The following is a 56,556-nucleotide window of genomic DNA, read 5'->3' as shown; positions in this document are numbered from 1 at the left end:
ACTTGTAGCCGCCGCCCACGGTGTAGGCGAACCGGCTCGCGTCGACGGGCAGCCAGCCGGCGGCCTGCGTCGTGTCCAGCAGCACGCGCGCGCCCACCGCGTCGCAGGCCGCGGTGAGGGCGTCGAGGTCGGCCAGGCGGCCGTCCGCGGACTGCACGGCCGCGACGGCCACAAGCGACGTGCGGGACGTCACCTCCCCGGCGATGGACTCCAGGGGCACCTCGCGTACGTCGACTCCACGAGGGGCCTGCGCGTGGAAGGGGAAGACGACGCTGGTGAACTCCCCGGCGGCGGTGAGGACTTCGCTGCCCGCGGGCAGGGACGCGGCGATCAGCCCGACGAAGGCGCTGACCTGGCTGCCCACCGACACCCATGACGGTTCGACGCCGACGAGCGAGGCGTAGCCGGCGCGGGCGGCCTCGACCGGGATGTCGTAGGCCACCGGGTCGGCGGTCCCCTTGCGCCAGTCCTCCTCCGCCTCACGCAAGGCGTTCAGGGAGCTTTGTGGCGGCAGGCCTATGGAAGCGGTGTTGAGGTAGACGACATCGGGGTCGAACTCCGCCTGTGCGAGTGCGAGACGGGATCGCCCCTCGGACCTGTCCGCCGGGTCGCCGGCGCTCCGGATGTTCTGCATTGCTCAAGACTGCGCCCCGCCTCGGCCTGCGCGGAAGTGCCACCTTGCTGCAAGCGGACCGGAGGGCCTAGGGGGTGTCTGACAAATAGCGTCGTCCATCTCTGGGCCTAGCGGCCAGGGTGGGCCCCAGCAGTGTGGGGCGCGCGGTGGCTGGTGCGTGCGATCGCAAGGCGGAGGGTGGGGGTACCTCCCGGGCCGCCAGGCCCAGGGGGAGAGAGCGCAGCGGGCTGCGCCGACGACCGACAACGCAGCGTGGGGGCACCCCCGGCCGAAGGCTGGGGGAGTGCGTGCAAGCCACCGCGCGCCTGGGGGCACCTCCCAGCGGCAGCTGGGGGAGGGATTTGTCAGACACTCCCTAGGGCGCGGTCACTCCGTCCGGTTGCGTGCCTGCCGGTGCGCCGCCATCCGTACGGGGGCGTTGGCGGCGCCGTCACCGCGGTAGCCCCCCACCCGCTGCACCACTTCGAAGAAGACGCGCGAGCCGAGGATGCCGGTGCAGAAGTGGAAGAACTCGCCGTGCTCGTCCCGGTCGTAGAGGATGTTGAGCTCCCGCAGGTCGCGCAGCAGCACGGGGTCCGGCGCGTAGCGGGCGTCCAGGTCGTCGTAGTAGTTGCCGGTGACGGGCAGGATCTCCAGGCCCCGGTCGCGGGCGCTGCGAGCGGCGGCGAAGACGTCGTCGGTCGTGAACGCGACGTGTTCCGGGTCCGGCACCGAGGGCGCCCAGCCTCCGCGGCGCAGCAGTGCGCCGTGCATGGCTATCCGCACCTCGCCGGACGCGTTGGCGACGGTGCGGCTGCGGACCAGGCCGAAGGGCGCCCCGTACTCGGCGGAGTCCCGCTCCCGCAGGTCGAGCACGGACTGGTAGAAGGTCATCGACCCGGTGAACTGGTCGTTCGGCTGTGCCAGCGCGACGTGGTCGATGCGTCCGAGGGCTCCGGGTGCGGCGGCGGCCCCTGCGGCGGGACGGTCCTGGTCCGGGCCGGCGGCGGCGGGGCCCGTGGGGACGAAGTCCGCCCGCCAGTCCGGGCCGGGCGCCTCCCCGCCGGGACAGAAGAACAGCTGGGTGCCGTCCGGGGCGGCGACCGCGGTGAGTTCGGCCTCCTCGGGGCCGCGCCTGCGGGGCAGGGGCGTGGCGAGGAGGGCCTCGGCCCGGCGTGCGGACTGCTCCGGGTCGCGGCTCTCGACGGCGAGGGCCACGAGTTCCGCCCGGCCGGGCGCATCTGCGGCTGCCCCGGCCGCTCCGGTTCCGGCAGCCGGGTCACCGGCGGCGGGCTCCGCGCCGGCGGCTCCCGTTCCGTGCGAACCCCCGGCGCTTTCCTGCCTGTTGAGCACGACGTTGCTGCCGCCCTGCTGCCACAGGTCGACGGGCTTGGAGCGGTGGCGCCCGGTGCGGACGAAGCCCAGCGCGGCCAGCGCGCCGGAGACCTGCGGAGCGGACCGGTCGTCCACGGCGAGTTCGACGAAGGCGTGCCCGAGGAGCCCGGGCGCGGAGGGCGGCGCCGCGAGGCCGGTCCGGCGGCGCTCCCGGCCGTCCGAGGGCTCGTACCGGTGCCCGGCGACGGCCTCTTCGAGCGCGACCAGCGACCGCATCCCGTCGACGGCGGCGGGCCCGGGGTCGGTCTGCCGGAAGACGTCGTTGAACACCTCCAGCGACAGCGGCCCCTCGTACCCGGCGGCGAGCACCTGGGCGACGAAGCCCGGCAGGTCGAAGGAGCCCTGGCCGGGGAAGAGGCGGTGGTGCCTGGACCACTGCAGTACGTCCATGTCGAGACGCGGGGCGTCGGCGAGCTGGAGGAAGAAGAGCTTGTCCGCGTCGACGGTGTCGATGCCCACCGGTGCGGGGTCGCGGGAGAGCACGTGGAAGCTGTCCAGGCACAGCCCGAGGTTCGGGTGGTCCGCCCTGCGAACGATCTGCCAGGAGTGTTCCCAGCTGTTGACGAAGCGGCCCCAGGCCAGGGCCTCGTAGGCGACGCGCATCCCTCGCGTCGCGGCGCGGTCGGCCAGCGCGCGCAGTTGTGCGGCGGCGAGGCCGTCGTCGTCCGTGGCGTGCGGCGAGAGCGTGGAGCACACGAGCACCGTGTCCGCGCCCAGCCGCTCCATCAGGTCGAACTTCCGTTCAGCGCGGCGGAGGTTGGCGGAGTGCAGGGCTTCCGGCACGGCCTCGAAGTCGCGGAAGGGCTGGTAGAGATCGACGGTCAGCCCGAGGTCCGCGCAGAGGGCGCCGACGCTCTCCGGTGACATCGCCGAGACGACGAGGTCGTTCTCGAATATCTCGACACCTTCGAAGCCCGCCGCGGCCGCCGCCCGCAGCTTGTCCTCCAGCATGCCGGAGAGGCACACGGTCGCGATGCCCTTGCGTGCGTGAGGCCGTGCCGACGACGACGGCCCCGCCGGTGCGACGGGCGATGTGGCGGAGGGCGCGACGGGTGGTGTGGCGGAGGTCGCGACGGGTGGTGTGGCGGAGGCCGCGACGGGTGGTGTGGCGGGCGGGGAAGACCTGGACGGCTTCATGCGTGCTCCTTGGTGCCGGCTGCCGCGTGCGGTGCCGGCGTGTGGCCCGGCTCCCGGATCGAGCAGGGATGTTCGTATGCCGCACTAGAATTCACATCGCGCACAGTAGGAGCGCATCCCGTGAGACGTCAATCGGCGGGCAGCGAGGCGAGCCCTTCGCCGGACTCCGGCCCCCTCCGGGCGGGATCCCGTCCGCTTGGCCTCCGGCGGGTCCGGCGCGGTAGCCTGTGCGTAATGCGCACAGTCGCGCGGCACAGCAGGCCGGTCCCGTACGGGAGGTAGTGAGGCGTTGTCGGAAACGGTGACGAAGGGACGCGAGGAGTACGGTCCCCACTTCGTGCAGTCCGTCGCGCGGGCCCTGTCGGTGATGCGCTCGTTCACCGCGGAGCGCCGCTCGCAGACACTCACGCAAGTCGCGCGCGAGACCGGACTCGACCGGGCGACGGCCCGCCGGCTCCTGCTCACCCTCGCCGACCTCGGCTACGTCACCAGCGACGGCCGCTCCTTCGAACTCACCCCGCGCACCCTTGAGCTGGGCTACGCCTACCTCTCCAGCATGTCGCTGCCCGAGATCGCCCAGCCGCATCTCCAGTCGCTGGCCCGCGAGCTCAACGAGACGGCGGCCCTCGCGGTCCTGGACGGCGAGGAGATCGTCTACATCGCGCTCGTGCAGAGCACCCGCCTGATGGCGGTGAAGATCGGCATCGGCACGCGCTTCGACGTCTACACGACATCGATGGGCCGAGTGCTGCTGGCAGGGCTCCCGGACGCCGAACTGGACGAGCGCTTCGGGCGGCTGAGGCTGGAGAAGAAGACCGACCACACCATCCGCAGTCCGCGGACCCTGCGCGAGGAGATCGACAAGGTGCGCAAGCAGGGCTGGGCGCTCGTCGACTCGGAGCTGGAGGAAGGCCTGCGGGGCGCGGCCGCGCCCGTGCGCGACCGCGCGGGACAGGTCGTCGCCGCCGCGAACGTCTCGGTGCACGCGGGGCGTACGACACCCGAACTGGTCGAACGCGACTACGTCCCGGCGATCCTGCGCACCGTCCGGCTCATCGAAGCCGACCTGGTCAGCGGGATCACGCGCTGACCGCGCAGCGCCCCGAGGCACCGGACGCACCCGCCGGGGCCGTCGGAGCCGGGGCCCCGGAGCGGTCCCCGGGGCGGTCAGGCACGCCGAAGGGTCCGGGGCGCTCTCGGAGTTCACCGGCCGCGTCGCTCGTCATTCCGCACGGCCCGTGCCGTCGAGGCTGATCCAGCACTTGCCCGGCGTCGAACTCACGGCGTCGAACGCCGCGGCGGCGTCCGTCAGGCCGAACCCGGCCCGCAGTACGCGGTGGGGGGCGAGCGTGCCCTTCCCGATCAGGGCCACGGTCTCCGCGAAGTCCCGTGGATGGTCGTAGATCAGCGATCCCCTCAGTGAGAGTTGCCGCCGGACCAGTTCGTGCGACGTCAGCTCCAGCGGTGCGCCACTCATCCCTATGAAGGTCACCGTTCCGCCGGGAGCTGCGTGCCGCAGCGCCCAGGCCGCCGCCTCCGGCACCCCGGCGGTCTCGAAGACGTGGCCGGCGGGCTCGGTCTCCGTGGCCGCACCGTCCCCGGCGGACTCCACCGGCACGGCACCGAGCGAGGCGGCCAGCGCACGGCGCCCCTGGTGCGGCTCGTGCACGTACGGGGTGATCCCGGCCGCCGCGAGGCAGAGGCACACCAGGAGCCCCTGGGATCCGGCTCCGACGACCAGGCATGTCCCGCCCTCGCGCACTCCCGAGCGGCGTACGGCCGTGCGCGCCACGGCGAGCGGTTCGGCGCAGACGAGGTCCCGCGTGCCGGCGTCACCCGCCGCGTGCACGAACTCGGCAGGCACGCTCACGTACTCGGCGAGAACCCCCGGTGTGTCCAGCCCGACGGCCACCCGCTTCGCGCACCCGGAGGTGAACCCGCCGGCGCACTGCGCGCACCGCCCGCAGCAGTAGTTCGGCTCGATGGCCACCCTCTCGCCCTCGGAGAGGTGCCGGACGGCGCTGCCCACCGCCGCGATCTCCCCGATGCCCTCGTGCCCCAGCACCCATGGCAGTCGCGGCGCCGGGCGTGCGCCCCGGACCACGGCGAGGTCCGTGCCGCACAGGCCGACGGCCGTCATGCGAACGAGCACGTCGTACGGCCCGTGAGCGGGAGTGGGGAGGTCGACCGTCTCGACACGGCCGGGCGCGGTCAGTGCTGCTGCCTTCATGGGGGTCGACACCTCTCAAAGTCTGTGCGCTATACGCACGAACGTACGCATGGCGACAGCGTAGCGGAATCGACTCCGACAGCGACACGAAGGCGTGCACCCGGTACCGGGCGAACGGAAGCACCGCAGAGAACGAGGAATTCACCCAGGGGCCAAGCCACACGGAACCTCGCCCGCCGCACATCCACCCGGAACAGCCCCTTGACCCCGGCAAGTCGGCGAGTACACGATGCCGTGCAAGTCACGCACACTTGTGCACTAAGCGCACAGAGGTTGGCCATGTCATTCACAGCAGAGCACTCAAAGCCCCGCAAGCAGACGCGTGCCGCGGTCGGCAGCTCCATCGGGGCCGTCGTGGAGTGGTACGACTTCCTCCTCTACGGGATCGTCGCCGCGATCGTCTTCAACAAGGCCTTCTTCCCCGGCGTCAGCCCACTCGCCGGCACGCTCGCCGCCTTCGCCACGTTCGGCATCGGATTCGTCTGCCGCCCGCTGGGCGGGCTCGTCTTCGGGCACTTCGGGGACAAGCTCGGACGCAAGCGGATGCTGGTGTGGACGGTCCTGCTGATGGGGGTCTCCACAGCACTCATCGGGGTACTGCCGACCTACGGCAGCATCGGCTGGTGGGCCCCGCTGCTCCTGGTGATCCTGCGCGCGCTCCAGGGCTTCGCCGTCGGCGGCGAGTGGGGCGGAGCCGCACTCATGGCGGTCGAGTCCGCCCCGGCCAGGCTCAAGGCCCTCTACAGCTCCGGCGTGCAGGTCGGGTACTCGGTGGGCCTGATCCTCGCGACCGGCGCGGTGGCACTGATGGAGAACGCCCTCGGGGAGCGGGACTTCCAGGAGTGGGGCTGGCGGGTGCCGTTCCTCGTCAGCGCGCTGCTCGTGGTGCTGGCCCTGTGGATACGGGCAGGCGTCCCGGAGAGCGAGGTCTTCCAGGAGGAGGTCGAGGCGCGGCAGCGGCACAAGCGCACGAAGCTCCCAGTGGTGACCGCGCTGCGCAGGCACCCGGCCGCCTTCTTCCAGATCATCGGCATGCGCCTCGGTGAACTCGTGACGATGTACGTCGTCACGACGTTCGCGCTCTCGTACGCCACCGACGAGCACGGCTTCGACTCGGGCCTGATGCTGAACATCGGGCTGCTCGTCGGCGCCGTCGGCATCGTGACGATCCCCGCGTTCGCGTGGCTCTCCGACCGCTACGGACGCAAACCGGTCTTCCTGACCGGCGCCGTCATCGGGGTGCTGGGCGCCGTCCCGTACTTCCTGTCGATGGAGTCCGGGTCCGCGGTGCTCCTGGCAGTCACGTCCGTCCTGCTCGTCAACATCTCCCACGACATGATCGTCAGCGTCCAGCAGCCGCTGTTCACCGAACTGTTCGGCGCCGAGTACCGCTACAGCGGCGCCGGGGTGGGCTACCAGGTGGCCAGTGCGGTGGGGGGAGGCTTCACACCGTTCATCGCAACGGCACTCGTCGCGTTCGGCGGCGGCAACTGGTACTGGGTCGCGGCCTATCTCGCTGCGGGGTGCGGCGCCTCCGCCCTCGTCGCGCTCACACTCCGCGGAACGCGCTCCTCCCCTGCCGTTGCGGCGCCCGCGGCTGACGGCCCGACAGCCCGGAGGACGGCCGGCAGGAACTGAGCCCGGGGCGGGCGCCGGCGTTCGGCCCGCCCCGATGTGGGTCCTTCCGGCGGCCGGGACGGGCACGGCCGGTGACGCGGCCCGACCGCGGGCCGGATACGTTGGCAGGCGAGCAAGTCCGCACCGCGGGGCCCCGCACACGGGCGTACCCACGGCTGCGCACGTGCGGAAGATGTACTGGCGGCAGGCGCACCGTCCGCACCGGCCGGCCCGGCGGCGGCCTCTCAACGGACTGCGCAACGGACCTGCGCACCGGACCTGCGCACCGGACCTGCGCAACGGCACGCCCGGGCCTGCACCGCCGCTCGACCACCGCCCGGCACGGAAGGACACGACCATGACCGGCACCAGCCCCCGGCGCGGCGAACGCGACGTCGACATCACCGTCTACGGTGCGACCGGCTTCGTCGGCGCCCTCGTCGCACGCCACCTGGCCCGGGCCGCCCCCGAGGGGACCCGGATCGCCCTGGCCGGACGCAGCGAGGAGAAACTCACCGCCGTACGGAAGGAACTGGGCGAACGCGCCCGCGACTGGCCCCTGTTCGTCGCCGACGCCGCCGACCGCCCGGCACTGGAGAAGATGGCCGGTGCGGCACATGTGGTCGTCACCACCGTCGGCCCGTACGCGGAGTACGGCCGCGACCTGGTCGGCGTCTGCGCGCAGGCCGGCACCGACTACGTCGACCTGTGCGGCGAGGCCCTCTTCGTACGGGAAAGCATCGACGCCCACCACGGCACGGCCGCCTCGACCGGCGCCCGCATCGTCCATGCGTGCGGCTTCGACTCGATCCCGTCCGACATCAACGTCCACCTCCTCCACGAGAAGGCCGGCGCCGACGGCGGCGGCGAACTCACCGACACCACCGCAGTCCTCACCGCGGTCAGCGGCGGCGTCAGCGGCGGGACCATCGATTCGGTGCGCCGGCAGATCGATCTGATGAAGAAGGACCGCAAGGCCCGCCGGCTCGCCGCCGACCCGTACACCCTCAGTCCCGACCGCGCCTCCGAGCCCGAACTGGGCCGCCAGAACGACCTGTTCACGGCGCGGGCGTCCAAGGCCGGCACCCCGCTGCGCGGAGTCCTCGCGCCCTTCTTCATGGCGCCCTTCAACACCCGCATCGTCCGCCGCAGCGCGGCGCTGCGCGGTCATGCGTACGGCTCGCGGTTCCGCTACCGCGAGGCGATGCGCCTCGGCCCGCCGCTGCTCTCCCCGCTCGTCGCCGCGGCGGTGACCGGAGTCGTGGGCGGCCTCGTCGCCGGGCTGACGCTGCCGCCCACGCGCCGCCTGCTGGACAAGGTCCTGCCCGACCCGGGCGAGGGCCCGAGTGCGAGCACCCGCGAGAAGGGCCACTTCACCCTGGACACCTTCGCCGTCACCACGACCGGGGCCCGCTACGCCGCCCGGTTCAAGGCACAGGGCGACCCCGGCTACCAGGCCACCGCGGTCATGCTCGGCGAGTCCGCGCTCGCGCTCGTCCTGGACCGTGACGCCCTGCCGGAAGCCGACGGCGGCGTGCTCACACCGGCAACAGCCCTCGGCGACGCTCTCGTCGGCCGCCTCCGCGCGACGGGCATGACCATCGAGGCGCGGGCTCTCTGACCCCGGCCGCGGACGCCCGGACGCGGCCGGGGACGCGGACCCCGACCCGGACCCGGACCCGGCCGCGTCCGCCCCGGCGGGATCATTCGACGACGGGGCTGCGCCGCTCCAGAAGCCGGACGTCGCGCCAGACGCCGTGGTGGCGGGCCACGCGTTCGCTGGTGCCGACGACGCGGAACCCGGCTCGCAGGTGCAGCGCGATGCTCGCCTTGTTCTCCGGGAAGATGCCGGCCTGGACGGTCCAGATCCCGGCGGCCTCGGTCGAGGCGATCAGCGAGTCGAGCAGGACCCGGGCCACTCCCCGGCCGCGCGCCCGCGGGTGCACGTAGACCGAGTGCTCGACCACGCCCGCGTAGACGGCACGGGCGGAGACGGGGGCGACCGCGATCCAGCCGAGCACGCTGCCACGGTCGTTGCGGGGGCCGGGGCTGGTGTCAGCGCGGGTGCCAAGGCTGGTGTCAGGGCTGGTGCGGGCGCCGGTGTCAGCATGTGTGTCAGTGCCTGTGCCGGGGCCTGTGCCGGGGCCGGTGTCAGCAGTGCCGGCACCGGTGCCGCCGCAACTGCCGCCGGCGGCACTGCCGTCGCTGCCGGTCTCGCCGTCACTGACGGCAGTGCTGCCGCTCCCGCCCCGTGCGGGACCGGCGTCCCGCTCCACGGCCACGAACCGGTGCCCGGGAAGCTTGGCGGCGTCGAAGGCCTCCCAGGTGGGCGCGGCCGTCTCGAAGGTCGCGTTCCCTTCGTCGATGCCGGCCTGGTAGATCGCCAGGACCTCTTCGGCGTGTGCCTCCGTCAGCGGCTCGACGACGAACATGGTGCCCGTGTGCTGAGTGTTCACGTCACCCATCGAAGCAGGCCGGGCGTCCGCCCACGGGGCCGGGCCCGATACCCGTGGCCGTTCCGGTCCCCTCAGCCAGGACCGCTGCCAGGACCGGCGGCAGGACCGGCGGCAGGACCGCCACCGGGGCCGCCGTCCGGACTGCCGTCAGGCTCCCGGCCGCCGGCGGCGGCACAGCACTGCCGTCACGGTCAACGGCACCGCCGTCACGCACGCGATGCCGAACAGCAGCGCGTACCGGCCGTTCTGTGCCAGGGGCCCGGCGGCGGTCACCGCGACCGAGCTGCCGATGAACAACGACGCCGCGAAGAAGGCGACGGCCGTGCCCCGGGCCTCCGGCACGACCGACGTGGCCCAGGTCTGCAGCGCCGAGTGCATGAACGACCATCCGCCGCCGAGGAGCAGGGCCGTGATCACCACGGAGGGCAGATCGATGCGGGCGGCGACCAGGCCGTAGCCGAGGCATATCTGCGCACCGCCCACGGCCATCAGCACCCACACCGGTGTCCGTCCGGACAGGGCCTTCACCAGGCGCGAGAAGACCAGCACGCCGACGCCGAACGCCGCCGTGGCCGGCCCTGCGACTGCCGCGCTCACGCCGTCCGCCTGCAGCGCCGCGGCGAGCAGCGTCATCGTGCCGAGCAGCACGGCGCCCTCGACGAACGCCAGCCCGAACACCAGCAGGGCCCAGCCGTTGCGCAGCACCGCACGCAGCGGTGCGCCCACCCCTGTGACGGGTGCGCGCGCCGGCTCCCTCAGCTTGCGCAGGGCGAAGGAGCACAGCAGCGCGCACGCGGCGGACGTCGCGAACACCGCGCGCCAGTGCAGCAGATGGCCCAGCACACCGCCGAAGGCCGTGGCCAGCGCGGTGCCCAGGGCCATCGCCGCCATCAGGTCCGACAGCGCGCGCTGGCGCCACGCCGTGCTCACGGTGTCGCCCACGTACGTGAGGGACGTCGGCACGACCGCGCCGAAGAACGCCCCCGCCGCGATGCGCGCCGCCGCGAGTACGGCCATGCCCGGCGCCACGGCGGAGACCACCCCGGCCAGCGCCGCGGCCAGCAGCGTCGCGCGCATGATCCGCACGCGCCCGAAGCGGTCGGAGAGCAGCCCCCACACGGGCTGCGACAGCCCGTACGCCAGGAAGTAGCCGCTGGCCGTGACGACCGCCGTCGCGAGCGGCACCCCCAGTCCGGAGGCGATCAGCACCAGCATGGGACTGATCACAAACCGGTCGAAGCTGCTCACGAACGTCGCGACCGACAGGGCCCGCGGGGGCCCGGTGAGGTGATGCGTCCCGGGCTGATCCCGGTGTTCCCGGCGTTCCTGGTGTTCCTGGTGTTCCCGGCACGTTGTCATCAAAGGTTCCCGGTGATCGTGACCAGCCGCCCATGATGACGGACCCGCCCGCACCTGCACAGGGGACAATCCGGGTACGTACGGTCCCGGCGGCGCCCTCCCCCTGGGCTTGCCGCCCGGACGGCGGAGCCCCCGGCCCGCCCCGCCGAACGGGGGACGCCGGTGCGTGCACCGTTTGACGCCGCCCCTCCCGGACAACGGGTGGACGGAAGCGGCCCGCGACTCCCGGAGGCAACGGTGCGTCTGCTCCTCGTCCATCCCAGTGCCCTCATGTACTCGGAGATCTTCCTCCGGCTCGAACCCCTCGGCCTGGAGCGCGTCGCGGGCGCAGCCCGGGAAGCCGGGCACGACGTACGCGTGATCGACCTCCAGGTCTCCAGGCATACCGACCTGGAGCGGGCGATGGCCGAGTTCGAACCCCAGGCGATCGGCTTCTCGCTCAACTACCTCGCGAACGTCCCCGAGGCGATCGATCTCGCACACCGCGCCAAGCAGATCGTGCCCGCCGCCCACGTCTTCTTCGGCGGGCACAGCGTGTCCTTCGTCGCCGAGGAAGTGCTCGAGCAGGCGGAGGGCGCCGTCGACTCGGTCATCCGCGGCGAGGGCGAACCCGCCGTCGCTCCGCTCCTCGAAGGGCTGGCACAGGGCGGCGTCGACGGCGTTCCCGGCATCGTCACGGCCGACGGCCGCGGCCCCGGGCCGAAGATGCTGCACAGCATCGACACCCCGCGCCCCGCCCGCGACCTGCTCGCGCACCGCCGCCGCTACTTCATCGGCGAACTCGACCCCTGCGCGTCGATCGAGTTCACGCGGGGATGCCCCTGGGACTGCTCGTTCTGCTCGGCATGGACCTTCTACGGACGCAGCTACCGCAAGGCCTCCCCCGAAGCGGCCGGCGAGGAGATGGCGAGCATCCGTGAGAGCAGCGTCTTCATCGTCGACGACGTGGCCTTCATCCGCCCCGAGCACGGTGACGCCATCGCCGCCGAGATCGAGCGCCGCCGCATCCGCAAGCGCTACTACCTGGAGACCCGCGCCGACGTCCTGCTGCGCCACCCGGAGATCTTCGAGCGGTGGACGCGGCTGGGGCTGAAGTACATGTTCCTCGGGATGGAGGCGATCGACGCCGAAGGGCTCGACCTCTACCGCAAACGCGTCAGCCCCGACGAGAACTTCAAGGCTCTCGAACTGGCCCGGAAGATGGGTATCAACGTCGCCATCAACCTGATCGTCGACCCCGCGTGGGACGAGGAACGCTTCCGCGTCGTCCGGGAGTTCGCGATGTCGGTGCCCGAGATCGTGCACCTGACGGTCATGACCCCGTACCCCGGCACCGAGGTGTGGCACACCGAGTCGCGGCGGCTGACCACCCGGGACTACCGGCTGTTCGACATCCAGCACGCCGTCGTACCGACGACCCTGCCGCTGGATGTCTTCTACCGCGAACTCGTCCGCACGCAGGCCGTCATCAACCGCAAACACCTCGGCCTGCGCACCGCGTTCGGTGCGCTGCGGGTGCTCGGCGCCAACCTGCTGCGCGGGCAGACCAACTTCGCCCGCATGCTGTGGCGCTTCAACACGGTCTACAACCCCGAGCGGCAGCTCACCGACCACTACAGGCCCGTCCACTACGAACTCCCCATGCCGCGGCGACTCGACGTCGGCGACCGGCGGCAGCTCTACATCCACGACCGCAAGAGCGGCAACGACCGCAGGACCGCCCCCGGCCGGGACGCCGCCCCCGCGGAGTGACCCGTGGCGCTGCGGCGGGCGCCCCCGGGAGGAACGCCGCGGGCGCCCGCCGAACCCGGCCGCGGACCGCCCGCGGCGGGGGAACGGCGGGTTACGGTGGGCCCGTGGCGGACTACGAACACATCCTGGTCAAGCGTGACGGCGACACCGTGACCATCACGATGAACCGCGCGGCGCGCAGGAACTCACTGACGGCGGAACACCTCGCCGAACTGCGGGACGCGTTCGCCGGGGCCGGCGAGAGCGACGCGACCGGGATCGTGCTGGCCGCCGACGGCCCGGTCTTCTCCGCGGGCCACGACTTCGGCGACGTCGCGTCCAGGGACCTGCCGGGCGTGCGCGAACTGCTCCAGCTGTGCACCGAGTTGATGAGGACGGTCCAGTCGGTGCCGCAGGTGGTCGTCGCACGCGTGCACGGGCTGGCCACCGCCGCCGGCTGCCAGCTCGTCGCCTCCTGCGATTTGGCGGTGGCCGCGGAGTCCGCCGGTTTCGCGCTGCCCGGAGGGAAGGGCGGCTGGTTCTGCCACACGCCGGCCGTGCCGGTGGCGCGCTCCATCGGCAGGAAGCGCCTGATGGAGATGGCCCTGACCGGCGACGCCGTCGACGCGGCGACCGCCGAGCGGTGGGGCCTGGTGAACCGGGTCGTGCCCGACGCCGAACTCGACGACGCCGTCGCCGAGTTGCTGGCGCGGGCCACCCGCGGCAGCCGGGCGGGAAAGGCCCTCGGCAAGCAGACCCTGTACGCCCAGCTGGACCGGCCGGAGGCCGACGCCTACCAGGTGGCGCTCGAGGTGATGGCCGCGGCGTCGCAACTCCCCGGTGCCCGGGAGGGCATGGCGGCCTTCCTGGAGAAGCGCCGCCCGGAGTGGCCCGACTGACCAACCCGGAGGCCTGTCCGGCAGCTCTCGCCGGACAGGCCCCCGGCCCCGGAGGGCTCAGCGCTTGAGCATGAAGGTGAAGTCGCCGGAGAGTCTGCCGCTCAGCCGGACTGCCGAAACGACCTTCCCCTCCGTGATCAGCCTTTCGACCTCGGCCCTCGAAAGACCACAGCCTTCAGCGATCAACCGCACCGGCCGGACGGGAATCCGTGCCGTGAAGCGCACCGAGACGTCGATCACCTCGCGGTCCAGATGCTCCGGGCCGCCGGTGTCGAGGCGCCAGGCGCCCGTCCAGTCGAGGGCGACGTGATTGCGGCGCCGCACGACCGGATCCTGGAGCAGCTCGGCTGTCAGGCCTGGGTCGTTGCCGTGCAGCCGGTCCAGCAGCTCAGGTCGTATGGACCGCACCTTCATCCGCTCCAGGACCGTGAGCTTCGCCGTTTCCCCGCAGGTGGTGCAGAGCGCGAGGAGCCAGGCGTCGATGAGCTTGTGGTGTGCGTTGACGCGGAATTTGCCGCTCGCCCGGAAGCGCTCGGACGCGCACGCGTTGCAGCGGCGGCGAACGAGCGGCAGGCAGGTGGGCATGACTGCCCAGTAAATGAACACAGATGTACACCGGTTCCAGTGAGAAGTCCGCAGCAAGAAGCAGCGCGGCGCACATGCGGCGTCGCGCGACCAGTCAGCGTTCGGGAGATCTCACAGGGTGTACATCGGCACGTCCTTGCCCAGACGACTCGGCCGGGCAGCACGGTAATGGCGCACAGCGGCGCTGAGCCAACTCTTTTCCCGACGGCCTCACCGCCGGGTTCCGGGCGGATCACGGACGAACCCGGAGCCGGATCACGGTGGCGGGGCGGTGCCGGCACCGCCCCGCCGCGGGCTCACTCGTCGCTCTCCAGGTTCCCTTCCGCCTCCAGGTAGACCTCGCGCAGCGCTTCGAGCAACCTGGGGTCGGGCTTGGCCCACATGCCTCGCGACTGGGCTTCCAGCAGGCGTTCCGCGATGCCGTGCAGCGCCCAGGGGTTGGCCTGTTCGAGGAATTCGCGGTTGACCGGGTCCAGCACGTAGGTCTCGGTGAGCTTGTCGTACATCCAGTCGGCGACGACGTCGGTGGTGGCGTCGTAACCGAAGAGATAGTCGACGGTGGCGGCGAGTTCGAAGGCTCCCTTGTAGCCGTGGCGTCGCATCGCCTCGATCCACTTGGGGTTGACCACGCGGGAACGGAAGACGCGCGAGGTCTCCTCGAGGAGGCTTCGGGTGCGCACCGTCTCGGGACGGGTCGAGTCGCCGATGTAGGCCTCGGGTGCCGTGCCGCGCAGCGCCCGTACCGTGGCGACCATTCCGCCGTGGTACTGGAAGTAGTCGTCGGAGTCGGCGATGTCGTGCTCACGGGTGTCGGTGTTCTTCGCGGCGACGGCGATGCGCCGGTAGGCGTTTTCCATCTCCGCGCGGGCGGGGCGTCCGTCCAGCTCCCGCCCGTAGGCGTAGCCGCCCCACGCCGTGTAGACCTCCGCGAGGTCGGCGTCGGTGCGCCAGTCGCGGGAGTCGATCAGCTGGAGCAGTCCGGCTCCGTACGTACCGGGGCGGGAGCCGAAGATGCGGGTGGTGGCGCGCCGTTCGTCGCCGTGGTCGGCCAACTCCTGCTGGGTGTGGGCACGTACGTGGTTGTCCTCGTGCGGTTCGTCGAGCGAGGCGGCCAGACGAACCGCGTCGTCGAGCAGGCCGACGGCGTGCGGGAAGGCGTCCCGGAAGAAGCCCGAGATGCGGAGGGTGACGTCGATGCGGGGACGGTTCAGCTCGTCCAGAGGCACCGGTTCCAGGCCGGTGATCCGGCGGGAGGCGTCGTCCCAGACGGGGCGGATGCCCAGCAGGGCCAGCGCCTCGGCGATGTCGTCACCGGCGGTGCGCATCGCGCTCGTTCCCCACAGGGAGAGTCCAACGGACGCCGGCCAGTGGCCGTTGTCCTCGCGGTAGCGCGTCAGCAGCGAGTCGGCGAGGGCCTGGCCGGTCTCCCACGCCAGACGCGACGGGACCGCCTTGGGGTCCACGGAGTAGAAGTTGCGGCCGGTCGGCAGGACGTTGACGAGGCCCCTCAGCGGCGAACCGGACGGGCCCGCGGGAACGAAGCCGCCGGCCAGGGCGTGGACGGCGTTGTCGAGTTCGGCGGTGGTGGCGGCCAGGCGCGGCACGACCTCCCGTGCGGCGAACGAGAGGATCTGCTCCACCTGTTCGCCGTGTCCGGAGGGTACGGCGGCCGGGTCCCAGCCGGCGTCCTCCAGCGCCTGCACGAGCGCCCGCGCGGTCTCCTCCGCCTCGTCGGCGGTGGTGCGGGTCGCGGCCGACTCGTCGAGGCCGAGCGCCTCCCGCAGACCGGGCAGTGTCGCCGAGCCGCCCCAGATCTGGCGTGCGCGGAGGACCGCGAGAACCAGGTCGACGCGGACGCTGCCGGTGGGTGCCTGGCCCAGCACGTGGAGGCCGTCGCGGATCTGGGCGTCCTTGACCTCGCACAGCCATCCGTCGACGTGGAGGAGGAAGTCGTCGAAGCCGTCGTCGTCGGGACGCTCTTCCAGGCCGAGGTCGTGGTCGAGCCGGGCGGCCTGGATGAGGGTCCAGATCTGTGCGCGGATGGCGGGGAGCTTCGGGGGGTCCATCGAGGCGATCTGCGCGTATTCGTCGAGGAGTTGCTCCAGGCGTGCGATGTCGCCGTAGGAGTCGGCGCGCGCCATGGGCGGTACGAGATGGTCGACGAGCGTGGCGTGGACGCGGCGCTTGGCCTGGGTTCCCTCGCCGGGGTCGTTGACGAGGAACGGGTAGATCAGGGGCAGGTCCCCGAGCGCGGCGTCCGGTGCGCAGGCCGCGGACAGCCCGGCGTTCTTTCCGGGCAGCCACTCCAGGTTGCCGTGCTTGCCGAGGTGGATCATCGCGTCTGCGCCGAAGCCCCCCTTGTCCGTGGGGGCGGCGATCCAGCGGTAGGCCGCCAGGTAGTGGTGCGAGGGCGGCAGGTCGGGGTCGTGGTAGATCGCGATCGGGTTCTCCCCGAAGCCGCGGGGCGGCTGGATGAGGATGAGGAGATTCCCCCGTCGCAGCGCGGCGAGGACGATGTCGCCCTCGGGGTTGCGGCTGCGGTCGACGAACATCTCGCCGGGCGGCGGGCCCCAGTGCTCCTCGACGGACGTGCGCAGCTCCTCGGGCAGGGTGTCGTACCAGCGCCGGTAGTCGGCGGCCGGGATGCGCACGGGGTTGCGGGCCAGTTGCTCCTCGGTGAGCCAGTCCTGGTCGTGACCGCCGGCTTCGATGAGGGCCCGGATCAGTTCGTCGCCGTCGCCGGAGACAAGGCCGGGGATCTCCTCCTCGGGGCCGAAGTCGTAGCCCTCCTCGCGCAGCCGTCGCAGCAGGGCCACGGCGCTCGCCGGTGTGTCCAGTCCCACGGCGTTGCCGATCCTGGAGTGCTTGGTCGGGTACGCGGACAGCACCAGCGCAAGACGCTTGCGGGCGGCGGGTGTCCGGCGTAGACGGGCGTGCCGCACGGCGATTCCCGAGGCCCTGGCGGCGCGTTCGGGGTCGGCGACGTAGGAGGGCAGCCCGTCCTCGTCGACCTCCTTGAAGGAGAACGGCACGGTGATGAGCCGTCCGTCGAACTCGGGCACCGCTATCTGGCTCGCGGCGTCCATCGGGGAGACGCCCTCGTCGTTGTCCTCCCAGGCGGCCCGCGAGCCGGTCAGGCACAGGGCCTGGAGGATCGGCACGTCCAAGCCGGTGAGGGCTCCCGCGTCCCACGACTCGTCGTCCTCGCCAGCGGAGGCCTCCGCCGGGCGGGTGCCGCCCGCCGCCAGCACGGTGGTGACGATGACGTCCGCGGCGCGCAGTTCGTCGACCAGTTCCGGCTCGGGCGCGCGGAGCGAGGCGACGTACAGCGGCAGCGGACGGCCGCCGGCCGCTTCGACGGCGTCGCAGAAGGCCTCCACGAAGCCGGTGTTGCCGCTCATGTGGTGGGCGCGGTAGTAGAGCACGGCGACGGTGGGGCCGTCGGTGCCGCCCGTGTCGTCGGTACCGACGGTGCCGTCCGTGCCCGCGGTGGTCTTCGCCTCCCTGACCAGCGGTCCCCAACTGGGGGCGGGAGAAGGGGACTCGAAGCCGTGACCGGTCAGGAGCACCGTGTCGGAGAGGAAGCGGGCGAGCTGTTCGAGGTTGGCGGGCCCGCCGTGGGCCAGATAGGCGTGGGCCTCGGCGGCGATGCCCACGGGGACGGTCGAGGAAGCCATCAGCTGTGCGTCGGGCGCCTGTTCACCGGTGAGAACGACAACGGGGCGCCCGTCGCCGAGGAGTTGGCCGAGCCCGTCCTCCCAGGCGCGGATGCCGCCCAGGAGCCGTACGACGACGAGGTCCACGCCGTCGAGCAGAGCGGGCAGTTCGTCGAGCGGCAGCCGGGACGGATTGGCGAACCGGTAGGACACGGGCCCGTCCGAGGCGCGGGCGCTGAGCAGATCGGTGTCGGAGGTCGACAGCAGAAGAATCACGCGGCGTCTGGCCTTCCTCGGGGTGTCCGCGCCCCGGGTGGTGTCGGACGGCGGGAGTTCCTGGCTCACCCGGCCGTGGTGGCCGGGCTCACAGTGGCGGGACCGCGCCGGATTCGCACCGGGCTTCCTCCCATGTCGCCGTCTTTGGCGGCGGCGGACCTGCGGGCCCACCGACAGGCATAGTAAGGGTCACACTCGGAATGCGGGACATACGGCCCGGTAGGACGGTGGGTATGCTCGCCGCCATGTGCAGCGCCCCGGTCCGGTCATTTGCCCAGGACACGAAGCCGATTCGGGACCGCGGCGACGCCTGCCCAGGGGCTTTGCGCCTGCACGAGGCGGACGACGGGGCACTCGCCCGGGTCCGTGTGCCCGGCGGGATTCTCTCCGTCCCGCAGGCCGAGGCTCTCGCGGCCGCCGCACGGCGGTTCGGTGACGGGGACCTGCATCTCACCTCCCGCGGCAATGTCCAGCTGCGGGCGCTGGAGGCGGGCTGCGGAGGGGAGTTGGCCGGGCTCCTCGGTGCGGCCGGTCTGCTTCCCTCGCACCTCCACGAGCGGGTGCGCAACGTCGTCGCGTCGCCGCTGGCCGGTCTCGACGGCCGCGGACACGGCGATGTCCGGCCGTGGCTGCGCACGTTGGACGGAATGCTGTGCGGGAGTGAATCCGCTCACGCTCTGTCCGGACGGTTCCTCTTCGCTCTCGACGACGGCCGCGGGGACATGACGGACCTCGGGGCGGACGTCACGCTGACCGCGGGAGGGGAAGGCACGGCGTGGCTGCGGGCCGGGCCCGGGCACGCGCCCGCCGTCCAAGTCCCGTCGTCTGCTGCGCCGCTGGCGGCGCTCCTCACAGCCGAAGCGTTTCTTCAGACCCCTGCCGCAAGGGCCGGGCAAGCCTGGCGGATCGGCGAACTGCCGGACGGCATCGACGAGTTGACGGACACGGTCCTCCGCCGTCTCGACGGGAGCGGCGTCGCCGCCACCACGTCGCCGGAACCGCCGGGACCGCGCACGTCCGGCCCCCCGCCGCCCGGTGCGGTGCACGGACCGCACGGTGACGCGGCGCTGTCGGTGCTCGCCCCGATGGGCCGGATCGAGGCCGCACAGTGGGACACGCTCGTCTCCGTCGCCGCCCGCACCGGGCACCGGGAGCTGCGGCTGACGCCCTGGCGCGGCCTCGTCCTGCCCGGCGTCCCCGCGGACGCCGCCGCGGAGCACCTCCGCGTCCTCGCCTCCGCCGGCCTGATCACCGACCCCGCCTCGCACCTGTCCGGCGTGGGCTCCTGCATCGGACGCCCCGGATGTGCCAAGTCCCTGGCGGACGTGCGCTCCGACGCCGCGGCGCTCACCGGTCCCGGGCGCCTGCCCGTCCACTGGTCCGGCTGCGAGCGCCGGTGCGGCCACCCGCGCGGCGACCGCGTGGAGGTGGTGGCGGTCCCGGAGGGCTACCGGGTGTCGGTCGACCTCGACGGCCGCACCCGTTCCGCGACGACGACCGGCCGGGCCGCAGTCGCCGCCCACGTGGCGGCAGCACGTACGAGCAGCCCCGAGGACCGGACCCCTTGAAGTCAAGCCCCCACCCCGTCAAGTGATGAGCGAGAGCACAGTGTTCGACTACGAGAAGGACGGCGCCGCCATCTACCGGCAGTCCTTCGCCACCATCCGGGCCGAGGCGGACCTCGCAGGGCTGCCGCCGGACGTCAGCCAGGTCGCCGTCCGCATGATCCACGCCTGCGGGATGGTCGATCTCGTACGCGACATCGTCCACTCCCCCGCGGTCGTGGCCCGGGGCCGCGAGGCCCTGCGGGCGGGAGCGCCCGTCCTCTGCGACACCGCCATGGTCGCCAGCGGCGTCACCCGCAAGCGGCTGCCCGCCGATAACGAGGTGGTGTGCACCCTCTCCGACCCGTCCGTGCCGCAACTGGCCGCGGAGACGGGCACCACCCGCACCGCGGCCGCCCTCGAACTGTGGCGCGACCGCATGGGCGGAGCGGTCGTCGCCTTCGGCAACGCACCCACGGCACTCTTCCGGCTTCTGGAGATGATCGAAGAGGGCGCCCCCCGGCCGGCCGCCGTCATCGGCGTCCCCGTCGGCTTCGTCGGCGCCGCCGAGTCGAAGGACGCCCTCGTCTCCCACCCGTCCCGTCTTGAACACCTGGTCGTGCGCGGGCGGCGCGGAGGCAGCGCCATCGCCGCCGCGGCACTCAACGCGATTGCGAGCGAAGAAGAGTGACCGAGTCCACGCAGACCGCCGGCAGGCTCTACGGTGTCGGGCTCGGCCCGGGCGATCCGTCGCTGATGACCGTACGGGCAGTCGAAGTCATCGCCGAGGCGGACGTGATCGCCTACCACAGCGCCCGGCACAAAAGGTCCATCGCCCGGTCGATCGCCGCGCGGCACATCCGGGACGACCACGTCGAGGAGGCCCTCGTCTATCCGGTGACCACCGAGGGCACCGACCATCCCGGGGGCTACCGGGGGGCGTTGGAGGAGTTCTACGCCGAGGCGTCGGGCCGCCTGGCCGCACACCTCGACGCCGGACGGACGGTCGCGGTGCTCGCGGAAGGCGACCCGCTCTTCTACGGCTCGTACATGCACATGCACAAGCGGCTCGCCGGCCGTTACCCCACGGAGGTCGTCCCGGGCGTGACGTCCGTCAGCGCCGCGTCGGCCCGGCTGGGCACCCCGCTGGCCGAGGGCGAGGAGGTGCTGACGATCCTGCCGGGCACCCTGCCGGAGGAGGAGCTCACGGCACGTATGGCCTCGGCCGACCCGGCGGTCGTGATGAAGCTCGGCCGCACCTTCACCAAGACCCGTCAGGCGCTGGAGAGTTCGGGACGCCTGGCCGAGGCACGGTACGTGGAGCGGGCGACGATGGAGGGGGAGCGCACCGGGAGGCTGGCCGACGTCGACGCGGGTTCGGTGCCGTACTTCTCGGTGGCGGTGCTGCCGAGCCGGGCGGGCGCGAAGACGCCGGGCGGAGAGCGGGCACAGGAGCGGGAGCGAGAAGGGGCGCACGAACGGGAACGGGAGCCGGAAGGGGCGCAGGAGCGGGAAGCGGCGCAGGAGCGGGAAGGGGCGCCGGAGCAGCGTCCGGGCGAGGTCGTCGTCGTGGGGACCGGCCCGGCGGGCCCCCTGTGGCTGACCCCGGAGACGCGAGGCGCTCTGGCCACGGCCGACGACCTCGTCGGCTACACGACCTACCTAGACCGCGTCCCCGTGCGTCCCGGTCAGGGCCGCCACAGCTCGGGCAACCGCGTGGAGTCCGAACGCGCGGAGTTCGCACTGGAGTTGGCGGCACACGGCCGGCGCGTGGCCGTCGTCTCCGGAGGCGACCCGGGAGTGTTCGCGATGGCCACCGCGGTGCTGGAAGCTGCGTCGCAGGACCGGTACACGCACGTTCCGGTGCGCGTTCTGCCGGGCGTCACCGCCGCCAACGCCGCAGCGGCCCGCGCGGGCGCGCCCCTCGGGCACGACTACGCGACCATCTCGCTCTCCGACCGGCTCAAGCCGTGGGACGTCATCGCCCAGCGCCTGCACGCCGCCGCAGCCGCCGACCTGGTGCTCGCCCTCTACAACCCCGGTTCGCAGAGCCGCACCTGGCAGGTGGGCAAGGCCCGGGAACTGCTGCTGCAGCACCGGGCGCCGGACACCCCCGTCGTCGTGGCCACGGATGTCGGCGGCCCCGGCGAGACCGTACGGACCGTGCGTCTCGCCGATCTCGAACCGGACGAGATCGGCATGCGCACGATCCTCCTCGTCGGCTCGTCGCAGAGCCGGACCGTACGGCGCGGCAACGGTCAGGAAGTCGTGTGGACCCCGCGCCGGTACTCGCCGGGAGAAGCCGGCCGGTAAGGGCGGGGCGGGACCGCGTGGGCCTGACCCTCGTGGGCCGTGCCGCGAGCCGCCGGGCGAGTGCCGGTCAGGGCCGCGCGGACGGTGACCGGCTACGCGGTGGCGGGCGGCCGCGTGTGGCCGGTCGGCTGCGCGTGGGCGGCGATCCGCCTGGCCAGCACCTGCCCGGGCCAGCTCCCGTGCCGGAAGGCGTCGGTGCGGGTGAAGCCGTTGCGCTCGTAGAACGCGACCAGCTCGCCTCCGCCGCCCGCCCAGCAGTCGACCCGCAGCAGTCCGACACCGCTCCGCCGGGCCTCCTCCGCGGCACGGTCCAGCAGCGCCGCCCCGATCCCCAGCCCCGCGTACCGCCGGTGGGAGACCAGCAGCCGCACGTACCGCTCGGGTTCCTCGGCCTGCGCGATCGGCATCTGCGGGCTGGGCCCGGAGTGCAGCACCAGCACCCCTGCGGGTGTGTCGTCCGACTCCGCGATGTACGGGGCCATCTCGGTCGTGTACCGCTCGATGCGCGCCACGCCGCCGGGCCTTCGCGACCACGGTTCGGTGCCCCACTGCTCGGTGTTCCCGCGCGAATTCATCCAGACGACCGCGGAGTCCAGCATCTCCACGATGGCCGGCACGTCGGCGGGGCCGCCCGGTCTGATGCGTATGGCGTGCGAGGTGTTGTCCACGGCGGAAGCCTAGGCAGCGCCGGGCGGATCACGGACGAAAGCCGGGTCGTCGACGGCTGCCGCGGGGCTTTCAACTGCCCTGCCCCACCTCGCCGTCGGTGTGTCCGGCCAGCCAGGCGAGGGCCTGGGCGGGTTCGGCCGCGACGGGGACTCCCTCGGGCACCGGCGGCCTGCGCACCACCACCACCGGCACACCCGCCTCACGGGCCGCGACGAGTTTCGGCTCGGTGCCCGCTCCGCCGCTGTCCTTGGTGACGAGGACATCGATGCGGAAGCGGCGCAGCAGTTCGCGCTCGCGGTCGAGCCGGAAAGGTCCGCGCTCCAGCAGCACTTCCATGCTGCGCGGGTGAGGCGCCCCGGGCGGGTCGACCGTGCGGACGAGGAACCACAGCTCGTCCAGGTCCGCGAAGGCGGCCAGTCCGGTGCGTCCGGTGGTGAGAAAGACCCGGCTGCCGAGCGTCGGCAGCAGCTCCGCGGCTTCCTCCAGAGAACCGGCCGGAAGCCAGTCGTCACCCTCGACGGGGACCCAGCCCGGCCGGCGCAGAGCCAGCAGCGGAGTATGGGTGAGGGCGGCGGCGTGCGCCGCGTTGAAACTGATCGTCTCGGCGAAGGGATGGGTGGCGTCGATGAGTGCGTCCACGTCGTGCTCGCGCAGCCACCGTGCGAGCCCGTCCACGCCTCCGAAGCCGCCGACGCGCACCTGCCCCGGCGGTCTGCGGGGGGCGGCGACCCTGCCGGCCAGCGAGGACGTCACCCGCAGGCCGGGCGACCCGGCGTCCAGCAACTCGGCCAGGCGCCGGGCCTCGGTCGTTCCCCCGAGAAGGAGTACGTGCACGGAGGTCCATTCATGAGTGAGGCGAAGGGTGGACGCGGTGCACAACTCAAGCACACGGGCCTGCGGCCGGGATGGACGACCGGTGCCTGTGCGACCGCCGCCGCCACCGCCGCCTGGACCGCCCTGCTGACGGGCGACTTCCCCGACCCGGTGACGATCACGCTGCCCAAGGGGCACACGCCGTCGTTCGCGCTGTCGGCGGAGGAACTGGCCGGTGCGCACGCCATGGCGGGGATCGTGAAGGACGCCGGGGACGATCCCGACGTCACACACGGGGCGCTGGTGCGGGCCACGGTTCGGCGGCTGGCGCCCGGCCGGGGCGTCACCTTCAGGGCGGGCCCGGGCGTCGGGACGGTCACCCGTCCCGGGCTGCCCCTGCCCGTGGGGGAGCCCGCGATCAACCCCGTGCCGCGGCAGCTGATCCGCGACCACGTCGCGCTCGTCTCGGACAGGCACGGAGCCCCCTGCGATGTGGAAGTGACCCTCTCCGTGGACCACGGCGAGGAGATCGCCCGCTCCACCTGGAACCCGCGGCTGGGCATCCTGGGCGGGCTGTCGATACTCGGCACGACCGGCATCGTGGTTCCGTACTCCTGCTCCGCGTGGATCGACTCGATCCGGCGGGGAGTGGACGTGGCACGCGCTGCCGGGCGCACCCACGTGGCGGGGTGCACCGGCTCCACCTCGGAGAAGACCGTCGTCTCCGAGTACCGGCTGCCGGAGGACGCCCTGCTCGACATGGGCGACTTCGCCGGGGCCGTACTGAAGTACCTGCGGCGCCACCCGGTGGACCGGCTCACGCTCTGCGGCGGTTTCGCGAAGCTCTCGAAGCTCGCGGCGGGGCATCTGGACCTGCACTCCGGACGCTCCCAGGTCGACAAGGCCTTCCTGGCCCGCCTCGCACGGGACGGCGGCGCCGACGAGGCGCTGTGCGGCGAGGTCGCGCACGCCAACACCGGCCTGGCGGCGCTGGAGTTGTGTGCGGCGGCAGGGGTGCCGCTCGGGGATCTGGTGGCGGGTGCCGCCCGCGACCAGGCCCTGTCCGTGCTGCGGGGGGCGCCCGTCGAGGTGGATGTGATCTGCGTCGACCGCGCCGGAACCGTCGTCGGCCGCAGCGGGCCGGTCTAGGGTCTGCGGGTCTGCGGGCCGGTCTAGGGTCTGCGGGCCGTCGGGTCTGCGGGCTGCGGGCTGCGGGCTGCGGGACGCGGGACGCGCTCAGCAGACGTGCCGCTCGCGCTCCGCGGAGTACAGGTGGCTGTCGCCGAACTCCTCGGCGCCGAGCGTCCGTCCGACCATGATGACCGCGGTGCGTACGACTTCCTCGGCGTGCACCTTCTCCGCGATGTCACCGAGGGTTCCGCGCAGCACCACCTCGTCGGGGCGACTGGCGTAGGCGACGACTGCGGCCGGGCAGCCGGAGCCGTAGTGCGGCAGCAGCTCGTCCACGACGCGGTCGACGTACCTGGCCGCAAGATGCAGGACGATCAACGCCCCGCTGCGGCCGAGGGTTGCCAGGTCCTCCTTGTCGGGCATCGCCGTGGCGCGGTTCGCGACCCGGGTCAGGATGACGGTCTGGCCCACCGTGGGGACCGTGAGCTCACGCTTCAGGGATGCGGCGGCCGCGGCGAAGGCCGGCACTCCCGGAACGATTTCGTAGGGCACTCCCGCCGCGTCGAGCCGTCGCATCTGTTCGGCGACGGCGCTGAAGACGGACGGGTCCCCGGAGTGCAGCCTCGCCACGTCGTGTCCGTCCTCGTGGGCGCCGACCAGCTTCCCGGTGATCTCGTCCAGGTTGAGCTGCGCGGTGTCCACCAGGTCCGCGTCCGGCGGGCATTCGGCGAGCAGTTCGGGCGGCACCAGGCTGCCGGCGTACAGACAGACCTGGCAGGCGGCGAGCGTACGGGCGCCGCGCAGGGTGATCAGGTCCGCGGCGCCGGGTCCGGCGCCGATGAAGTACACGGTCACTTGTCTGCTCCCGGTGCTGTCGTGTGCGTCTGCGTGTGCGTCTGCGTGTGCGTGGTCTCTTCGAACGGGTCAGGGCAGGTCGTGGCGGGTCGGAGCAGGTCCTCGGGCCGGGCCGGCGATGCCGGGGGGCTTCTCGGCTGCCCACTGGGTGACCGGCATCGCCTGCCGCCACCCGGTGAAGCCGCCCACGGGCGCGGCGTGTGCGACGGACAGCCGCACGAGGTCCCCGCCGTGCTGCTTGTGCCACTGGACGAGCAGGGCCTCCGACTCCAGCGTCACGGTGTTGGCGACGAGCCGCCCGCCGGCGCGGAGCCCGTCCCAGCAGGCCTCCAGCAGGCCGGGCGCGGTCAGTCCACCGCCGATGAACACCGCGTCGGGGGTGGGCAGTCGGGCCAGGTTCTCCGGTGCGGCGCCCGTGACCACCCGCAGCCCGGGCACGCCGAGGCGGTCCGCGTTGCGCACGATGCGCTCCGCGCGTACGGGGTCACGCTCCACCGCCACGGCCCGGCACGAGGGATGCGTGCGCATCCACTCGACGGCCACCGAGCCGGAGCCGGCCCCGACGTCCCACAGCAGCTCGCCGGGAGCGGGAGCCAGCGCGCAGAGCGTGGCGGCGCGCACATGCCGCTTGGTGAGCTGCCCGTCGTGCTCGTACGCCTCGTCCGGGAGTCCGGGAACGGCGCCGAGCCGGCGCGCGCCGGGGGAGCGGCGGCACTCGACGGCGACGATGTTCAGGGCGTCGACGGGCGTGCCGGGCCACTCGTCCGCCGCCGCCGGCGGCGTGAGGCGTTCTCCCCCGCCGCCGAGCTGTTCCAGCACGCGCATGCGGCTCGGCCCGAAGCCGCGCTCCCGCAGCAGCCCGGCGACCTCTCCGGGAGTCTCCGTGCCCTCGCTGAGCACCAGCAGCCGCCTCCCCTCGTGCAGGACGGCGGCGAGCCGGGCGGCGGGACGCCCCACGAGGGTGACGACCTCCGTGTCCTCCAGCGGCCAGCCCAGCCGGGCGCACGCGTACGAGACGGACGAAGGGTGCGGCAGCACTCTGAGCCGCCCGGGGCCGAGCTCCTCTGCCAGCAGCTTCCCGATCCCGTAGAAGAAGGGGTCGCCGCTGGCCAGGACGGCGACTCGGCGGCCGGCGTGCGCCGCGATCAGGCCCGGCACGGCGGGGCGCAGCGGCGAGGGCCAAGTCACCCGCTCCCCCTCGCACTCGGGCGGCAGCAACGCCAACTGGCGCCTGCCGCCGATCAGTACGCCGGCCTCGCCGAGCACCGCCCGCGAGGTGCCGGGAAGCCCGTCCCAGCCGTCCGCCCCGATCCCGACGACGGTCACGGCCGGCGCTGCCGGGGATGCACTGGTCACTGCCTGATTCCTTGGGCTGACGGGGAGCCTCCGGACGGGAGGCGCTGGGCCGGGGGGACCGAGCCGCACTCTACTGAGCGGCCGCTTCACGCCCCCGCCGGGGCTCCGTCACGCGGCAGCCCTGCCCGCCTGCACCCCGGGGCGGTTGCCGCCTGAGCCTGTTCGCGCGGGGCGGCGCCGGCCTCAGCCCTTGACGGCCTCAGCTCTTGACGGCCTCAGCTCTTGACGGCCTCAGCTCTTGACGGACCCGGCGATCTGCTTGGCGACCTGGGCGGGTGTGAGGTGCGTGGTGTCGACGACCTCGGCCTCGTTGTGCAGCCATGTGCGGGCCGCCTCGGCGTAGTGCTCGAGGTATTCGAGACGGAACGGGGAGTCGGGGCCGACGACGGTGTCGGCCGCGATGCGCCCGCGGAGAACCTCGTGGTCGGCGTGGAGGACGAAGTGCCGTACCGGGACGGCATGCCGGGCGAGGCCGGTGCTGATCTCGCGCCAGTACTCCTCGACGAGGACAGTCATGGGCATCACCAGAGTGCCGCCGGTGTAGTCCAGTACGCGGCGGGCGGTCTCCACCACGAGCTGCCGCCACGGCGGCCAGTGCTGGAAGTTCCCCGTCTCGGGCAGCGCGGGCGTGATGTCCATGAGCGTCTGGCCAACCTTCTCGGCGTCGAACACCCGCGAATCCGGAATCAGTTGCTGCACGAGTGCGCTGGTCGTCGTCTTGCCTGCGCCGTGGGTGCCGTTCAGCCATACGATCACGGGAGCCACGCTAGCGCGGTGCGGCTGCGCGAGGGCGGGCGGCCGAGTGCTGAATGACTGACAGCGCGCTGCCGTGACACGGCTGATGCAATTCGACGAAGAGATCTGAACAAATCCTCAGCACCATGAATTGGACATCGCAATACCACACCCGCAAGGAGGGGCGCACACGAGGGAGGCCCTCAACCGCAGCACGAGGTGGCGCGGGGGAAAACAGCGCGCTGTCCGGCAGGAACAGTCACGCGAAAATCTCTGGGTGATTCAGCATGGAACCGATGAGGAACCGCAGGCGGGTCGGAACGTTCCGCCTCTTACTGGCATTCACAGTGGGAGTCGCGTCCATCGTAGTGGGTATTTACGCACACCGGCAGCACCAGCCGTATGAGAACGGAACCTCCGCGACCGGCACGGTGACCGGGGTGAAACGGGATGTCAGCTCGGACGGGGTGACGTACGGGCGGATTTTCACCTTCACCACTCCGAACGGCCGGAAGGTGTCGGTCGCTGAATCCGAATATCGCAGCGCGCGACCGGATGTGGGCGCCAGTGTCCAGGTCTCGTATCTCAAGTCCGATCCACGGTCCGCGCGAATCGTGGAGACGAGCTTGCTGATGCCCGTCACATTCATTGGGATGGGGGCTCTGGTGACATTGGCGACCCTGGTGACTTTCGTTTCCAGGCGGCCGCAATAGCTCACATCTCGTTCGGCTTGTTCGGCCATCTCCGTAATGGCTTACGGCAGATATCCGCCACACCGCCCGGCGCGCACTCACCTTTCGACGCTCGACGCCCCCGGCTGCGGCGTCAACCCCCTCGCTCCACGCGGCGTCATCACTGTCGTCGGGGCCGTCTTCGATCCGGCCGGGCTGATGAATCCGACGGCAATGCGCGCGATGCCGCGGCGGCGACTGCCACCACCGCCCGTACTGCGCCCCCGCTGATGCGCGGGGCCCTACGCCGCGCATCGCCTGGGCTCCGGTCCGTACCGCCGCCGCCCCGGCCAGGCGCGCGACTCGGTCATGAGTCGCCGCGGTGACAACGGCTCCGCCAGAGAAGGGACTCCCATGAACCGGCCGAACAGACGCAGCACCGTCGTGGGCCTTGCGGCACTGGGCGCATCGGTGATCGCAGGCGGTACGGCGTACGCGCGATCTCCGCTCAGCCCGCACCCGCAGGACCCGCCCCTGCACGTGGTCACCGGCGAGGACGGCTTCTCCGCCCCGGAGAGCGCCCCCGAGGGAGCGGTGGCCTTCCGGTTACGCACCACCAGCCCGCTGACCGGCGCCGTGGGCCTCGCCCGGCTGCGGGAAGGCGTGAGCGAGGCGGACTTCCGCACCCGGCTGCGACGCGTCTTCGCCACCGAGGGGCAGGAGAACATCGAGGCGGCCAGGGCCCTCATGGCCGCCGCCGAACTGCACGGCGGCGGCTTCACCCACGTCGGCACGGACACCGGCTTCACCGCACAGCTCGATGCCGGACGGTATCTGCTGCTGGAGTTCCTGGACTTCGAGGGCGACCGGGGCCGCAACCCCGCACCGGGCCGGGAATACCTCCGCCCCCTCACCGTCCACCCACCGCGCACCGACACCTCGCCCGCTCCGCCCTGCGCCACGCTCACCGCCGTGGACATCCCCGGCCGCGGACCCCGGTTCGCCCTGCACGGCCAGGTCCGTCCCGGCCGGCCGCTGCGCTACGTCAACCGCATGCGCGACCAGGTCGACGAACTGGTCCTCTACCCCGTGCCCGACGACTCCGTCACCGAAGAGGACATCCAGGCGTTCTTCGACGACCCCGGGCGCACCCCACCGTTCGACATCGGCCGGCAACTGGGCACTCCACCCCTCTCCCCCGGCCGGGGCATCACCCTCACCCCGCCCCTCACCACCGGGCGGTACGCGGCAATCACCTGGGTCACCAGCATCCGCGACGCCCGGCCCCTGTCCGCCCACGGCCAGCACCGCATCATCACCGTGCGCTGAAGAGGCCGTTGCCGGGAAGCGGCTGGGCACGCAGAACGGCCGGCGGATGTTGCAACAGACACACTTGCAAGCAGGGTGCTTGCAAAAGTTAGCAACGATGGGCATGATGGACCCCATGGCTTCCCTGAACGTCGGCAATGTGGGCGAGTTCCTGCGCGAGCAGCGGCGCAACGCCAAGCTCTCGCTGCGGCAGCTCGCCGACGCCGCCGGGGTGTCCAACCCGTACCTGAGCCAGATCGAGCGCGGCCTGCGCAAGCCGAGCGCCGACATCCTCCAGCAGCTGGCCAAAGCCCTGCGGATCTCGGCCGAGACGCTGTACGTGCAGGCCGGAATCCTCGACGAGCGGGAACGGGACGATCTGCTGCAGGTCCCGGCAGCGATCCTCGCGGATCCGTCGATCAACGAGGGCCAGAAGCAGGCGCTGCTGCAGATCTACGAGTCCTTCCGCAAGGAGAACCTCTCCGCGCAGCAGAACGGCACTGGCCGGGACGCCGGAAACGGCGGACACGGCGAGCGCGCCGGCCACGGCCGCGGGAAGGGCAGCGGAGACGCCGAGACGGCCCGAACGACCGAAACGGCCGAGACGGGCGAGCCGGCCGGGACGGCAGGGAACGCCGGGGAAGACGAAGCCGAGGCCACAGGGGCCGACGCCCGATAGCAGTTCAGTCCACAGGGAGAGACCTCTCATGCCCAGCACGAACGACATCCGTAACACCCTCACCGACCCCAAGCCCCTCTACTTCGCCGCCGGAGTCATCGACAAGATCCGCGAGGAGGCTCCGGAGCGCATCGCAGCCGTGCGTGCGACCGACCCGAAGGAAGTACAGGCGCGCTTCTCGAAGCAGGCCAAGGAGACGCAGGCGAAGGTCAGCGAGACCCTGGGCAGCATCGACACGGACATCAAGAAGCTGCGCGAGCAGGCACAGCACTTTGCCCTGCAGAGCGTCGGCATCGCCGCGGAGTACGCGGTCAAGGCCCGCGAGGCTTACGACGAGCTGGCCGACCGTGGCCGCGGCGCCGTGAAGAACTGGCGGAACGAGGAGGCCGGCACGGCCGAGGTGACCGTAGAGCGCGAGCCGGTCAAGGTCGCGGAGCCGCCGGCGACGCCGCGGGGCGGTACGAAGTCCGGGGCGTCCGGCACGGCGCGCACGACCGGCACTGCCGCCAAGTCCGGTACCGGCACTGCCGCCAAGCCCGGTACGGCCGGCACCACCGGCGGCACGAAGAACGGCAAGGCTTCCACCGGAGCGGCCGGCGCCGCCGGGAAGAGCGGCGCTGCCGGCAAGAGCACCACCGGCAGGACCACCACCTCGAAGCCGGGGACGCCGAAGGCCAACGGGAGCACCAACGGCAGCAAGAAGACGCCCCCGCAGTCCGGTTCCTGAGCCCACGCCCGCCCCTTCGCGACCGAGCCGTTCGCCGGGCCGGATTCCCGGTCCGGCGAACGGGTACGGTGGCATGACGAGCGGCGCCACAGCAGGCCGCCGGCCGGCTCGCTCACGGATTACGGACTCGCAGGGATGTGGACGACATGATGCAGGGGTTCCAAGGACTGCTGTGGGTGATTTCCCTGGTCCTGCTGGCGATGGCGGTGTTCGCGTTCATCGACGGCGCAATGCGCAGGACCGACGCCTACCCCGCCGCCGGCAAGCAGACCAAGCCGTTCTGGCTGATCATTCTCGGCCTCACGATCGCCGTGAACATCTACCCGATCGTCTTTCTGCAGATCGCCGGTCTGATCGCCACGATCGTCTACATCGTCGACGTTCGTCCCGCGCTCAAGCAGGTCATGGGCAACGGTCCCCGATGGGGCGGCAGCAGCAGCGACGGTCCCTACGGGCCGTTCAACGGCCGCTGAGCACGGGCCGTCCAGAGGCCCGCAGTGGTCCTGCGACGACACCCGTCCGACCGCACCCCGGAGTTCCGACCGCGCCGTTGAGCTCCAACCGGGCCCTTGAGTTCGCCCGCACCCCGGAGTTCCGACCGCACCCTCGAGACGTGCTGAACGAACGGCACACGCGCTGCGCCCGCGGGCGGGTCCGCACCCCTCCCGCCGGGCACCCGGTCATCTGCGGTCGAGCAGCAACACCGCGACGTCGTCGGTGAGTTCGCCGCCGTTGAGCCGCCGCACGTCCTCCATCGTGGCGTCCAGCAGCCGCTCGCCGTCCGCTCCCTGCGCCATGCGGCCGGTCACGATCTCGATCATCCCGTCCTGGCCGAGACGCTGACGGCCCTCCCCGACACGGCCCTCGATGAGGCCGTCGGTGTACATCAACAGGCTCCAGGAGCCGCCGAGTTCGACCTGACGGCGTGGCCAGCGCGCATTCGGGACGACACCGAGCGCCGGTCCGCTGCAGTCGTACGGCAGCAGCCGCGGCGCCGAACCGCCCGCTCCGGCGACGAGCGGCGAGGGGTGTCCGGCCAGGCAGACCCCGGCCCGCCGCCCGTCGGGAGAGATGTCGACGGTGCAGAGTGTGGCGAAGATCTCATCGTTCGCCCGCTCGTTGTCGAGGACCTTCTGCAGCGTCCCGAGGAGTTCGTCGCCGCAGAGGCCCGCAAAGGTCAGCGCACGCCACGCGATGCGCAACTCGACGCCCAGCGCGGCCTCGTCCGGGCCGTGCCCGCACACGTCGCCGATCATCGCGTGGACGGTGCCGTCGGCGGTGCGGACCGTGTCGTAGAAGTCGCCGCCGAGCAGGGCACGGGACCGGCCGGGGCGGTACCGGGCGGCGAATCGGAGCTCGCTGCCGGACAGCAGGGGCGTCGGGAGCAGCCCGCGCTCCAGACGGGCGTTCTCCTGGGCCCGCAGCCGTGATTCGGTGAGCTGCCGCTGGGCGAGGTCGGAGCGCTTGCGTTCGACGGCGTAGCGGATCGCCCGGTTGAGCAGGCGTCCGTCGAGTTCGTCGCGGAAGAGGTAGTCCTGCGCCCCGACGCGTACGGCTTCGGCTGCACGCTCCGCGTCCGCACCGTCCGTGAGCGCGAGCACCGCGTGCCGGGGCGCGAGCCGCAGCACGTGGCGCAGGATCTCCAGCTCGCCGGTGGCGGCGCCGCTGCCGTCGGAGGCGTCCGTGGCGCCCGCCGCGGGCCCGCTCCCGGCACCCTGGGACCCCGGGCCGGAGGACCCCGCGCCGGAGGCCGCGCCGCCCGGCCCGCCGGGTGCCTGCGCGGCTGCGACAGGGGCCGGCGGGGAACCGGTTGTGCCGGTTCCGCCCGTGGCCTGCGTACCGCCGGTGCCGGTCAGGGCGAGGTCGAGCAGGATGCACTGCACGTCGTCGGTCAGCAGCCGCTCGGCCTCGGTGAGATTGCGGGCCGTACGCACCCTCATGCGCCGGCCGGAGGCCTCGGAGTGCACGTCGCCGGGCAGGTAGCCGCCTCCGGCGTCGAGGATCTCGAGCACGCTCCGGCCGCCGGCGCGGCTGTCCTCGATGACGAGGAGGGTCAGGGGCCCCTTCGCGCTCCCCCCGGCCCGCTCGTGGGATCCGTCGCTCTGCTGTGGTACCGACGCGCGAGGGGGTGCGGGGACAGCGTCCTCACGTGGCACGCCTACGGGCATACGTGGTTCCTTCCCTCCCCCCGAGGGCGCGGTCGTGAGCCAGCCGGCACACCACCAGGCCCGGTGCGGCGGCAGCGCCGGCTTCTGCGCGCCTGCCCACGACCGGACTGTCCAGGGGACCTTAACGCTCCCCCGCGCACGTACGGAATGGCTGGAGGCAATCCACCACTGTCATATGCCCACGGCCTTCGGTGGCTCCGTGCTCATTTGTCCGGACGGACGACGCCCTTGATCACGAGGGAGCCCGCTCCGGCGACGGTGATCTGCCGGCCGGTGCGCGGTGCGTGGACCATCTCGCCGCCGCCCACGTACATCCCGACGTGGCTGGCGTCACGCTTGTAGATGATCAAGTCGCCGGGGCGCATCTTCCTGATCGGCACGCGCTTCAGCTGCTTCCACTGCTCCTGCGAGGTCCGCGGGATCTCCTCACCCGCCGCCTGCCAGGCCCGGAGCGTCAGCCCCGAGCAGTCGAAGGTCCGGGGGCCCTCCGCGCCCCACTCGTAGTCCTTGCCGATCTGGTTCGTGGCGTAGGCGATCGCCCTCTTCCCGGCCTTCGAAGCCTTGCCGGATATCTCGTCGAGGACACCGGACTCCAGCCATTCCGACTGCCGCGCCCGCGCCCCCTCGTCCTCCAGCTCGATGAGGCGCTCCAACTCCTCGGCCGCCAGCCGGGATTCGATCTGCTCGGCCGCCTTCAGATCCTTCTCGATCTTCTTCTTCGCGGCGGCCTTGCGCTTCTTCGCGGCCTCCAGCTTCCGGAGCTTCTCCGAGGCCTCCCCGGCGTACTCGTCCAGCCGGGACTCGGTTTCGGCGAGCGTGCTGAGGACGCCCTTCGCGGCCTGCTGCCCCTTGCGCAGGATCATCGCGTCGTGCATGAACTCCTCGGGGCTGCGGCGCAGGACCAGATGAGCCTCGTCGGGCATTCCGCCGCTCCGGTACTGGGCACGGGCCAGCGCTCCGGCCGTCTTCCTGTACTTCCCGCGCGTCTCCCGCAGCGACTCGATCTTCTCGGTGAGCTCGTCGACGGCCTTCTGCTGCTTCTCGACGCGCTCCTGGGCGCCGTTGTAGGCGTCCGTGGCCGACTCGGCCGCCGCGTGGAGGCGGTCGATCTTCTTGCTGATCTCCTCAAGGCTCCGTGCACCGCCGTCGTCCGGGCGGGGCGCAGCCGCGTACGCGCTTCCGGCCGCGGGCCCCGCCAGCAGCCCCAGCGTGCAGACCGCCACCAGCATCCGGCGCTTCCCCGTCCCGCCCACCTGGCCCCCTCGCCGTAGTACGTCGCCGCGGATCTTCCTCGTTCCGGTCGTGCTCGTGGTCGTGGGTCGTGCCCGTAGCCGCGCTCACGGCCGTGGCTCCGTCACGCCGTCGCATCCGTCGCTCCGTCGCCTCTCGGACGGGGCGCCACGGCGGCCCGGCGGAACCGGCCCTGGCCTACCTCTTCCACCGTCGGCTCCGGTCAACCGCCCCAGACGCGCCGGATGTTGCCACGCACGGACGGATTCCGACAGGGCGGCTGCCGGTCCGCACCTCCCGCACTGGGGGGCGGAATGAGTGGTTCCGAGCGGTGTCCGCGCACGTCACGCGCGGACTGCACACCCGCCCGTACCGGCGGAGAAGGACCTCCGCAACCCGGCGGCGCGACGGAGAGCCGGGCCACTGGGCCGACCGCCGAGGTTCACCGTGCGTTCATTCAGCTTCGTGGGCCGCTTCACCTGATCTGTCTAATTTCAGCCTTACGGAGCGCGAACGTACGCACTCCCGAACCCACAAGAACCGAAACGGCTCGCGCGCCGCCCCCACCGGCGGGCTCCTGGAAGGAACCGAACGAAGTGATGCTTCAGCGCACGAACCGACTGCGCGCCCTCGCTCTCGGCGCCGTCGCGGTCTCCGGCGCCCTGGTACTCACCGCCTGCGGCTCGGACACCAACACCAGCAAGGACGCCCAGAAGGCCGCCGCGAAGATCAAGTGCGACGGCAAGGGCAAGCTGCTCGCGTCCGGCTCCACCGCGCAGAAGAACGCCGTGGACGCATGGGTGAAGAACTACCAGACGGCCTGCAAGGAAACCCAGATCAACTACAAGGACATCGGCTCCGGTGGCGGCATCCAGGAGTGGCTGCAGGGCACCACCGCCTTCGCCGGTTCCGACTCCGCGCTGAAGCCGGAGGAGGTCGCCAAGTCCAAGAAGATCTGCAAGGGCGGCCAGGGCATCAACCTGCCCATGGTCGGCGGCCCGGTCGCGATCTCGTACAACCTGCCCGGTGTCGAGGACCTCGTCCTGGACGCACCCACCATCGCCAAGATCTTCGACTCGAAGATCAAGAAGTGGAACGACCCGGCGATCAAGAAGCTCAACCCCGGGGCGAAGCTTCCGAGCACGGACATCCAGCCGTTCCACCGCTCCGACGAGTCGGGCACCACCCAGAACCTCGGCAAGTACCTGGGCGCCGCCGCCAAGGACGACTGGAAGTACCCGGACGAGAAGTCCTGGCCCGCCAAGGGCGGACAGTCCGCCTCCGGCTCGGCCGGCGTCGCACAGCAGGTGAAGCAGACGGACGGCGCCATCGGCTACTTCGAACTGTCCTACGCCACCGCGAACAACCTCGACACCGTCAAGCTCGACACCGGCGCCAGCAAGCCCGTCGAGGCCACCACGTCGAACGCCTCCAAGGCGATCGCCGACGCCGAGGTCGTCGGCAAGGGCAAGGACCTCGCGCTCGACCTGAACTACGCAACCAAGGCCGAGGGTGCCTACCCGCTGATGCTCGTCACGTACGAGATCGCCTGCGACAAGGGCAATGACAAGAGCTCCCTCGAGGCCACCAAGTCCTTCCTGACCTACACGGCCAGCAAGGACGGGCAGGCCGAACTGGCCGAGCTCGGCTACGCGCCGCTGCCGGACGAGATCGCCGAGAAGGTCCGCAGCACAATCCCGGAGCTCTCCTGACCGCCGCTCCGGCCGGGGCCCCGGACGAACCGGCGGCCGCACCGCACGACGCGTGAACGGCCGGCCCGGCCCCCGGGCCGGCCCCACGCCACGTCCCCACCGGCTCGGCTCCGAGCCGCCCTCCAACCCACCGACCGACACCAGCAACCCATCCGGTGCACCGCCGCCAGGGGACACCTCCCCGACCAGACCGGAGACACCATGGACACCACCAGCACTTCCGAGAAAGCACCGCCGCCCGTCGATCCCGGGGCCGACGGCCCCGCCGCCGGTTCGGCCACCCACATCAAGGGCGCCTCCGTACGCCGGGGCGACAAGGTATTCCTCGGCCTCTCCCGCGGCTCGGGCATCACACTGCTCGTGATCATGGCCGCGATAGCCGGGTTCCTCGCCTACCGCGCCTCCATCGCCGTGTCCAAGAACTCGGTCAACTTCCTGACCGCCTTCGAGTGGAACCCGCAGGGCGACCCGCCGGCGTTCGGCATCGGCATCCTCGCCTTCGGCACCCTGGTCAGCTCGCTCATCGCGATGATCGTGGCCGTACCCGTCGCCGTCGGCATCGCCCTGTTCGTCTCGCACTACGCGCCCCGGCGGCTCGCCGCCCCGCTCGCGTACGTGATCGACCTGCTCGCCGCGGTGCCCTCGATCATCTACGGCCTCTGGGGAGCGCTCTTCCTCGTCCCGTACCTCGACGGGCTCACCCGCTGGCTCGACCAGTTCTTCGGCTGGACAACGGTGTTCGAGATGTCGAACCCCGGCAGTCCGGCCCGTTCGATCTTCACGGTCGGCATCCTGCTCGCCATCATGATCCTGCCGATCATCACCAACGTCTCCCGCGAAGTCTTCCTCCAGGCACCGAAGATGTACGAGGAAGCGGCGCTCGCGCTCGGCGCGACCCGCTGGGAGACGATCCGCACCTCCGTCCTCCCCTTCGGCCGCTCGGGCATCATCTCCGCCTCGATGCTCGGCCTCGGGCGTGCGCTCGGCGAGACCATGGCGGTCGCCACGGTCCTCTCGCCCGGCTTCGTCTTCAGCTGGCACATCCTCGACCCGGGCAGCGGCACCTTCGCGCAGAACATCGCCGCGAAGTTCAACGAGGCGGACGACTTCGGCCGGGACGCGCTGATCGCCTCCGGCCTCGTCCTGTTCGTCATCACACTGCTGGTCAACGGCGCGGCCCGCTGGATCATCGCGCGCCGCAAGGAGTACTCGGGGGCCGACGCATGAGCGACGTACGCACCCGGAACCGCGTGAGCGACGCGCGCACAACCACCCAGCCGCACGCCGACACCACACCCGCACCGCTGACTTGTGCGAGCGGAGAAAGGGGACGGGCATGAGCAACGCCGTTCTCGAGAAGCCGCAGGTCACCGACCCGCCACCGTCCTCCGCGCCGCTGGCACGCAGGCGTCTGCCGCGGTGGTCCCCGATCGTGGTCGCCCTGGTCTCGGTGGGGCTCGCCGTCGGCCTCGGCAACCTGGCCGGATGGGAGAGCCGCACCCAATGGGGCCTGATCGCAGCCCTGTTGTTCGTCGTGATCACCTACGTGCTGACCACCGTGGTCGAAGACCGCCGTCAGGCCCGCGACCGGGTCGCCACCAGCGTCATCTGGGTCTGCTTCGTCGTCGCCGTCGTCCCGCTCGTCTCCCTCTCGTGGACGACGATCAGCCGCGGCGCGAAGCTCCTTGACGGCTACTTCCTCTCCCACTCCATGGGCGGCATGACCAACCTCGAGGAGGGCGGCGGTGTCTACCACGCGCTGCTGGGAACCCTCGAACAGGTCGGCCTGGCCACCCTGATCGCCGCCCCCGTGGGCCTTCTCACCGCGATCTACCTCGTCGAGTACGGGCGCGGCCGGCTCGCCCGCGCGGTCACCTTCTTCGTGGACGTCATGACGGGCATCCCGTCCATCGTCGCGGGCCTGTTCGTACTCGCGTTCTGGAACCTGGGGCTCGGCTTCGGCCCGTCCGGGTTCGCCGGGTCCATGGCGCTGGCGATCCTGATGATGCCGGTCGTGGTCCGCTCCACCGAGGAGATGCTCAAGCTCGTACCGAACGAACTGCGTGAGGCGTCCCTTGCGTTGGGCGTGCCGAAGTGGCGCACGATCCTCAAGGTCGTGCTTCCCACGTCGATCGGCGGCATCGCCACGGGCGTGATGCTCGCGGTCGCCCGCATCACCGGCGAAACGGCGCCCGTGATGCTGCTCGTCTTCGGCAACTCGCTGATCAACCCGAACCCGTTCTCGGGCGCGCAGGAGTCCCTGCCGCTCTACGTCTGGAACCAGTACAAGCTCGGCAACGCGGCGAGCATCGACCGTGCGTGGGCCGGAGCGCTCACGCTCATCGCCTTCGTGATGCTGCTCAACCTGGTGGCCCGCGGCATCGCCCGCTGGAAGGCGCCGAAGGCGGGGGGCCGCTGATGCCCGCTCCCGCTCCCGTACCCGCGCCCGCGCCCGTACGTGCGGAGCGCCCCGGACTCTCGTACTCCCCGCACTCAGAAAGCGACTGACACCATGGCCAAGCGCATCGACGTCAGCGGCCTGACAGCCTTCTACGGCTCGCACCGGGCCATCGACGACATATCCATGAGCGTGGAACCCCGCTCCGTCACCGCCTTCATCGGGCCCTCCGGCTGCGGCAAGTCCACCTTCCTGCGCACCCTCAACCGCATGCACGAGGTCACTCCCGGCGGCCGCGTCGACGGCAAGGTGATGCTGGACAACGAGGACCTGTACGGCTCGCAGGTCGACCCCGTCGCGGTCCGCCGCACCATCGGCATGGTCTTCCAGCGCCCCAACCCGTTCCCCACGATGTCCATCTACGACAACGTGGCGGCGGGCCTTCGGCTGAACGGCCAGAAGAGGAAGCGGGACCTGGACGAGACCGTCGAGCGTTCCCTCAAGGGAGCGAACCTCTGGAACGAGGTCAAGGACCGCCTGAACAAGCCCGGTTCGGGCCTCTCGGGCGGTCAGCAGCAGCGTCTGTGCATCGCCCGCGCCATCGCCGTGCAGCCGCAGGTGCTGCTGATGGACGAGCCCTGCTCGGCGCTCGACCCCATCTCGACGCTGGCGATCGAGGACCTCATCGCGGACCTGAAGGCCGAGTTCACGATCGTCATCGTCACGCACAACATGCAGCAGGCGGCGCGCGTCTCGGACCGCACGGCCTTCTTCAACCTCTCCGCCGTCGGTGAGCCGGGCAAGCTCATCGAGATCGACGAAACCGAGCGGATCTTCTCCAACCCCTCGGTCCAGGCCACGGAGGACTACATCTCCGGCCGCTTCGGCTGAACCGCCGGGAAGCACCGGCCGGGCGGGTCCGCGCCGGACCCGCCCGGAGCGCGCGGTGCTCCCCGCCCGTCCGGCACGTATACGGCCTCGCGGTGCTGCATGGCGGTGCCACCGCAAGGCGGCGGGCTCGTCCCCGACACCACCGGGGGCGAGCCCGCACACGTTCGTCGACCGCGACCGGGCACCGGGCGGAGGTCCGGGCGGAACCGGCGGCTGCGCGACGGCGCCCTCCCGGACCTCCGCCTCAGCCGAAGAACAGCAGGATGAGCCCGTAACAGAGGCCTGCGACGAGTGCCGCTGCGGGCATGGTGATGAACCAGCCCATGACGATGTTCTTCGCCACGCCCCAACGGACCGCCGAGACACGCTTCGTCGCCCCGACGCCCATGATCGCGGAGGTGATGACGTGCGTCGTGGAGATCGGCGCGTCGAAGATGAAGGACGCCGTGTACATCACGGACGCCGCCGTCGTCTCACCGGCGAAGCCCTGCGGCGGATCGAGTTCGATGATCCGGCGCCCCAGCGTCCGCATGATGCGCCAGCCGCCGGCGTACGTACCGAGCGAAAGCATCCCCGCGCAGGCGAACTTGACCCACAGCGGAATGCCCTTGCCCTCCTGCACATCGGCGATGGTCAGCGCCATCACCACGACACCCATCGTCTTCTGCGCGTCCTGCAGGCCGTGCCCGAGCGCCATGCCCGCGGCGGAGACCGTCTGTGCTATGCGGAATCCCTGCTTCGCGCGGTGCGGGTTGGCACGCCGGAAGAGCCACAGAATGGCGACCATCACCAGGTAGCCGAGGAGCATCCCGACGATCGGCGAGATGAACATCGGGAGCACGATCTTCTCGACCACGCCCGTCCAGATGACGGCCGTGCCGCCCGCCAGCGCCGCACCCACCAGTCCGCCGAACAGGGCGTGCGAGGACGAGGACGGCAGCCCGAAGTACCAGGTGATCAGGTTCCACACGATCGCGCCGGCGAGCCCGGCGAAGAGAATGGCCATCCCGTTCGAGCCGTGCGGGGTCTCGATCAGCCCCTTGCTCACGGTGTCCGCGACGCTGCTGCCCATAAAGGCGCCCGCCAGGTTCATCACCGCCGCCATGGCCAGCGCGGCGCGCGGCGTCAGGGCACGGGTGGAGACGGACGTGGCGATGGCGTTCGCCGAGTCGTGGAAACCGTTGGTGTACGTGAAGAAGAGCGCGACCCCGATGGTCACGACCAGAGCGAACGTGTCCACAGGGGGTCAGGACTCCTTGACCGCGATGGTCTCGACCGTGTTCGCGACGTGCTCGAACGCGTCCGCCGCCTCCTCGAGCACGTCCACGACCTGCTTGAGCTTCATGACTTCCATCGCGTCGTACTTGCCGTTGAAGAGGTACGCGAGCAGCTTGCGGTGGATCTGGTCGGCCTGGTTCTCCAGCCGGTTGACCTCGATCCAGTACTCGGTGAGGTGATCCATCGTGCGCAGGTGCGGCATCGCTTCGGCGGTCAGCTCCGCGGCCCGCGCGAGCACCTCGATCTGCTGCTCGATGCCCTTGGGAAGATCCTCGATCTCGTAGAGCACGACAAGATCGACGGCCTCCTCCATGTAATCCATGATGTCGTCGAGCGAGGAGGCCAGCTTGTAGATGTCCTCCCGGTCGAACGGCGTGATGAAGGACGAGTTGAGCTGGTGGAAGATCGCGTGCGTCGCATCGTCGCCCGCGTGTTCCGCCGCCCGCATACGTTCGGCGATCTCTGCGCGAGCGGAGGACTCCGCCCCGAGCAGTTCCATGAGGAGCTTCGAGCCGGTGACGATGTTGTCCGCGGACGCCGCGAACATGTCGTAGAAGCTCGTCTCCCTGGGGGTCAGACGAAAGCGCACTGGAGGTCCTCGGGTGCATCGGAAACGGTGTGGCTGATGCTAAGCACATCATCCGGCCACCGCGAGGCGGCCTCAGACAGTGTCGCCCATGGCTTCCTGTGCCCTGAAGCGCCCTCCCCGAATCCGCTACGATATACCCATGAGGGGTATGTTTTCCCCGGTACCGAGGCAGTTGTCCCACCCCGCTCCGGCTCCCAGGGACCCCACATTTCCGGCCATCGGCACCCTTCACGGACCCCTTTCCGGGGCCGCCCGACGACCATCGGAGGACCCATGACCACATCAGGCGCCTCCGGACTGCCGGGAGCCGCCGACGCACTCGGCGGCACCGGCCCGGACACCCCGTGCTCCGCGCACGCGGCCACCGGCGAACACGGCTACAGCAAGGACAAGGACGCCCACCTCAAGCGGCTCCGCCGCATCGAGGGCCAAGTACGCGGCCTGCAGCGCATGGTCGACGAAGACGTCTACTGCATCGACGTCCTCACCCAGGTCTCCGCATCGACGAAGGCGCTGCAGTCCTTCGCCCTTCAGCTGCTCGAGGAGCACCTTCGCCACTGCGTCGCGCACGCGGCGAAGGAGGGCGGCACGGAGATGGACGCCAAGGTGGAAGAGGCCACAGCCGCCATAGCGCGCCTGCTGCGCACCTGAGCACGGCACCGGGGCACGGACGCGGGCGCGGACGGAACGGGCACCGGGCCGGAACGGGGCAAGGGCAAGGGCAAGGGCAAGGGCAAGGGCAAGGGCAAGGGCAAGGGCAAGCTGACAGCGCGGTGCGGAGGCACCGACAAGGCACGCGCGCGTGCGGCTCTCAGTGACGGATCACACAGGGAACAATCGCGGCGGAGCTCAATTCCCGCTCAGGCACGGACGGCGCGGCTGTCAGCCCCGCTGACCCGACGACTGGGCGGACCGTCCCGGCTGCGCGGACCTGGAGGGCGCCGAGCAGCGCGGCGCAGGACGCGATGCCGCCTTCCACACACCGTCGTCCGCCTCGCCCGGCACCGTGCCGAGGACCTCGTCGATGCGAGCGAGGCTCAGCCGCTCCTCGCCGGCGGCCTCCGCCGCCGAGGCAGCGATCATCAACTCGCCGCACAGCTCGATCTCGGCGAGGGCCACGTGATCCTGGACCACAGAACCCCGCGAACCGCGACCGGGTACACCGGGAACGCCTCCAGGCACACGCACCACCTCCTCATGTATCCCCACAGTAGGGACGGACGCACCCTCCGCACATGGCAATTCCGAACCATTTCGCACTCGTCACCGCAGGCGGAGCGTGCCGTGCGAACCCGGTCCAGGACTCCTAGAACGGCGCGATCTTTCCCGCATAGATGTCGTCCGGTTCCGGCATCTCGACCTTCACGGGAACGCCGTAGCCGTAGAACCACGTTGTCGACGAGACCGCGACTCCACCGCCGGCGCCGCTTCCGGCATCCGCTCCGGAACCGGGCTTCGTCCCCTCCCGGCCGCCCGGCGCACCGCCCGCGAAGGTGAACAGGTGCCGAACCTTCCGAAGGCGCCCCTGCCCATCGATCTGAGCGTCAAACGGGACGACTCTCTCCGGGAATCCGTGCGCCGCCGCCTCCAGTTGCTCCCGCCGGTGTCCGGACGCCGCCCGCGCGGCGGCTGCCAGGTCGAGCGTGCCGCGGTAGCGCCGCAGCACCGTGCCGCCGGCCGTGCGCGTCTTCCCGTCGTACGTCACCTGCCGTGCGCCGCGCAGCAGTTCGGCCGCGCTCACAGGGTCGGTCGCACCGGCCGTGATCAGGTTCCCGTCGGCGAGCGAGTCCGTGTCCACACGCACCCACTTCCCCGCAGGCACGCCGGCACCCCGGTTCTTCATGTAGAGCGCTCCGGGAACGACGATTTCCGTGACGGTGCGGCGCTCACCGGGCCGCGCCCCGGAAGTGCCCTCCGGCAGCCGCACCGTGAGCCTGCCCGCGCCCTTGCCGTAGTCGAATCGGCCCTCACCCTCGACGGCGATACGGGTGCCGCCGCTCGCCATCGACATGGATGTGCGGGTCCGTGAGGTGCCGTACTCGGACAGCGCCTCGGCGGCCTCCCGCACTGCCTCGCGGGGGTCGGACGGGACGGGACGGCGGGGCAGCCCATCCGTCCCGAGGCGCGTCCCGGAGGGGTGGCCGGAGGGAGCGCGTTCACCGGACGCACTCTGCGGGTTCCTGTCACTGGCGACGGCCGTGCCGTCGTCCGTGCACCCTGTGGTCAGCAGCAGCGAAGACCCCACGGCGACCGCCGCGACGAGAGTGACCCACGCGTGCCTGCGGCCCCCCAGCCACTGCGCAACCATCGTCTGCCGGCCCCCAACAAGCATCCTGTCCGCGGGATTCGATCCGTTAACGACAGGCCGGGGCCGACCGTCACGGGGGACGGATACGGTTGGCAGGTGCGAGATCGAGCCGAGCCGGACGAGGACCGCGGGCAGGAAGGACACCGCACCTCGACGGTCGAGCGGGGCGCCTTCTGCCACGCCCGCTGTTCGTGCGGCTGGCTCGGGCCGGCCCGCCGCGCGAGGGACACCTCCCGCGCCGACGGGGAGGAGCACGTCGGGTCGTTCGAGGGCGACCCGGGCCACCGCGTACCGGGGGACGGGGGAGCCGGAGAAGCAGACGTCCTCGGCCCCCGCTGACGCGAGGCGCTCCCGTCCGAACACGATCCGAACGGGCCCAGGTCCGGGCCCAGGAGCAGGTGCAGGGGCAGCGGCAGCTGCAGGGGCAGAGGCCGATGCTCTTCCGGCTAGGCGGCCAAGTCGCTGTCATCGGGGCCGCCGTGGCAGCGCCTCGCAGGCTCGGCGGCACCGGAACCACCGGTCGGACCCTCCACCGAGGGGGCCTCAGCCGGCTGCTCCACCGGCTCCTCCCGCAGCGCCGAGGTCACGTCCTCGGCGCGACGCCCGGGCCCCACCCACACGAGCGCGCCCGCGCGCGGTGAACCGGCGAGCGAGCGCGCGAGCGGAGTCAGTGCCCAACTCGCGCCCGGGGCCAGCAGCAGCGTCATCGCCGCGCCGAGAGCGAGCCCGCCGACCACGTCGGTCGGGTAGTGGACCCCCATGTAGACGCGGCTGAAGCCGGCCAGCACTGCGAGCACGATCCCCAGCAGCCCGTAGCGCCGGTGGACCATGAAGATCCCCACCGCCAGAGCCATGGCCAGCGTGGAGTGGTCGCTGACGAACGAGTAGTCGTCCTTGCCCTGCACGAGCACTTCGAGGCCCTTGTGTTCGAGGAACGGACGGGGTCGCTCCACGAACTCCCTGATCGGGATGTTCACCAGCAGCGCGATTCCGGCAGCCAGCGGCGTCCACATCAGCCCCGCGAAGGCGGAGACCGCCTCCTCGCGCGTTTCCCTGCGGCGGGCCACGCGCCACCATGCGAGGAGCCCCAGCAGCACGAGCCCGGCGATGACGCCGTATTCACCGACGAATCCCATCGCACGGTCCGCCCAACCGGGGGCGGACTCGGCCACGCCGTTGATCTCATAGAGCAGGTCGACATCAGGGTCGTCCCAAACTGCCATCGTGATGCTGACCTCACTCTGCTGTGCTCGTGGTCTCGTGCCGCCGTCGACCCCCGTCGCCCCGTACCCCCGTGGCCCTGATGCGGAAGTGTCTTCCGCTGCCAAGGGAACGCCCGTTGGCGCACTGCTCGTTCCGGGTCTACCGAACGATCACCCGGCTGTTACCGAAGGGTGATCGGTCTTCCCAGCTCAGGAAGTGTCCCTCACGCAGCGTCCTGTCATGGTTACACGATTCCGCACACCACCCTCACGGCTCCAACGGCTGCCACCCGCAGCACACTTGTGCGGTGATGTGACGTGACATCAGCCCTGTCGGTTCACCCGTCGCCGCTCGGCCTCGTGGCTCCGAAGTAGTTCGGGGTGTCGATGGGGTCGAAGCGGATCTTCGCCCCGGTGTAGGGCGCATTGATCATGTGGCCCCCGCCGACGTAGATCCCGACGTGGTCGATGGAGCGCGAGTTGTTCAAGTCGGTGCCGAAGAAGACCAGGTCACCGGGGAGGAGTTCGTTGCGCTTCGGGTGCGGCCCGCTGTTCCACTGGTCGTTGGCCACGCGCGGCAGCTGCACACCCACGCTTCGGTACGCCGCCAGCGTCAGGCCCGAGCAGTCGAACCGGCCGTCCTGCTCCGGCGTCCCGTTGCCGCCCCACAGGTAGGGCGTGCCCAGCTTCTTCTGCGCGTAGTAGATGGCCCCCGCCGCGCGCTTGGACGGATCGACGCGGCCCTTGGTGGAGGCGAAGCTCTGCTCCATCTTCCGGATGGTCGACACGTAGTTCTTCGTCTCGCGGTACGGGGGCACGCCCCCGTACTTGATGACCGCGTACGCACCGGCGTTGTAGGCGGCCAGCATGTTCTCCGTCGGGTCGCCGGGGGCGTCCTTCACGTACGAGGCGAGCTTGCAGTCGTAGCTCGCCGCGGAGGGGATCGCATCCTTCGGGTCCCACACGTCACGGTCCCCGTCGCCGTCGCCGTCGATGCCGTGAGTGGCCCAAGTCCCGGGAATGAACTGGGCGATGCCCTGCGCCTGCGCGCTGCTGCGGGCATCGGTCCGCCAGCCGCTCTCCTGGTAGAGCTGCGCGGCCAGCAGCGCCGGGTTCAGCGCCGGGCACAGCGCGCCCCACTTCTGCACCAAGCCCTGGTACGCCGTCGGAACGGCGCCCTTGGCCAGACCCACGGCCCGTCCGGCGCCGCCCAGATGGGCCGCCGCCACATACGTACCCACGACCAGGAGCGCCATGAAGGCGGCGAACAGCCCTAACCCGCCGCCGACTCCCAGCAGCCAGACCTTCCTGCGACCCGCACCACCACGCACGCGCACTACTCAACCATCCCTCATGCCAGCGTGGTTCACTGCCCATCCCGTCCGACTCATGACAGAATCCGATTGGGCGTAGCGAACACGCGCGCCGTATCCTCACTCAACCTTCATTCCCTTACTGCAGGTTCAATCTCCGACATGGGGCGGTGAGTTCACCATGTTTCTGGCGGCCGACAAGGGCGACATCACCACCATCATCGGCGGAATCGCTCCCGACTGGGGCCCGTTCGGATCGCTGGGCAACGAGGCCCGGGTGATGATCGAGGTGGTGATGGCCATAGCCATCCTGCTCTGCCTCGGGATCGCCATCTGGGGCGCGGCGAAGCAGCGCATCGGCGCCACCGCCCTCCGGGACACCTTCAGCGCCGAGCAGGGCAAGGGCCTCATCGTCGCGGGCCTGACGGGCGTCTTCATCATCGGGTCGCTCGGCACACTCTTCACGATCGTCTACGGAATGGCCGTTTGACCGCACCGGTCTGCCGGCCCCTGACGGCGAACGGACGCCGGGGCACGTCGAGTTCATGCCTTCCGCCGCTGTGCCCGTACGGGCGCCGTGCGACGGGCCCCGCCTCTGCGCGCCGACCACAGCGACGGTGATCCCGGTCACCCCGGAAAGCTCCGCACCGCCCCGACTACCGTGCATTTCCCGCGCCTTGATCCAGCACCACCACCTGACCATCCGGCAGCGTCACTTGGTGCGACGCCACTCGGCGTTCCGTACTGGTGAAGTCCTGGCCCGCCCGAACCTCAGTCAATCCCCTCAGCTGCCGCCGGTTCCAGCCCGTCCTCCGTGCCGCTTCAGCGCCTCGCCGCGGCGACAGCACACCACCCACGTCACAGAACTCCGGAGACGCATGGACATCGTCAACCCCGCCCTCGAGGACTACCTGCTCGCCCACGCCTCCCCCGCCGACGACGTACTCCGTGACCTCGTCGAGGAGACGCACCAGCTGGTTCCGGGCACGACGATGCAGATCTCGCACGACGAGGGCGAGTTCCTCACGATGCTGACCCAACTGACCGGGGTTTCCCTCGCAGTGGAGGTGGGTGTCTTCACCGGCTACTCGTCCATCTGCATCGCCCGCGGCCTCAGCGAGGGCGGGCGCCTGCTGGCGTGCGACGTCTCCGAGGAGTGGACGTCCGTGGCCCGCCGGTACTGGGAACGCGCCGGGCTGACGGACCGCATCGACCTGCGCCTGGCCCCGGCCGACGAAACGCTGCGGGCGCTGCCCACGGATCAGGCAGTCGACTTCGCCTTCATCGACGCCGACAAGACCGGATACCCGGCGTACTACGAGGAGTTGGTTCCGCGGATGCGCCGGGGCGGCCTGATCGTCCTGGACAACGTGCTGCGCGGAGGCCGCGTCGTCGACCCCTCGGCGCAGGACGCCGCGGACCGGGCCATCCGCCAGGTCAACGACACGATCACGGCCGACAGCCGCGTCCAGTCGGTGATGCTTCCGCTGCGCGACGGAGTCACGCTCGTGCGGAAGCGTTGACGGGGCCGGACCGGAGTGCGTGACCGCGTCACGGTATCCACAACCTGTGGACGAAGCCCGCCCCCGCCGGCCGTCCGGCCCGCCCACGGGAATGCGGCGCTCGCCCGACCTTTCCAAGCCGTGAACTCGCGGTAACGCGCGGCCGGTTCGTGCCCCGCCGCACAGCGCCTTCGCGCCTCGCCCGAGGACGAACAGGACGACACCGTCCTGTCACATGCGCGAATCATGCCAAACTCACCGCATGGACCAGCGCACCCACTTCATCACGCTCGCGACGCGGGATCTGGAAGCCGCTCGCCGCTTCTACCGCGACGGCCTCGGCTGGGAACCGCTCGCCGACGTGCCGGAGGAGATCATCTTCTTCCAGACCGGCCCCGGGCTCGTGCTCGGGTTCTTCGACGCCGAGAAGTTCCGCGAGGACATCGCCGGCGCGGTGCCCGACACCAGCACGTCGGGCGTGACGCTGGCCCACAACGTCGACAGCCGGGAAGCGGTGGACAGCGTCGTGAACGCGGCCGTCGCTGCCGGCGCACGCCTGGTCAAGTCCCCGCGACCGGTCCCGGTCTTCAACGGCTACCACGGCCATGTCGCCGACCCCAACGGCGTGATCTGGGAGATCTGCTACAACCCCGGCTGGTCCGTGGACGATTCGGGCCGCGTCCACCTCGGCGCCGCGGAGTAACGGACACTCAGGCGGCCGGAGGGTCAGGCGGCCAGGCGGTTGCGCAGCAGGCGGCCACGCATCAGACGGTCAGGCGTCAGGCGGTCAGGCATCAGACACACGGGGTTCGGGCCGTCAGACACGATTCGGGTCGAACGGGTCCTGCTCGGTGAGCAGTCTGTCGACGCGGGCCCTGTCGACCTTGCTCGTCATCTCTTCCGCCTCCTGCCTGTCGCGGACGCACTTGGCGAGCGTGAAGGCCGACGAGACGACGAAGACGAGACCGAGCCCGAGGAAGGCTCGCTCCCAGGCCCCGACGGGAAGCTTCGCGATCCCTGCGAGAACAGCCGTCAAGGACAGACCGAAGGCAATGGCCGACTGGGCGAAGAAGACTGCAGTCGTGGGCCGTTGAACCGATGGCGTAGTCATGGCAGAAGCATGCCGGGCGGCACGGCGGCGCACCTGAGTAGAACTACTCGGTTCTGCCCGTGTCCATGGGGACCCCGGAGCCTCCGTACGCCCCTGTGCGCGCCCCTGTGGCAGCCGTGACGCCTGCGAGGCGGGAAGTGCCCAGTGAGACGCGGGGGGCAACAGGCGTACCGCATGACAAGACGCTGCGTCACCGGTTGTCCACAGGCCCCCCGTACGGCCAGTGACACAGCTACCTTCGTTTGAGGAGACAATGCACTGACGACAGTTGACTGTGTATGAGGTTCGAGGGGGCACGTCCGGGATGAGCATCGGCGGCGAGGGGTACGGCGAACGCGACCGTACGGGCGACGAGGACACGGCCGGAGGATACGGCCGCGGCCCGGCCGGCCTCACCACGACCCGGACACGGCTTCCGGGCGGCGAGGGCGGCGGGAGACCCCCCGCACGGCCGGGGCGCAGCATCGTCACGATCGTCGGCGTCGTAGTCCTCCTGATCGCGGCGATCGCCTTCGCCAACCAGGGCGGCGACGAGGGAGGCGGCGACTCGGACAGCAAGAAGCCCGGCGAGGCGCAACCGACGGCCCCCACGGGACAGAAACCGGTCAAGGGCGCAAAGGGCGGCATCGCGTCCGGCTTCCCGCAGTCCCAACAGGGCGCGGAAAGCGCAGCGGCGAACTACGCGGTGGCGCTTGTCTCTTCGGACATCATCAAGCCGGGCAAGCGCGACGGGATCATCGAGCAGGTCTTCGTGCCGGACGAGACGGAAACGATGCGGTCCAAAATGGACAAGGCCTACTCGGAGAGCTTCCTGAAAAAGCTTGGGCTCGACGCGGAGGGCAATCCCGAGGAAGACATGACCTACATTTCGCGGACCACTCCGGTCGGCACCAAGTCCGTGAGCTTCGATGAGAGCAGTGCCCAGATGGACGTCTGGTGCACAGGCCTCTACGGCATGGCTGGGCAAGGGTCGAAGAATCCGGTGACCAGCGACTGGTTCACCATGCGACTGGGACTTGAGTGGGTGAACGGCGACTGGAAGGTCAGGACGTTCAAGCAGAAGGACGGTCCCGCACCGGTCGAGGGTGACAACAGGGCATCCGGCGCCGAGGAGATCGCAGATGCGGTCGGCCAGTACGGAGGCTTCACCTATGGGCGCTGAGATCCGCCGTCGTGCCGCGGGCATCGCCACGCTGCTGGCCGGGACGCAGGCGCTCGCTCTGCTGCTGGCGACCCGTGTTTCCGCCGAGCCGAAGCCCGATGAGGACTGTGACCTCATCGTCGGCCCCGCCAAGGAGTACTGCGAAAAAGGCGACGACGGAGGGGGAGGCGGGGGCGCCGTCGATCCGCCCAGCACGCTCGACCCGCTGTCGTCGCTCGCCGAGGGCTGCGCCAAAGCCGCCGCGTGGACCGTCGACAAACTCTCCGAACTCGTCAACAAGACCACGAACGTCGACTTCACGAACCCCGAGTTCCTGCGCCAGTACGCAGTCGTCTTCGCCGCGTCGACGATCCTCACGCTCACCATCTGGCTGCTCGCCGTCGCCAAGCGTGCCATCCGTGGCGTTCCGTTCGTGGAGGCCATGACCGAAGCGATCGGTTTCCTCTGGCTGACCGTCATCGCGTCGGCGTTCACGCCGCTCATCCTCTACACGGTCGTGTCGGCGACGGACGCGGTCACGGACATCGTCGCGGCCGGCACGTCCGATCAGACGGACAAGTTCTTCGGGACGTTCTCCGAAGCGCTGAAGAACGGCGACGACATCGGCGGCGGTCCGATCATGCTGATCGTCGTGTCACTCATCTCCGTGCTCGCTGCGGGTGTCCTCTATCTCGAACTGGTCGTCAGGGCGGCCCTGTTGTACGTCGGCGCGCTGCTCGGTACGGCCGTCTACGCGGGCCTGGTCGACAAGAACATGTGGGGCCACGTCCGCCGCTGGGCCGGGATCATGATCGCGGTCATCCTCGTCAAACCGGTGATCGTGATCGTGCTCGGGCTGGCCGGGGCCCTGTCGTCGTCGGACGGTCCGGACGCGTTCTCGGCGATCGTCTCCGGACTCGCCATCATCGTCCTGGCGATCTTCGCCAGCGCCATGATCTACCGCTTCGTCCCCGGCTTCGGCGACGAGATCGTCAACCACCGCAACTCCTCCCGCGATCCGGCGTCCCGCTCCGCCGCAGCCGTCGTCTCCTCGCCGGCCGCACTCGTACGGCAGGGCATCAACACGCACAGCGCCCGCGGCGGAGGCGGCCAGTCCGGCGGCGGGCAGGGCGGCCCGAAGCAGCAGGCCGCGGGCCAGGTCTCCGGCGGTGTGGCCGCGCACAGCACACGCGGCGGGGGAGGCGGCAGCAGCGAGGCTCCCCGCCCGCAGGCGCCGCCCACCCCCCGCACGTACGACCGTTCCGCACCGAACCGCCCGGCCCGAAGCGGCGGCGGCAACCGCACCGGAGGTGACCGCAGGTGACGACGGCATCCCACACTGCCGCCGCTCCCCGCCGCACGTACATGATCGGCCGGGCGCGGCCCAACGCGGTGATCGGCAAGAACCGGGAGACCGGCGAGATCGGCCTGATCATCACGGGCGCGTTCCTGGGCATGATGAGCGGCCTGCTCATTCCCGTGCTCGCGTTCCGCATCCCTGCCCTCGTCGGCTTCCCGATGCTGGCTCTCGCGGCGATCTACGTGCCGTTCAAGGGCCGCACCTTCTACAAGTGGTTCGAGATCAACCGCTCGTACCGCAGGCTGCTGCGCAGCGGCGGCGCCGTGTACCGCTCGGACGTGGCCGAGGCGGGCACACGCCTGGACGGGCGCGAGGTGGAGGTCGGCCCGCCGCCCGGCGTCGGACGCATCAACTGGCTGACGGCGCCCTTCGGCCCGGACGAGCTGGCGGTGCTGCTGCACGCCGACCGCCGTACGGTCACGGCGTGCATCGAGATCGAGGGGCCGGGCGTGGGGCTCCGCGACAGCGAGGACCAGGAAGCCCTCGTCGACCGCTTCGGCACACTCCTGAAGCATGTGGCCAACGGCGACGGCTTCGTCACGCGCCTGCAGATGCTGGCCCGTACGCTGCCCGCCGATCCGGACGCACACGCCAAAGACGTCGAGCAGCGCGGAGACGACCGTTCCGCCCCCTGGCTGCGCGACTCCTACGACCAGCTCCAGTCGATGGTCTCCACCTCCAGCGAGCAGCACCGCGCCTATCTCGTGGCGTGCATGCACTACGGGCGTGAACTCGCTGCGGAAGGAGCCACGATCGCCAAGGCGGCACAGCGCTCCGTGGGCCGTTCCGGCAGGAAGCTGACGAAGGACGAGGGCCTGGCGATCATCATGGCCCGTGAACTGACCGACATCTGCGCCCGGTTGACGGAGGCCGACATCCGCGTGCGTCAGCCGCTCGGACAGGCCCGTCTGGCTTCGCTGATCCACTCCATGTACGACCCGGACCACCCCATCGACCATCTCCAGGCCATGTCGAAGCGCAATGCCTGGCCGGCCGAGCTGGACGCGATGGAGCCGACGTACCTCCAGGCCAAGACACGCGAGTCCACGACCCGCGCACCGTGGTGCCATTCGACGGCGTGGGTGAAGGAATGGCCGATGACACCCGTCGGCGTCAACTTCCTCGCCCCGCTGCTCGTTCACACCCCGGACGTGATCCGAACGGTGTCGGTGACGATGGATCTGGAGCCCACGGAGCTGGCAATCGAGCGGATGCTCACCGAGAAGACCAACGACGACGCGGAGGCCAGCCGCCAGGCGAAGATGAACCGCACCATCGACCCTCGCGACATCGCCGCGCACGGCCGCGTCGACCAGCGGGGCGAGGACCTGGCGTCGGGCGCTGCGGGAGTCAACCTCGTCGGTTACATCACCGTCTCCTCGCGCTCGGCGGATTCGCTGGCCCGTGACAAGCGCACGATCCGCGCCTCGGCCGGAAAGAGCTACTTGAAGCTCGAGTGGTGCGACAGGGAGCATCACCGGGCATTCGTCAACACACTGCCGTTCGCGACCGGTATCCGCCGCTGAGGAGGACGCGCAACATGATCAACGGCCGCTGCCCGCACGGCAGTTGTCCGGCACGGCCGCGACGGTGGGTCCTGGACCACCGCAGGCCCGCCGGTGCACCGCACTTCGTCCGGACCGCGGCATCCGCGACGTCTCCGACCGGCATGCGCCGCGGAAGGGGCTGAAGGATCTCCCATGGCCGCGCTCGATCCGCTCACAGCAATCACCGACGCCTTCACCAGTTTCCTCTTCGGCAAGACGGAGACGACGAGGCTGCCCGTGCGCACCTCCACGGGTCAGGCCCAGGCCGTGTATCTGCCCACGGCCGCTCCCGGCCTGGGCGACTCCGGCGTCATCATCGGACGCGAGGTCTACAGCGGGAAGGGATACATATACGACCCCTTCCAGCTCTACGGACAGCAACTTCCCGCCCCGCACTGGCTGGTGCTGGGCGAGTCGGGAAACGGCAAGTCGGCGCTCGAGAAGACGTACGTGCTGCGTCAGCTCCGCTTCCGCGACCGCCAGGTGGTGGTGCTCGACGCGCAGGGCGAGGACGGCGTCGGCGAATGGAACCTCATCGCCGAGGAGATGGGCATCACCCCCATCCGTCTCGACCCCACGGCAGCCCTCAACCAGGGCATCCGTCTCAACCCGCTCGACCCGTCCATCACCACCACCGGGCAGCTGGCCCTGCTCCGTACGATCATCGAAGTCGCCCTGGGCCACGGCCTGGACGAGCGCTCGGGCTTCGCGTTGAAGGTGGCTCACAGCTACGTCAACGAGACAACGGCCGGCCGCCAGCCCGTCCTCACCGACATCGTCGAGCGGCTCCGCCACCCCAAGCCGGAGTCGGCGGAAGCGATGAACGTCGCCCTCGACGACGTACGGGCCTGGGGCCTGGACGTCGCCCTCGTCCTGGACCGGCTGGTCGACGGCGACCTGCGCGGCATGTTCGACGGCCCGACGACGGTCGGCATCGACCTCGACGCTCCGCTGATCGTCTTCGACCTCTCCCACATCGACCGCAACTCGATCGCCATGCCGATCCTGATGGCCATCGTCGGCGTCTGGCTGGAGCACACCTGGATCAGGCCGGACCGGAAGAAGCGCATCTTCCTGGTGGAAGAGGCCTGGCACATCATCAACAGCCCGTTCGTGGCTCAGCTCTTCCAGCGCCTCCTGAAGTTCGGCCGCCGACTGGGGCTGTCCTTCGTGGCGGTGGTGCACCATCTCTCCGACGTGGTCGACGGTGCCGCGGCACGAGAGGCCGCCGCGATCCTCAAGATGGCCTCTACACGGACCATTTACGCGCAGAAGGCCGACGAGGCGCGGGCCACGGGCAAGGTACTCGGCCTGCCGAGATGGGCGGTCGAGATCATCCCCACCCTCTCGCCGGGCATCGCCGTATGGGACGTCAACGGCAACGTGCAGGTCGTGAAGCACCTGGTGACGGAAGCGGAACGGCCGCTGGTCTTCACCGACCGCGCCATGACGGAGGCGTCGTCCGCCCCCGAGAACTTCGACGCGTCGCTGGAGGCCGACCTGGAGGCAGAGGCGGAGGCCCGCGCCCTCGCCATCGAGCATCCGCCGTCCTCCAACTCGACCGTCGCCTAGCCATGCCGTACAACCACGACCACGGATACGGCCAAGATCACCCGCACGGCGAACGCTTCGAGGACGGCCCACGCCATCCGCACGGCCCGTCACCCTCCCCTCGCCGCGGCCCGTCCCGCGGCGGGGCGGGCGGAGGCGGCATCCCGGACGGCCTTCTGCTCAGTGTGCTCGCGCTGCTCCTCGGCACCACCGTCCTCACCTGGACCGCGACCGGCATCGCGGGTCTCCTCGCCCACGGCTCCTGGCCAGAGGGCGTCTCCTTCACCCGTACGCCCATGGCCGTGCGCGACCTGGCGGCAGATCCGAAAGACCTCGCCGGCGCCTGGCCGCAGGTGAACCCGTCACAGCTGTCCGGATACGGGCTCTTCTGGGGGCTGCTCATCGGGCAGCTGCTGATACTGGCCGTCCTCACCGTCTTCGCCGTCGGCACCGTCACCCGCGCCCGCGCGGTACGCGCCGCCCGTCGAGCCCGGGGCGATGCCGCACGCGCCGCGGAAGCCTCCGAGCCCGACACGCACGTACGGACCCGGACGTCCCGGAAACCGACTCCTCCAGGGGAGTTCACAGAGCCCGTGACGGCATCGCCCACGCAGCCCACCCCCGCTACCGCACCGCTCGCCGCAAGGCTCGGCAAGCCGGCGCAGAACCACGCCGACGGCGCAGATTCCGACGACCGCGACGACCTGGCAGCGACCACCCGGGTACAGGACGCCCCGGGAGCCGTGCTCGTCGCCACAGTCGACCCAGCTCTGTGGCGGGCGACCAAGGACTCCCGGGCGAAGCTCGGTCCCGTCCACCTCTTCGACCCCGGCCAGCTCTGCGACACACCCGACCGCCTGCGCTGGTCCCCGCATCACGGATGCTCCGACCGGGCCACCGCGGCGGCACGTGCCACAGCACTCCTCGCACCGCTGCGCCCCTCGCGTCCCATCGACGCCGAGATGCACTCCGCGGCCGAGACTCTCCTGCGCTCATGGCTCCATGCCGCCGCCCTCGACGACCGGCCGTTCCGCGAAGTGCATCGCTGGGCCCACGCAAAGACGGCGCCGACCGACCCCGTTCAGACACTCCGCACCCACCCCAAGGCGTCGCCCGGGGTCGCCGGTGAACTCGAAGCCACCCTCACCGGTCATCCCGAACGCCGCAGACACGCCATGGAGCTGGTACGCCGGGTACTCTCCCCGCTTTCGCAGCTCCACATCCGCAACGCTTGCACGGCCTCGAGAGCTGATCGGATCGCGCTGGAATCGTTCATCGACGAGACGGGAACGCTCTATGTGGTGGGCGACGACCCCGAGTTGATGCCCATCCTCAACGCACTTGCCCAGAGCGTGGCCGAGCACGGCCGGCGCATGGCCGCACGGTCATCCCCCGGTCGGCTCGGCCCACCACTCACGACGATCCTCCAGCTCCCCGTCTAGCGCTGCGGTTCCCAAGAGGCCTGCTCTCGGAGCAGTTTGCCGGCGACAGACCCGCGGTTGGCCCCTGCACGGCCCGATTTGCTCACTCACGCGGCGTCGGCGGGCACCGACTTGTTGTGCTCAGCACTTCGAAGGTCACTTATCGGACGGCCGCACCCGGGCTTCTCCGGGAAGAGCGAGGCGGCAACTCCCGCACCATCTCGAATTCTTTCAGCACCGGCGCCTTCGGATCGCTCACGAACCCGCCCGTGCGCACATACCCGATCTTCCGGTAGAAACCCTCGGCTCTCGGATTGTGTTCATGGACGTGCAGCAACATCCGCTTCACACGCGGCCGTTCACATGCCCAGTCCTCCACCGCCTGGAACAACTGCGCCGCCAGCCCCGACCCCCTGTGCGCCGGTCGCACGTAGACACCCACCACGTGCGCACTCTCGCCCTCGTCCAGCACAGTCGCACTCCCGACCCAGCGTCCCTCCTCCTCGTCCTCTCCGACGAAGGTCTCCGCCAGCGAGCCCTGCGTTCCCTGCGCTGCGCGGCGACGCCAGAAGTCGTCGCCCCGCAGGGAGCTCAACTCGTACGTTTCGTTGAAGGCCACCGACGCCACAGGGTCGGCGAGTGCGGCGAGCCGCAACTCACGCAGCAACGCCCAGTCCTCGGCCAGCACCGCCCGGATCTTGTACGCCATCCCCCGATACTGCCGCAACAGTGCAGGCACCAGTACTGATTACCGCTGCTCTTGGTACGAAGCGGCGGGGCCGGCGCCCCACGCCGACCCCGCCGTTGCACTCCCAGACTCTTCGCATTCCCCTACTTGGGCCTCACATGCACGCCCCCACTGATCCTCCGTCATGTGGGCATGAAGAAGCCCCGTTGGTGTGGTGGCTGTGCCACCCTCCAACGGGGCTTCTCCTACTAAGAGTTCGGCGGTGTCCTACTCTCCCACACGCTCCCGCATGCAGTACCATCGGCGCAGTAAGGCTTAGCTTCCGGGTTCGGAAAGTAACCGGGCGTTTCCCTCACGCTATGACCACCGAAACACACCCCCCACACATGGC

Annotated in this window: 49 protein-coding genes, 1 rRNA gene, 2 pseudogenes and 1 riboswitch (1 of these 53 only partly in view); of the genes and pseudogenes, 28 read left to right on the top strand and 24 right to left on the bottom strand. The window is 70.9% G+C overall.

Features of this window, described 5'->3' with window-relative positions; translation table 11 throughout:
• Both H180DRAFT_RS00255 and H180DRAFT_RS00250 read right to left on the bottom strand, forming a co-directional pair.
• On the bottom strand, window positions 1-634 hold the 5' portion of the coding sequence (locus H180DRAFT_RS00255) for an aminotransferase class V-fold PLP-dependent enzyme (RefSeq protein WP_055483929.1). It extends 473 nt beyond the left edge of the window; 634 of the gene's 1,107 nt are visible here — the first part of the coding sequence; its start codon is at window positions 632-634; its stop codon lies beyond the left edge, outside the window.
• A 366-nt stretch (window positions 635-1,000) separates the two neighbouring features.
• Window positions 1,001-3,145 (bottom strand): TIM barrel protein, encoded by a 2,145-nt coding sequence (locus H180DRAFT_RS00250; RefSeq protein ID WP_368073099.1) that lies wholly within the window; start codon window positions 3,143-3,145, stop codon window positions 1,001-1,003.
• A 301-nt stretch (window positions 3,146-3,446) separates the two neighbouring features.
• Between H180DRAFT_RS00250 and H180DRAFT_RS00245 the strand changes: the two genes are divergently transcribed.
• Window positions 3,447-4,235: an IclR family transcriptional regulator domain-containing protein gene (locus tag H180DRAFT_RS00245; protein ID WP_254665805.1), complete on the top strand. Its 789-nt coding sequence runs from the start codon at window positions 3,447-3,449 to the stop codon at window positions 4,233-4,235.
• A 132-nt stretch (window positions 4,236-4,367) separates the two neighbouring features.
• On the opposite strand, the gene H180DRAFT_RS00240 is transcribed toward H180DRAFT_RS00245, so the two are convergent.
• Window positions 4,368-5,375 (bottom strand): zinc-dependent alcohol dehydrogenase, encoded by a 1,008-nt coding sequence (locus H180DRAFT_RS00240; protein WP_055483927.1) that lies wholly within the window; start codon window positions 5,373-5,375, stop codon window positions 4,368-4,370.
• A 279-nt stretch (window positions 5,376-5,654) separates the two neighbouring features.
• On the opposite strand from H180DRAFT_RS00240, the gene shiA reads away from it, so the two are divergent.
• Both shiA and H180DRAFT_RS00230 read left to right on the top strand, forming a co-directional pair.
• Window positions 5,655-7,013 carry a shikimate transporter gene (shiA, locus tag H180DRAFT_RS00235; protein ID WP_055483926.1) on the top strand — a complete coding sequence of 453 codons (1,359 nt, stop codon included), beginning with the start codon at window positions 5,655-5,657 and terminating at the stop codon, window positions 7,011-7,013.
• 337 nt (window positions 7,014-7,350) lie between these two features.
• Window positions 7,351-8,613, top strand: coding sequence for a saccharopine dehydrogenase family protein (locus H180DRAFT_RS00230; protein WP_055484409.1), 1,263 nt, complete (start codon window positions 7,351-7,353; stop codon window positions 8,611-8,613).
• Between the two features lie 82 nt (window positions 8,614-8,695).
• Here the strand turns inward: H180DRAFT_RS00230 and H180DRAFT_RS28855 are convergent.
• The 3 genes and pseudogenes from H180DRAFT_RS28855 to H180DRAFT_RS00220 all read right to left on the bottom strand — a co-directional run.
• A pseudogene (locus H180DRAFT_RS28855) lies at window positions 8,696-9,025 on the bottom strand (N-acetyltransferase family protein); the annotation flags it as partial.
• A gap of 237 nt (window positions 9,026-9,262) precedes the next feature.
• Window positions 9,263-9,424, bottom strand: a pseudogene (locus H180DRAFT_RS28845) (N-acetyltransferase family protein); the annotation flags it as partial.
• A gap of 171 nt (window positions 9,425-9,595) precedes the next feature.
• Window positions 9,596-10,807 carry an MFS transporter gene (locus tag H180DRAFT_RS00220; protein WP_107097535.1) on the bottom strand — a complete coding sequence of 404 codons (1,212 nt, stop codon included), beginning with the start codon at window positions 10,805-10,807 and terminating at the stop codon, window positions 9,596-9,598.
• 237 nt (window positions 10,808-11,044) lie between these two features.
• Here H180DRAFT_RS00220 and hpnR point away from each other — a divergent pair, with 237 nt between their 5' ends.
• Both hpnR and H180DRAFT_RS00210 read left to right on the top strand, forming a co-directional pair.
• A complete protein-coding gene (gene hpnR, locus H180DRAFT_RS00215) occupies window positions 11,045-12,559 on the top strand; it encodes a hopanoid C-3 methylase HpnR (protein ID WP_055483925.1) in 1,515 nt (504 codons plus the stop codon).
• A 104-nt stretch (window positions 12,560-12,663) separates the two neighbouring features.
• Window positions 12,664-13,437: an enoyl-CoA hydratase-related protein gene (locus H180DRAFT_RS00210; RefSeq protein WP_055483924.1), complete on the top strand. Its 774-nt coding sequence runs from the start codon at window positions 12,664-12,666 to the stop codon at window positions 13,435-13,437.
• A gap of 57 nt (window positions 13,438-13,494) precedes the next feature.
• Here H180DRAFT_RS00210 and H180DRAFT_RS00205 read toward each other — a convergent pair whose 3' ends face one another.
• Complete coding sequence (locus H180DRAFT_RS00205) at window positions 13,495-14,022, bottom strand: DUF1062 domain-containing protein (RefSeq protein ID WP_055483923.1); 528 nt, start codon at window positions 14,020-14,022, stop codon at window positions 13,495-13,497.
• Between the two features lie 296 nt (window positions 14,023-14,318).
• Window positions 14,319-17,954, bottom strand: a complete 3,636-nt coding sequence (gene cobN / locus H180DRAFT_RS00200; protein WP_055483922.1) for a cobaltochelatase subunit CobN — start codon at window positions 17,952-17,954, stop codon at window positions 14,319-14,321.
• Window positions 17,955-18,008: 54 nt separating this feature from the next.
• Window positions 18,009-18,084, bottom strand: a riboswitch (cobalamin riboswitch).
• Between the two features lie 193 nt (window positions 18,085-18,277).
• On the opposite strand from cobN, the gene H180DRAFT_RS00195 reads away from it, so the two are divergent.
• From H180DRAFT_RS00195 to H180DRAFT_RS00185, 3 genes are read left to right on the top strand one after another with little or no spacing between them, the layout of a single operon-like run.
• On the top strand, window positions 18,278-19,522 hold the full coding sequence (locus H180DRAFT_RS00195) for a cobalamin biosynthesis protein CobG (RefSeq protein WP_368073098.1): 1,245 nt from the start codon (window positions 18,278-18,280) through the stop codon (window positions 19,520-19,522).
• A 40-nt stretch (window positions 19,523-19,562) separates the two neighbouring features.
• The gene (locus H180DRAFT_RS00190) at window positions 19,563-20,189 is read left to right on the top strand and encodes a precorrin-8X methylmutase (RefSeq protein ID WP_107097534.1); all 627 of its coding nucleotides are present in this window, start codon (window positions 19,563-19,565) and stop codon (window positions 20,187-20,189) included.
• On the top strand, window positions 20,186-21,811 hold the full coding sequence (locus H180DRAFT_RS00185; RefSeq protein ID WP_055483919.1) for a precorrin-2 C(20)-methyltransferase: 1,626 nt from the start codon (window positions 20,186-20,188) through the stop codon (window positions 21,809-21,811). The genes H180DRAFT_RS00190 and H180DRAFT_RS00185 overlap by 4 nt, the downstream gene beginning before the upstream one ends.
• 92 nt (window positions 21,812-21,903) lie before the next feature.
• Here the strand turns inward: H180DRAFT_RS00185 and H180DRAFT_RS00180 are convergent, their stop codons facing one another.
• Window positions 21,904-22,479 (bottom strand): GNAT family N-acetyltransferase, encoded by a 576-nt coding sequence (locus H180DRAFT_RS00180; protein WP_055483918.1) that lies wholly within the window; start codon window positions 22,477-22,479, stop codon window positions 21,904-21,906.
• A 70-nt stretch (window positions 22,480-22,549) separates the two neighbouring features.
• On the bottom strand, window positions 22,550-23,314 hold the full coding sequence (locus H180DRAFT_RS00175; protein WP_055483917.1) for a cobalt-precorrin-6A reductase: 765 nt from the start codon (window positions 23,312-23,314) through the stop codon (window positions 22,550-22,552).
• A 12-nt stretch (window positions 23,315-23,326) separates the two neighbouring features.
• Between H180DRAFT_RS00175 and H180DRAFT_RS00170 the strand changes: the two genes are divergently transcribed.
• Complete coding sequence (locus H180DRAFT_RS00170) at window positions 23,327-24,442, top strand: cobalt-precorrin-5B (C(1))-methyltransferase (protein WP_055483916.1); 1,116 nt, start codon at window positions 23,327-23,329, stop codon at window positions 24,440-24,442.
• An 87-nt stretch (window positions 24,443-24,529) separates the two neighbouring features.
• On the opposite strand, the gene cobM is transcribed toward H180DRAFT_RS00170, so the two are convergent.
• The 3 genes from cobM to H180DRAFT_RS00155 form a co-directional block, all read right to left on the bottom strand.
• The gene (cobM, locus tag H180DRAFT_RS00165; protein ID WP_055483915.1) at window positions 24,530-25,279 is read right to left on the bottom strand and encodes a precorrin-4 C(11)-methyltransferase; all 750 of its coding nucleotides are present in this window, start codon (window positions 25,277-25,279) and stop codon (window positions 24,530-24,532) included.
• Window positions 25,280-25,348: 69 nt separating this feature from the next.
• Window positions 25,349-26,635 carry a bifunctional cobalt-precorrin-7 (C(5))-methyltransferase/cobalt-precorrin-6B (C(15))-methyltransferase gene (locus tag H180DRAFT_RS00160; RefSeq protein WP_055483914.1) on the bottom strand — a complete coding sequence of 429 codons (1,287 nt, stop codon included), beginning with the start codon at window positions 26,633-26,635 and terminating at the stop codon, window positions 25,349-25,351.
• Between the two features lie 231 nt (window positions 26,636-26,866).
• A complete protein-coding gene (locus H180DRAFT_RS00155; protein WP_055483913.1) occupies window positions 26,867-27,391 on the bottom strand; it encodes a P-loop nucleotide/nucleoside kinase family protein in 525 nt (174 codons plus the stop codon).
• 266 nt (window positions 27,392-27,657) lie between these two features.
• Here H180DRAFT_RS00155 and H180DRAFT_RS30870 point away from each other — a divergent pair, with 266 nt between their 5' ends.
• From H180DRAFT_RS30870 to H180DRAFT_RS00130, 5 genes are all read left to right on the top strand, one after another.
• Window positions 27,658-28,083 (top strand): DUF3592 domain-containing protein, encoded by a 426-nt coding sequence (locus tag H180DRAFT_RS30870; RefSeq protein WP_055483912.1) that lies wholly within the window; start codon window positions 27,658-27,660, stop codon window positions 28,081-28,083.
• A 372-nt stretch (window positions 28,084-28,455) separates the two neighbouring features.
• Window positions 28,456-29,370, top strand: coding sequence for a hypothetical protein (locus H180DRAFT_RS00145; protein WP_055483911.1), 915 nt, complete (start codon window positions 28,456-28,458; stop codon window positions 29,368-29,370).
• 115 nt (window positions 29,371-29,485) lie between these two features.
• Window positions 29,486-30,028, top strand: a complete 543-nt coding sequence (locus H180DRAFT_RS00140) for a helix-turn-helix domain-containing protein (RefSeq protein WP_055484407.1) — start codon at window positions 29,486-29,488, stop codon at window positions 30,026-30,028.
• Between the two features lie 28 nt (window positions 30,029-30,056).
• The gene (locus tag H180DRAFT_RS00135; RefSeq protein WP_074466529.1) at window positions 30,057-30,755 is read left to right on the top strand and encodes a hypothetical protein; all 699 of its coding nucleotides are present in this window, start codon (window positions 30,057-30,059) and stop codon (window positions 30,753-30,755) included.
• 146 nt (window positions 30,756-30,901) lie between these two features.
• The gene (locus H180DRAFT_RS00130; RefSeq protein ID WP_055484406.1) at window positions 30,902-31,228 is read left to right on the top strand and encodes a DUF2516 family protein; all 327 of its coding nucleotides are present in this window, start codon (window positions 30,902-30,904) and stop codon (window positions 31,226-31,228) included.
• Between the two features lie 207 nt (window positions 31,229-31,435).
• Here the strand turns inward: H180DRAFT_RS00130 and H180DRAFT_RS00125 are convergent, their stop codons facing one another.
• A complete protein-coding gene (locus tag H180DRAFT_RS00125) occupies window positions 31,436-32,923 on the bottom strand; it encodes a PP2C family protein-serine/threonine phosphatase (RefSeq protein ID WP_055483910.1) in 1,488 nt (495 codons plus the stop codon).
• 203 nt (window positions 32,924-33,126) lie between these two features.
• Window positions 33,127-34,176 (bottom strand): C40 family peptidase, encoded by a 1,050-nt coding sequence (locus H180DRAFT_RS00120; protein ID WP_368073097.1) that lies wholly within the window; start codon window positions 34,174-34,176, stop codon window positions 33,127-33,129.
• 573 nt (window positions 34,177-34,749) lie between these two features.
• Here H180DRAFT_RS00120 and pstS point away from each other — a divergent pair.
• From pstS to pstB, 4 genes are all read left to right on the top strand, one after another.
• Window positions 34,750-35,865, top strand: a complete 1,116-nt coding sequence (gene pstS / locus H180DRAFT_RS00115) for a phosphate ABC transporter substrate-binding protein PstS (RefSeq protein ID WP_055483908.1) — start codon at window positions 34,750-34,752, stop codon at window positions 35,863-35,865.
• Between the two features lie 201 nt (window positions 35,866-36,066).
• Window positions 36,067-37,092 carry a phosphate ABC transporter permease subunit PstC gene (pstC, locus tag H180DRAFT_RS00110; protein ID WP_074466528.1) on the top strand — a complete coding sequence of 342 codons (1,026 nt, stop codon included), beginning with the start codon at window positions 36,067-36,069 and terminating at the stop codon, window positions 37,090-37,092.
• 109 nt (window positions 37,093-37,201) lie between these two features.
• A complete protein-coding gene (pstA, locus tag H180DRAFT_RS00105; protein ID WP_055483907.1) occupies window positions 37,202-38,284 on the top strand; it encodes a phosphate ABC transporter permease PstA in 1,083 nt (360 codons plus the stop codon).
• A gap of 93 nt (window positions 38,285-38,377) precedes the next feature.
• On the top strand, window positions 38,378-39,154 hold the full coding sequence (gene pstB, locus H180DRAFT_RS00100; protein ID WP_055483906.1) for a phosphate ABC transporter ATP-binding protein PstB: 777 nt from the start codon (window positions 38,378-38,380) through the stop codon (window positions 39,152-39,154).
• A 244-nt stretch (window positions 39,155-39,398) separates the two neighbouring features.
• Here the strand turns inward: pstB and H180DRAFT_RS00095 are convergent, their stop codons facing one another.
• The gene (locus H180DRAFT_RS00095) at window positions 39,399-40,394 is read right to left on the bottom strand and encodes an inorganic phosphate transporter (protein ID WP_055483905.1); all 996 of its coding nucleotides are present in this window, start codon (window positions 40,392-40,394) and stop codon (window positions 39,399-39,401) included.
• 6 nt (window positions 40,395-40,400) lie between these two features.
• Complete coding sequence (locus H180DRAFT_RS00090; RefSeq protein WP_055483904.1) at window positions 40,401-41,021, bottom strand: DUF47 domain-containing protein; 621 nt, start codon at window positions 41,019-41,021, stop codon at window positions 40,401-40,403.
• Window positions 41,022-41,294: 273 nt separating this feature from the next.
• On the opposite strand from H180DRAFT_RS00090, the gene H180DRAFT_RS00085 reads away from it, so the two are divergent.
• Window positions 41,295-41,672 carry a metal-sensitive transcriptional regulator gene (locus tag H180DRAFT_RS00085; protein ID WP_055483903.1) on the top strand — a complete coding sequence of 126 codons (378 nt, stop codon included), beginning with the start codon at window positions 41,295-41,297 and terminating at the stop codon, window positions 41,670-41,672.
• 231 nt (window positions 41,673-41,903) lie between these two features.
• On the opposite strand, the gene H180DRAFT_RS00080 is transcribed toward H180DRAFT_RS00085, so the two are convergent.
• Entirely contained in the window at window positions 41,904-42,155 is a 252-nt protein-coding gene (locus H180DRAFT_RS00080; protein WP_107097533.1) for a hypothetical protein, read from the bottom strand.
• A 172-nt stretch (window positions 42,156-42,327) separates the two neighbouring features.
• Window positions 42,328-43,329, bottom strand: a complete 1,002-nt coding sequence (locus tag H180DRAFT_RS00075; RefSeq protein ID WP_055483902.1) for an SCO4651 family lipoprotein — start codon at window positions 43,327-43,329, stop codon at window positions 42,328-42,330.
• Between the two features lie 96 nt (window positions 43,330-43,425).
• On the opposite strand from H180DRAFT_RS00075, the gene H180DRAFT_RS00070 reads away from it, so the two are divergent.
• Entirely contained in the window at window positions 43,426-43,668 is a 243-nt protein-coding gene (locus tag H180DRAFT_RS00070) for a hypothetical protein (RefSeq protein ID WP_055483901.1), read from the top strand.
• Between the two features lie 107 nt (window positions 43,669-43,775).
• Here H180DRAFT_RS00070 and H180DRAFT_RS00065 read toward each other — a convergent pair whose 3' ends face one another.
• Window positions 43,776-44,552: a phosphatase PAP2 family protein gene (locus tag H180DRAFT_RS00065; protein WP_055483900.1), complete on the bottom strand. Its 777-nt coding sequence runs from the start codon at window positions 44,550-44,552 to the stop codon at window positions 43,776-43,778.
• A 317-nt stretch (window positions 44,553-44,869) separates the two neighbouring features.
• Entirely contained in the window at window positions 44,870-45,787 is a 918-nt protein-coding gene (locus H180DRAFT_RS00060; RefSeq protein WP_079099792.1) for a C40 family peptidase, read from the bottom strand.
• Window positions 45,788-46,025: 238 nt separating this feature from the next.
• Between H180DRAFT_RS00060 and H180DRAFT_RS00055 the strand changes: the two genes are divergently transcribed.
• The 3 genes from H180DRAFT_RS00055 to H180DRAFT_RS00045 all read left to right on the top strand — a co-directional run bounded on the left by H180DRAFT_RS00055 (window position 46,026) and on the right by H180DRAFT_RS00045 (window position 48,049).
• On the top strand, window positions 46,026-46,334 hold the full coding sequence (locus H180DRAFT_RS00055; protein WP_016910415.1) for a hypothetical protein: 309 nt from the start codon (window positions 46,026-46,028) through the stop codon (window positions 46,332-46,334).
• Between the two features lie 388 nt (window positions 46,335-46,722).
• A complete protein-coding gene (locus tag H180DRAFT_RS00050; protein ID WP_055483899.1) occupies window positions 46,723-47,367 on the top strand; it encodes an O-methyltransferase in 645 nt (214 codons plus the stop codon).
• Between the two features lie 241 nt (window positions 47,368-47,608).
• On the top strand, window positions 47,609-48,049 hold the full coding sequence (locus tag H180DRAFT_RS00045; RefSeq protein WP_055483898.1) for a VOC family protein: 441 nt from the start codon (window positions 47,609-47,611) through the stop codon (window positions 48,047-48,049).
• Window positions 48,050-48,163: 114 nt separating this feature from the next.
• Here H180DRAFT_RS00045 and H180DRAFT_RS00040 read toward each other — a convergent pair whose 3' ends face one another.
• Window positions 48,164-48,457: a YiaA/YiaB family inner membrane protein gene (locus tag H180DRAFT_RS00040; RefSeq protein WP_055483897.1), complete on the bottom strand. Its 294-nt coding sequence runs from the start codon at window positions 48,455-48,457 to the stop codon at window positions 48,164-48,166.
• A gap of 304 nt (window positions 48,458-48,761) precedes the next feature.
• On the opposite strand from H180DRAFT_RS00040, the gene H180DRAFT_RS00035 reads away from it, so the two are divergent.
• From H180DRAFT_RS00035 to H180DRAFT_RS00015, 5 genes are all read left to right on the top strand, one after another.
• Window positions 48,762-49,619: a DUF8175 domain-containg protein gene (locus H180DRAFT_RS00035; RefSeq protein ID WP_055483896.1), complete on the top strand. Its 858-nt coding sequence runs from the start codon at window positions 48,762-48,764 to the stop codon at window positions 49,617-49,619.
• Window positions 49,609-50,922, top strand: a complete 1,314-nt coding sequence (locus H180DRAFT_RS00030; protein ID WP_055483895.1) for a hypothetical protein — start codon at window positions 49,609-49,611, stop codon at window positions 50,920-50,922. The genes H180DRAFT_RS00035 and H180DRAFT_RS00030 overlap by 11 nt, the downstream gene beginning before the upstream one ends.
• Window positions 50,919-52,484 carry an SCO6880 family protein gene (locus tag H180DRAFT_RS00025; protein ID WP_055483894.1) on the top strand — a complete coding sequence of 522 codons (1,566 nt, stop codon included), beginning with the start codon at window positions 50,919-50,921 and terminating at the stop codon, window positions 52,482-52,484. Before H180DRAFT_RS00030 ends, H180DRAFT_RS00025 begins: the two co-directional genes overlap by 4 nt.
• 174 nt (window positions 52,485-52,658) lie before the next feature.
• Window positions 52,659-54,077, top strand: coding sequence for an ATP-binding protein (locus tag H180DRAFT_RS00020; RefSeq protein WP_055483893.1), 1,419 nt, complete (start codon window positions 52,659-52,661; stop codon window positions 54,075-54,077).
• A gap of 2 nt (window positions 54,078-54,079) precedes the next feature.
• Complete coding sequence (locus H180DRAFT_RS00015) at window positions 54,080-55,498, top strand: hypothetical protein (RefSeq protein ID WP_254665803.1); 1,419 nt, start codon at window positions 54,080-54,082, stop codon at window positions 55,496-55,498.
• A gap of 139 nt (window positions 55,499-55,637) precedes the next feature.
• On the opposite strand, the gene H180DRAFT_RS00010 is transcribed toward H180DRAFT_RS00015, so the two are convergent.
• Window positions 55,638-56,186, bottom strand: coding sequence for a GNAT family N-acetyltransferase (locus H180DRAFT_RS00010; protein ID WP_055483892.1), 549 nt, complete (start codon window positions 56,184-56,186; stop codon window positions 55,638-55,640).
• A gap of 233 nt (window positions 56,187-56,419) precedes the next feature.
• A 5S ribosomal RNA gene (gene rrf / locus H180DRAFT_RS00005) occupies window positions 56,420-56,536 on the bottom strand.
• Window positions 56,537-56,556 lie beyond the last annotated feature (20 nt).

Origin of the sequence: Streptomyces sp. WMMB 322 (assembly GCF_900090145.1) — a bacterium.
Lineage (GTDB): Bacteria > Actinomycetota > Actinomycetes > Streptomycetales > Streptomycetaceae > Streptomyces.
This window is presented reverse-complemented; position numbering and strand designations above follow the sequence as displayed.

What these genes read in the sequence shown, in the direction of transcription:
- pstB (WP_055483906.1), top strand. Translation starts at nt 38,378, where the DNA reads ATGGCCAAGCGCATCGACGTCAGCGGCCTGACAGCCTTCTACGGCTCG.
- H180DRAFT_RS00130 (WP_055484406.1), top strand. Translation starts at nt 30,902, where the DNA reads ATGATGCAGGGGTTCCAAGGACTGCTGTGGGTGATTTCCCTGGTCCTG.
- H180DRAFT_RS00045 (WP_055483898.1), top strand. Translation starts at nt 47,609, where the DNA reads ATGGACCAGCGCACCCACTTCATCACGCTCGCGACGCGGGATCTGGAA.
- H180DRAFT_RS00145 (WP_055483911.1), top strand. Translation starts at nt 28,456, where the DNA reads ATGAACCGGCCGAACAGACGCAGCACCGTCGTGGGCCTTGCGGCACTG.
- H180DRAFT_RS00230 (WP_055484409.1), top strand. Translation starts at nt 7,351, where the DNA reads ATGACCGGCACCAGCCCCCGGCGCGGCGAACGCGACGTCGACATCACC.
- H180DRAFT_RS00085 (WP_055483903.1), top strand. Translation starts at nt 41,295, where the DNA reads ATGACCACATCAGGCGCCTCCGGACTGCCGGGAGCCGCCGACGCACTC.
- H180DRAFT_RS00140 (WP_055484407.1), top strand. Translation starts at nt 29,486, where the DNA reads ATGGCTTCCCTGAACGTCGGCAATGTGGGCGAGTTCCTGCGCGAGCAG.
- H180DRAFT_RS00205 (WP_055483923.1), bottom strand. Translation starts at nt 14,022, where the DNA reads ATGCCCACCTGCCTGCCGCTCGTTCGCCGCCGCTGCAACGCGTGCGCG.
- shiA (WP_055483926.1), top strand. Translation starts at nt 5,655, where the DNA reads ATGTCATTCACAGCAGAGCACTCAAAGCCCCGCAAGCAGACGCGTGCC.
- pstA (WP_055483907.1), top strand. Translation starts at nt 37,202, where the DNA reads ATGAGCAACGCCGTTCTCGAGAAGCCGCAGGTCACCGACCCGCCACCG.
- H180DRAFT_RS00125 (WP_055483910.1), bottom strand. Translation starts at nt 32,923, where the DNA reads ATGCCCGTAGGCGTGCCACGTGAGGACGCTGTCCCCGCACCCCCTCGC.
- H180DRAFT_RS30870 (WP_055483912.1), top strand. Translation starts at nt 27,658, where the DNA reads ATGGAACCGATGAGGAACCGCAGGCGGGTCGGAACGTTCCGCCTCTTA.
- H180DRAFT_RS00020 (WP_055483893.1), top strand. Translation starts at nt 52,659, where the DNA reads ATGGCCGCGCTCGATCCGCTCACAGCAATCACCGACGCCTTCACCAGT.
- H180DRAFT_RS00055 (WP_016910415.1), top strand. Translation starts at nt 46,026, where the DNA reads ATGTTTCTGGCGGCCGACAAGGGCGACATCACCACCATCATCGGCGGA.
- H180DRAFT_RS00010 (WP_055483892.1), bottom strand. Translation starts at nt 56,186, where the DNA reads ATGGCGTACAAGATCCGGGCGGTGCTGGCCGAGGACTGGGCGTTGCTG.
- H180DRAFT_RS00035 (WP_055483896.1), top strand. Translation starts at nt 48,762, where the DNA reads ATGAGCATCGGCGGCGAGGGGTACGGCGAACGCGACCGTACGGGCGAC.
- H180DRAFT_RS00060 (WP_079099792.1), bottom strand. Translation starts at nt 45,787, where the DNA reads ATGGCGCTCCTGGTCGTGGGTACGTATGTGGCGGCGGCCCATCTGGGC.
- H180DRAFT_RS00065 (WP_055483900.1), bottom strand. Translation starts at nt 44,552, where the DNA reads ATGGCAGTTTGGGACGACCCTGATGTCGACCTGCTCTATGAGATCAAC.
- H180DRAFT_RS00220 (WP_107097535.1), bottom strand. Translation starts at nt 10,807, where the DNA reads ATGACAACGTGCCGGGAACACCAGGAACACCAGGAACGCCGGGAACAC.
- H180DRAFT_RS00050 (WP_055483899.1), top strand. Translation starts at nt 46,723, where the DNA reads ATGGACATCGTCAACCCCGCCCTCGAGGACTACCTGCTCGCCCACGCC.
- H180DRAFT_RS00250 (WP_368073099.1), bottom strand. Translation starts at nt 3,145, where the DNA reads ATGAAGCCGTCCAGGTCTTCCCCGCCCGCCACACCACCCGTCGCGGCC.
- pstC (WP_074466528.1), top strand. Translation starts at nt 36,067, where the DNA reads ATGGACACCACCAGCACTTCCGAGAAAGCACCGCCGCCCGTCGATCCC.
- H180DRAFT_RS00015 (WP_254665803.1), top strand. Translation starts at nt 54,080, where the DNA reads ATGCCGTACAACCACGACCACGGATACGGCCAAGATCACCCGCACGGC.
- H180DRAFT_RS00075 (WP_055483902.1), bottom strand. Translation starts at nt 43,329, where the DNA reads ATGGTTGCGCAGTGGCTGGGGGGCCGCAGGCACGCGTGGGTCACTCTC.
- H180DRAFT_RS00135 (WP_074466529.1), top strand. Translation starts at nt 30,057, where the DNA reads ATGCCCAGCACGAACGACATCCGTAACACCCTCACCGACCCCAAGCCC.
- H180DRAFT_RS00170 (WP_055483916.1), top strand. Translation starts at nt 23,327, where the DNA reads ATGAGTGAGGCGAAGGGTGGACGCGGTGCACAACTCAAGCACACGGGC.
- H180DRAFT_RS00040 (WP_055483897.1), bottom strand. Translation starts at nt 48,457, where the DNA reads ATGACTACGCCATCGGTTCAACGGCCCACGACTGCAGTCTTCTTCGCC.
- H180DRAFT_RS00030 (WP_055483895.1), top strand. Translation starts at nt 49,609, where the DNA reads ATGGGCGCTGAGATCCGCCGTCGTGCCGCGGGCATCGCCACGCTGCTG.
- H180DRAFT_RS00240 (WP_055483927.1), bottom strand. Translation starts at nt 5,375, where the DNA reads ATGAAGGCAGCAGCACTGACCGCGCCCGGCCGTGTCGAGACGGTCGAC.